At 72.3% G+C, this 54,712-nt stretch carries 56 protein-coding genes, 1 tRNA gene and 1 pseudogene; 34 read left to right on the top strand and 24 right to left on the bottom strand.

What is annotated here, in order from left to right; all coding sequences use genetic code 11:
* Positions 1-256: 256 nt before the first annotated feature.
* Entirely contained in the window at positions 257-748 is a 492-nt protein-coding gene (locus ACPXCB_RS15085) for a hypothetical protein (protein WP_425875863.1), read from the bottom strand.
* A gap of 319 nt (positions 749-1,067) precedes the next feature.
* Here ACPXCB_RS15085 and ACPXCB_RS15090 point away from each other — a divergent pair.
* Positions 1,068-2,762: pseudogene (locus tag ACPXCB_RS15090) on the top strand (IS481 family transposase); the annotation flags it as partial.
* Between the two features lie 76 nt (positions 2,763-2,838).
* Here ACPXCB_RS15090 and ACPXCB_RS15095 read toward each other — a convergent pair.
* From ACPXCB_RS15095 to ACPXCB_RS15115, 5 genes are all read right to left on the bottom strand, one after another.
* Complete coding sequence (locus ACPXCB_RS15095) at positions 2,839-3,285, bottom strand: type II toxin-antitoxin system Phd/YefM family antitoxin (protein ID WP_425876173.1); 447 nt, start codon at positions 3,283-3,285, stop codon at positions 2,839-2,841.
* A 93-nt stretch (positions 3,286-3,378) separates the two neighbouring features.
* Positions 3,379-3,795, bottom strand: a complete 417-nt coding sequence (locus ACPXCB_RS15100) for a type II toxin-antitoxin system VapC family toxin (RefSeq protein WP_311412174.1) — start codon at positions 3,793-3,795, stop codon at positions 3,379-3,381.
* Positions 3,777-4,031: a FitA-like ribbon-helix-helix domain-containing protein gene (locus ACPXCB_RS15105; protein ID WP_088644445.1), complete on the bottom strand. Its 255-nt coding sequence runs from the start codon at positions 4,029-4,031 to the stop codon at positions 3,777-3,779. Before ACPXCB_RS15105 ends, ACPXCB_RS15100 begins: the two co-directional genes overlap by 19 nt.
* Positions 4,032-4,293: 262 nt before the next feature.
* Complete coding sequence (locus ACPXCB_RS15110) at positions 4,294-4,467, bottom strand: hypothetical protein (RefSeq protein WP_425875865.1); 174 nt, start codon at positions 4,465-4,467, stop codon at positions 4,294-4,296.
* A complete protein-coding gene (locus tag ACPXCB_RS15115; protein WP_425875867.1) occupies positions 4,464-4,682 on the bottom strand; it encodes a flavin reductase in 219 nt (72 codons plus the stop codon). Before ACPXCB_RS15115 ends, ACPXCB_RS15110 begins: the two co-directional genes overlap by 4 nt.
* A 487-nt stretch (positions 4,683-5,169) precedes the next feature.
* Here ACPXCB_RS15115 and ACPXCB_RS15120 point away from each other — a divergent pair, with 487 nt between their 5' ends.
* Together ACPXCB_RS15120 and ACPXCB_RS15125 are read left to right on the top strand one after the other, a co-directional pair.
* Positions 5,170-5,394 carry a winged helix-turn-helix domain-containing protein gene (locus ACPXCB_RS15120; protein WP_026268779.1) on the top strand — a complete coding sequence of 75 codons (225 nt, stop codon included), beginning with the start codon at positions 5,170-5,172 and terminating at the stop codon, positions 5,392-5,394.
* A 919-nt stretch (positions 5,395-6,313) separates the two neighbouring features.
* Entirely contained in the window at positions 6,314-6,634 is a 321-nt protein-coding gene (locus ACPXCB_RS15125) for a hypothetical protein (RefSeq protein WP_425875869.1), read from the top strand.
* 967 nt (positions 6,635-7,601) lie between these two features.
* On the opposite strand, the gene ACPXCB_RS15130 is transcribed toward ACPXCB_RS15125, so the two are convergent.
* Positions 7,602-8,189 carry a hypothetical protein gene (locus ACPXCB_RS15130; RefSeq protein ID WP_425875871.1) on the bottom strand — a complete coding sequence of 196 codons (588 nt, stop codon included), beginning with the start codon at positions 8,187-8,189 and terminating at the stop codon, positions 7,602-7,604.
* Between the two features lie 683 nt (positions 8,190-8,872).
* Between ACPXCB_RS15130 and ACPXCB_RS15135 the strand changes: the two genes are divergently transcribed.
* The 3 genes from ACPXCB_RS15135 to ACPXCB_RS15145 are packed head-to-tail and all read left to right on the top strand — an operon-like array spanning position 8,873 to position 11,855.
* On the top strand, positions 8,873-10,441 hold the full coding sequence (locus tag ACPXCB_RS15135) for a replication initiator (RefSeq protein ID WP_425875873.1): 1,569 nt from the start codon (positions 8,873-8,875) through the stop codon (positions 10,439-10,441).
* On the top strand, positions 10,438-10,635 hold the full coding sequence (locus ACPXCB_RS15140; RefSeq protein ID WP_425875875.1) for an excisionase family DNA-binding protein: 198 nt from the start codon (positions 10,438-10,440) through the stop codon (positions 10,633-10,635). The genes ACPXCB_RS15135 and ACPXCB_RS15140 overlap by 4 nt, the downstream gene beginning before the upstream one ends.
* A complete protein-coding gene (locus ACPXCB_RS15145; protein ID WP_425875877.1) occupies positions 10,635-11,855 on the top strand; it encodes a tyrosine-type recombinase/integrase in 1,221 nt (406 codons plus the stop codon). The genes ACPXCB_RS15140 and ACPXCB_RS15145 overlap by 1 nt, the downstream gene beginning before the upstream one ends.
* An 85-nt stretch (positions 11,856-11,940) precedes the next feature.
* On the opposite strand, the gene ACPXCB_RS15150 is transcribed toward ACPXCB_RS15145, so the two are convergent.
* Positions 11,941-12,012 (bottom strand) — tRNA-Lys (locus ACPXCB_RS15150).
* Between the two features lie 470 nt (positions 12,013-12,482).
* Between ACPXCB_RS15150 and ACPXCB_RS15155 the strand changes: the two genes are divergently transcribed.
* The 10 genes from ACPXCB_RS15155 to ACPXCB_RS15200 all read left to right on the top strand — a co-directional run bounded on the left by ACPXCB_RS15155 (position 12,483) and on the right by ACPXCB_RS15200 (position 23,672).
* Entirely contained in the window at positions 12,483-13,682 is a 1,200-nt protein-coding gene (locus tag ACPXCB_RS15155) for an ROK family transcriptional regulator (RefSeq protein ID WP_425875879.1), read from the top strand.
* Between the two features lie 74 nt (positions 13,683-13,756).
* On the top strand, positions 13,757-15,277 hold the full coding sequence (locus ACPXCB_RS15160) for an ABC transporter substrate-binding protein (protein ID WP_425875881.1): 1,521 nt from the start codon (positions 13,757-13,759) through the stop codon (positions 15,275-15,277).
* An 81-nt stretch (positions 15,278-15,358) separates the two neighbouring features.
* Complete coding sequence (locus ACPXCB_RS15165) at positions 15,359-16,300, top strand: ABC transporter permease (RefSeq protein WP_425875883.1); 942 nt, start codon at positions 15,359-15,361, stop codon at positions 16,298-16,300.
* The gene (locus tag ACPXCB_RS15170; RefSeq protein WP_425875885.1) at positions 16,297-18,078 is read left to right on the top strand and encodes a dipeptide/oligopeptide/nickel ABC transporter permease/ATP-binding protein; all 1,782 of its coding nucleotides are present in this window, start codon (positions 16,297-16,299) and stop codon (positions 18,076-18,078) included. Before ACPXCB_RS15165 ends, ACPXCB_RS15170 begins: the two co-directional genes overlap by 4 nt.
* The gene (locus ACPXCB_RS15175; protein ID WP_425875887.1) at positions 18,075-18,917 is read left to right on the top strand and encodes an ATP-binding cassette domain-containing protein; all 843 of its coding nucleotides are present in this window, start codon (positions 18,075-18,077) and stop codon (positions 18,915-18,917) included. Before ACPXCB_RS15170 ends, ACPXCB_RS15175 begins: the two co-directional genes overlap by 4 nt.
* 31 nt (positions 18,918-18,948) lie before the next feature.
* The gene (locus ACPXCB_RS15180) at positions 18,949-19,836 is read left to right on the top strand and encodes a sugar phosphate isomerase/epimerase family protein (RefSeq protein WP_425875889.1); all 888 of its coding nucleotides are present in this window, start codon (positions 18,949-18,951) and stop codon (positions 19,834-19,836) included.
* Positions 19,833-20,894, top strand: a complete 1,062-nt coding sequence (locus ACPXCB_RS15185; RefSeq protein ID WP_425875891.1) for a Gfo/Idh/MocA family protein — start codon at positions 19,833-19,835, stop codon at positions 20,892-20,894. Before ACPXCB_RS15180 ends, ACPXCB_RS15185 begins: the two co-directional genes overlap by 4 nt.
* Before the next feature lie 22 nt (positions 20,895-20,916).
* A complete protein-coding gene (locus ACPXCB_RS15190) occupies positions 20,917-21,999 on the top strand; it encodes a Gfo/Idh/MocA family protein (RefSeq protein WP_425875893.1) in 1,083 nt (360 codons plus the stop codon).
* A 215-nt stretch (positions 22,000-22,214) separates the two neighbouring features.
* A complete protein-coding gene (locus ACPXCB_RS15195) occupies positions 22,215-22,511 on the top strand; it encodes a hypothetical protein (protein WP_425875895.1) in 297 nt (98 codons plus the stop codon).
* 78 nt (positions 22,512-22,589) lie between these two features.
* A complete protein-coding gene (locus ACPXCB_RS15200; protein ID WP_425875897.1) occupies positions 22,590-23,672 on the top strand; it encodes an NAD-dependent epimerase/dehydratase family protein in 1,083 nt (360 codons plus the stop codon).
* A gap of 28 nt (positions 23,673-23,700) precedes the next feature.
* On the opposite strand, the gene ACPXCB_RS15205 is transcribed toward ACPXCB_RS15200, so the two are convergent.
* The 5 genes from ACPXCB_RS15205 to ACPXCB_RS15225 all read right to left on the bottom strand — a co-directional run bounded on the left by ACPXCB_RS15205 (position 23,701) and on the right by ACPXCB_RS15225 (position 27,610).
* Entirely contained in the window at positions 23,701-24,900 is a 1,200-nt protein-coding gene (locus ACPXCB_RS15205) for a GNAT family N-acetyltransferase (protein ID WP_425875899.1), read from the bottom strand.
* A gap of 67 nt (positions 24,901-24,967) precedes the next feature.
* Positions 24,968-25,660, bottom strand: coding sequence for a hypothetical protein (locus tag ACPXCB_RS15210; RefSeq protein ID WP_425875901.1), 693 nt, complete (start codon positions 25,658-25,660; stop codon positions 24,968-24,970).
* Positions 25,657-26,475: an ATP-binding cassette domain-containing protein gene (locus ACPXCB_RS15215; RefSeq protein ID WP_425875903.1), complete on the bottom strand. Its 819-nt coding sequence runs from the start codon at positions 26,473-26,475 to the stop codon at positions 25,657-25,659. The genes ACPXCB_RS15210 and ACPXCB_RS15215 overlap by 4 nt, the downstream gene beginning before the upstream one ends.
* Positions 26,472-26,810, bottom strand: coding sequence for a PadR family transcriptional regulator (locus ACPXCB_RS15220; protein ID WP_358087716.1), 339 nt, complete (start codon positions 26,808-26,810; stop codon positions 26,472-26,474). Before ACPXCB_RS15220 ends, ACPXCB_RS15215 begins: the two co-directional genes overlap by 4 nt.
* An 80-nt stretch (positions 26,811-26,890) precedes the next feature.
* Positions 26,891-27,610, bottom strand: a complete 720-nt coding sequence (locus ACPXCB_RS15225) for a PP2C family protein-serine/threonine phosphatase (protein WP_425875905.1) — start codon at positions 27,608-27,610, stop codon at positions 26,891-26,893.
* 63 nt (positions 27,611-27,673) lie between these two features.
* Here ACPXCB_RS15225 and ACPXCB_RS15230 point away from each other — a divergent pair, with 63 nt between their 5' ends.
* Positions 27,674-28,711 carry an AAA family ATPase gene (locus ACPXCB_RS15230; RefSeq protein ID WP_425875907.1) on the top strand — a complete coding sequence of 346 codons (1,038 nt, stop codon included), beginning with the start codon at positions 27,674-27,676 and terminating at the stop codon, positions 28,709-28,711.
* A gap of 55 nt (positions 28,712-28,766) precedes the next feature.
* Here the strand turns inward: ACPXCB_RS15230 and ACPXCB_RS15235 are convergent, their stop codons facing one another.
* Complete coding sequence (locus tag ACPXCB_RS15235; protein ID WP_425875909.1) at positions 28,767-29,234, bottom strand: helix-turn-helix domain-containing protein; 468 nt, start codon at positions 29,232-29,234, stop codon at positions 28,767-28,769.
* 150 nt (positions 29,235-29,384) lie between these two features.
* Here ACPXCB_RS15235 and ACPXCB_RS15240 point away from each other — a divergent pair, with 150 nt between their 5' ends.
* A complete protein-coding gene (locus ACPXCB_RS15240) occupies positions 29,385-30,749 on the top strand; it encodes a benzoate/H(+) symporter BenE family transporter (protein WP_425875911.1) in 1,365 nt (454 codons plus the stop codon).
* Here the strand turns inward: ACPXCB_RS15240 and ACPXCB_RS15245 are convergent.
* From ACPXCB_RS15245 to ACPXCB_RS15260, 4 genes are all read right to left on the bottom strand, one after another.
* Positions 30,691-31,065, bottom strand: coding sequence for a hypothetical protein (locus ACPXCB_RS15245; protein ID WP_132232266.1), 375 nt, complete (start codon positions 31,063-31,065; stop codon positions 30,691-30,693). The two genes, ACPXCB_RS15240 and ACPXCB_RS15245, sit on opposite strands and share 59 nt — an antisense overlap.
* A gap of 103 nt (positions 31,066-31,168) precedes the next feature.
* Complete coding sequence (locus ACPXCB_RS15250) at positions 31,169-31,402, bottom strand: hypothetical protein (RefSeq protein WP_425875913.1); 234 nt, start codon at positions 31,400-31,402, stop codon at positions 31,169-31,171.
* 81 nt (positions 31,403-31,483) lie between these two features.
* On the bottom strand, positions 31,484-31,957 hold the full coding sequence (gene mscL, locus ACPXCB_RS15255; protein WP_425875915.1) for a large conductance mechanosensitive channel protein MscL: 474 nt from the start codon (positions 31,955-31,957) through the stop codon (positions 31,484-31,486).
* Between the two features lie 39 nt (positions 31,958-31,996).
* Positions 31,997-32,680, bottom strand: a complete 684-nt coding sequence (locus ACPXCB_RS15260) for a FadR/GntR family transcriptional regulator (RefSeq protein ID WP_425875917.1) — start codon at positions 32,678-32,680, stop codon at positions 31,997-31,999.
* 50 nt (positions 32,681-32,730) lie between these two features.
* Between ACPXCB_RS15260 and ACPXCB_RS15265 the strand changes: the two genes are divergently transcribed.
* Complete coding sequence (locus ACPXCB_RS15265) at positions 32,731-34,062, top strand: MFS transporter (RefSeq protein WP_425875918.1); 1,332 nt, start codon at positions 32,731-32,733, stop codon at positions 34,060-34,062.
* 10 nt (positions 34,063-34,072) lie between these two features.
* On the opposite strand, the gene ACPXCB_RS15270 is transcribed toward ACPXCB_RS15265, so the two are convergent.
* Positions 34,073-34,429, bottom strand: a complete 357-nt coding sequence (locus ACPXCB_RS15270) for an STAS domain-containing protein (RefSeq protein WP_091624489.1) — start codon at positions 34,427-34,429, stop codon at positions 34,073-34,075.
* Between the two features lie 163 nt (positions 34,430-34,592).
* On the opposite strand from ACPXCB_RS15270, the gene ACPXCB_RS15275 reads away from it, so the two are divergent.
* The 10 genes from ACPXCB_RS15275 (at position 34,593) to ACPXCB_RS15320 (ending at position 43,660) form a co-directional block, all read left to right on the top strand.
* Positions 34,593-35,450, top strand: coding sequence for an STAS domain-containing protein (locus ACPXCB_RS15275; protein WP_425875920.1), 858 nt, complete (start codon positions 34,593-34,595; stop codon positions 35,448-35,450).
* A complete protein-coding gene (locus tag ACPXCB_RS15280) occupies positions 35,450-35,863 on the top strand; it encodes an STAS domain-containing protein (protein ID WP_425875922.1) in 414 nt (137 codons plus the stop codon). Before ACPXCB_RS15275 ends, ACPXCB_RS15280 begins: the two co-directional genes overlap by 1 nt.
* On the top strand, positions 35,860-36,279 hold the full coding sequence (locus ACPXCB_RS15285; RefSeq protein ID WP_425875924.1) for an ATP-binding protein: 420 nt from the start codon (positions 35,860-35,862) through the stop codon (positions 36,277-36,279). The genes ACPXCB_RS15280 and ACPXCB_RS15285 overlap by 4 nt, the downstream gene beginning before the upstream one ends.
* Positions 36,267-37,295, top strand: a complete 1,029-nt coding sequence (locus ACPXCB_RS15290; RefSeq protein WP_425875926.1) for a SpoIIE family protein phosphatase — start codon at positions 36,267-36,269, stop codon at positions 37,293-37,295. Before ACPXCB_RS15285 ends, ACPXCB_RS15290 begins: the two co-directional genes overlap by 13 nt.
* Positions 37,296-37,324: 29 nt before the next feature.
* Positions 37,325-38,653, top strand: coding sequence for an ATP-binding protein (locus ACPXCB_RS15295; RefSeq protein WP_425876175.1), 1,329 nt, complete (start codon positions 37,325-37,327; stop codon positions 38,651-38,653).
* 1 nt (position 38,654) lies between these two features.
* Complete coding sequence (locus tag ACPXCB_RS15300; RefSeq protein ID WP_425875928.1) at positions 38,655-40,193, top strand: SpoIIE family protein phosphatase; 1,539 nt, start codon at positions 38,655-38,657, stop codon at positions 40,191-40,193.
* 52 nt (positions 40,194-40,245) lie between these two features.
* Positions 40,246-40,821, top strand: a complete 576-nt coding sequence (locus ACPXCB_RS15305; RefSeq protein ID WP_151452599.1) for a TIGR03086 family metal-binding protein — start codon at positions 40,246-40,248, stop codon at positions 40,819-40,821.
* A gap of 84 nt (positions 40,822-40,905) precedes the next feature.
* Positions 40,906-41,442 (top strand): PadR family transcriptional regulator, encoded by a 537-nt coding sequence (locus ACPXCB_RS15310; RefSeq protein ID WP_425875930.1) that lies wholly within the window; start codon positions 40,906-40,908, stop codon positions 41,440-41,442.
* Positions 41,439-42,140 (top strand): ABC transporter ATP-binding protein, encoded by a 702-nt coding sequence (locus ACPXCB_RS15315; RefSeq protein ID WP_425875932.1) that lies wholly within the window; start codon positions 41,439-41,441, stop codon positions 42,138-42,140. The genes ACPXCB_RS15310 and ACPXCB_RS15315 overlap by 4 nt, the downstream gene beginning before the upstream one ends.
* Positions 42,137-43,660 carry an FtsX-like permease family protein gene (locus ACPXCB_RS15320; protein WP_425875934.1) on the top strand — a complete coding sequence of 508 codons (1,524 nt, stop codon included), beginning with the start codon at positions 42,137-42,139 and terminating at the stop codon, positions 43,658-43,660. The genes ACPXCB_RS15315 and ACPXCB_RS15320 overlap by 4 nt, the downstream gene beginning before the upstream one ends.
* Positions 43,661-43,684: 24 nt before the next feature.
* On the opposite strand, the gene ACPXCB_RS15325 is transcribed toward ACPXCB_RS15320, so the two are convergent.
* Positions 43,685-43,873, bottom strand: a complete 189-nt coding sequence (locus ACPXCB_RS15325) for a hypothetical protein (RefSeq protein ID WP_425875936.1) — start codon at positions 43,871-43,873, stop codon at positions 43,685-43,687.
* A gap of 23 nt (positions 43,874-43,896) precedes the next feature.
* A complete protein-coding gene (locus ACPXCB_RS15330) occupies positions 43,897-44,856 on the bottom strand; it encodes a helix-turn-helix transcriptional regulator (RefSeq protein WP_425875938.1) in 960 nt (319 codons plus the stop codon).
* A gap of 61 nt (positions 44,857-44,917) precedes the next feature.
* On the opposite strand from ACPXCB_RS15330, the gene ACPXCB_RS15335 reads away from it, so the two are divergent.
* From ACPXCB_RS15335 to ACPXCB_RS15345, 3 genes are read left to right on the top strand one after another with little or no spacing between them, the layout of a single operon-like run.
* Positions 44,918-45,502, top strand: a complete 585-nt coding sequence (locus ACPXCB_RS15335) for a DinB family protein (RefSeq protein WP_425875940.1) — start codon at positions 44,918-44,920, stop codon at positions 45,500-45,502.
* Between the two features lies 1 nt (position 45,503).
* On the top strand, positions 45,504-45,941 hold the full coding sequence (locus tag ACPXCB_RS15340; RefSeq protein WP_425875942.1) for a VOC family protein: 438 nt from the start codon (positions 45,504-45,506) through the stop codon (positions 45,939-45,941).
* A 29-nt stretch (positions 45,942-45,970) separates the two neighbouring features.
* Positions 45,971-46,912, top strand: coding sequence for a threonine ammonia-lyase (locus ACPXCB_RS15345; RefSeq protein ID WP_425875943.1), 942 nt, complete (start codon positions 45,971-45,973; stop codon positions 46,910-46,912).
* A gap of 165 nt (positions 46,913-47,077) precedes the next feature.
* Here ACPXCB_RS15345 and ACPXCB_RS15350 read toward each other — a convergent pair whose 3' ends face one another.
* Positions 47,078-49,174: a S9 family peptidase gene (locus tag ACPXCB_RS15350; RefSeq protein WP_425875945.1), complete on the bottom strand. Its 2,097-nt coding sequence runs from the start codon at positions 49,172-49,174 to the stop codon at positions 47,078-47,080.
* A 90-nt stretch (positions 49,175-49,264) separates the two neighbouring features.
* On the opposite strand from ACPXCB_RS15350, the gene ACPXCB_RS15355 reads away from it, so the two are divergent.
* On the top strand, positions 49,265-50,614 hold the full coding sequence (locus ACPXCB_RS15355) for an FAD-binding oxidoreductase (protein ID WP_425875947.1): 1,350 nt from the start codon (positions 49,265-49,267) through the stop codon (positions 50,612-50,614).
* 49 nt (positions 50,615-50,663) lie between these two features.
* On the opposite strand, the gene ACPXCB_RS15360 is transcribed toward ACPXCB_RS15355, so the two are convergent.
* Together ACPXCB_RS15360 and ACPXCB_RS15365 are read right to left on the bottom strand one after the other, a co-directional pair.
* The gene (locus tag ACPXCB_RS15360) at positions 50,664-50,855 is read right to left on the bottom strand and encodes a hypothetical protein (protein WP_425875949.1); all 192 of its coding nucleotides are present in this window, start codon (positions 50,853-50,855) and stop codon (positions 50,664-50,666) included.
* 35 nt (positions 50,856-50,890) lie between these two features.
* Positions 50,891-52,966, bottom strand: coding sequence for a SpoIIE family protein phosphatase (locus ACPXCB_RS15365; protein ID WP_425875951.1), 2,076 nt, complete (start codon positions 52,964-52,966; stop codon positions 50,891-50,893).
* A 301-nt stretch (positions 52,967-53,267) separates the two neighbouring features.
* Between ACPXCB_RS15365 and ACPXCB_RS15370 the strand changes: the two genes are divergently transcribed.
* Positions 53,268-54,712, top strand: a 1,445-nt coding sequence (locus ACPXCB_RS15370) for a HAMP domain-containing protein (protein ID WP_425875953.1), incomplete at its 3' end; no start/stop codon positions are given.

Consider the following 54,712-nt stretch of genomic DNA (forward strand, 5'->3'; position numbering starts at 1 on the left):
TCGCGCGGTGGCCGTCTCTCATCTACGCAACACGCCCATCACGGGCAAGTCGTACACCACTTCCGTGGACGCAACCCGGCTGTCCGGCGGCGTACGGCTTACCGCCCCCGGCCGTCGGGCCGGGGGCGGCCTGCCGTGTCGCCGGCTCTCCGCGCGCCTGGACACCGATCTCCGATGGCAAGCCGCGAAGCGGCGCGGCAGCGATCGCCCCGCCCTCGGCGATGTCCGACCACCTGCGCGATCGTCACGGCCCGGTTCAGCCGATTGACGCGGGACGCGGCCAATCCACGACAGGGCATTCCGGAGCCTCGGTCTCAAGGCATCCGTTGTCGTCGCGCAGCTCCTGCCACTCTTCGTAAGCTCGATAGACCCTGCGCAGGCCGTCGTGTTCCTCTCGAAGCGCAAGGAACTCGTCCAACAGGGAGAACAGCGCGTCGAAGGCTCTGCGATCAGACTCGGGGTCCAGTTCGCGTGCGTTCTTCGGACCGACTGGCTCGGTGAGCCTGAGGACGAGGTGCGGCCAGAAGACGTTCGACCCGCATCCCACCCGTGTGACCAGCCATTCTTGGAAGCCCGTCAGGATCGCCTCGTCGGCGACGTGGCACCCGAGCACGAACGCGGTGGCTGAGCTGAAGTCAGGCCGAATCAGGAAAATCAGGGGCCGCTTGTGCACGGATGCGAACAACTCGCGGTGGCGCCGGATCGTCGACTGCATCGTGACAGTCTCCACCGCCGTCTTCAGGTCCACGTCCCAAAGCAGGGTGCCGCCGGATCTACTGGTAGCGACTTCTCGAACTGTCTTCGGGGACCCGATGGCCCGCCGCGCCGGCCGATGCCGGCCGGAGGCCGCCAGCAGGCCGAGTGCGGCGGGCGGACCGCGCTTGCGCGGCCCCTTAATCCTAAAGAGATCGTTTCGGCAGCGCTGTCGCATGTCACCTTGTCCCGTCACGGGAGATGCTTGACAGTCGCGTCCCACCAGATGCTTGACATGATCAATATTCGGCGTCCTTATCGCGTGGTGTTTGCGGGCATCGCGTGGTGGGAGGCCGGGATTGGCGCTGGTGGAGTTGTCGATCGTCGAGCAGAGGTATCGGGCGGTGTTGGCGGTGCAGGCCGGGGATCCGGTGGTGGAGGTGGCAGCCCGGGTAGGGGTGTCGCGTCAGACGGTGCATTCCTGGCTGGCTCGGTATGCCGAGGCGGGGCTCGCTGGTCTGGAGGATCGTTCTCGTCGGCCGCAGGGGTGTGCTCATCAGGCGTCGCCGGAGGTGGAGGCGTTGGTGTGTGAGCTGCGTCGGCATCATCCGCGGTGGGGTGCCCGTCGGATCGCTTTCGAGGCCGGCCGCCATGGCTGTCCTGATCCTGTGCCCTCGCGGATGACGGTGTATCGGATCCTGGTCCGTCATGGGTTGATCGAGCCGGTGGCGCGGCGGCGGGGGCGCAAGGACTACCGCCGGTGGGAACGGGCTCGGCCGATGGAGTTGTGGCAGATGGACATCGTCGGTGGGGTGTTTCTCGCTGACGGCAGTGAGGCGAAGGTCGTTACGGGGGTGGATGACCATTCCCGGTTCTGCGTGATCGCTCAGGTGGTCAGGCGGGCCACTGGCCGGGCGGTCTGTCTGGCCTTCGCTGACGGGCTGCGGCGGTTCGGGGTGCCTGAGGAGGTGCTGACCGACAACGGCAAGCAGTTCACCGACCGGTTCGGCAAGGGCGGGGAGGTGATGTTCGACCGGATCTGCCGGGAGAACGGCATCATTCACCGGTTGACGCAGCCGGCGTCGCCGACCACGACGGGGAAGGTGGAACGGTTCCACCAGACCCTGCGCCGGGAACTCCTCGACGACGTGTCGGTCTGGCCGGACCTGGAAACCGCCCAAGCCGCGATCGACGTGTTCCGCGACGAGTACAACACCGACCGGCCGCACCAGTCCCTGGACATGGCGTTCCCCGCCGACCGCTTCGTTCCTGCCCTCGCTGGGGAGCAGGTGGTGCCGGTGAAGCTGCCGGCCCGACTGACCGCGTCAGTCGACCAGGCCCTCATCTCACCTGCGGTCGGCGCACCGGTTCCGGTCTCGGCGGTGTCGGGGGCGGTGGAGTTCGAGCGGGTCGTTCCCGCGTCGGGCAACATGCAAGTCTGCGGAAAGCAGTTCTGGCTCGGACCCATCCGGTCCGGGGTGACGGTGACGTTCTGGGCCGACACCGACGTCATCCACCTGCTGATCGCGGGCACCCGCATCAAGTCCGTGCGATCACACCTGTCGGTCAACGACCTGGCCGCCCTGCACCGAGCCGGCGGCCGACCCGCCGGGCTGCCACCCCTGCCGCCAGCACCAGCCGGGCAGCAGTCCGGGCCGGTGGAGGTCGACCGCACTATCGGCGCCAACGGCTGCGTCTCTTTGGGTCAGCATCTGGTCCTGGCCGCCGAGATCCTCGCCGGACGACGCGTCGGAGTCCGCATCGAGGAACACACCCTGGCCTTCTTCGACCTGGACACCCGCGAGCTGCTGCGCACCCGCCCCAACCCGTTGACCCCCGGGCAGGTGGCCCGGCTACGCAGCGTCCGCCCCGCCGGCCCACCACCACAACCGACCACCGAACCAGTCCGAGTGCAGCGGCGGGCCTCCAACAGCGGCGTCGTCATGGTCGTCGGTCAGAAGATCGCCCTCGGCCGCGTCCACGCCCACAAGACCGTCACCATCGACGTCACCGACACCGACCTGGCCATCCACTGCGACGACGGCACCCGCACCATCCGCCGCACCACCGACCACCCCGTCCGGAACCTGAAAGCCAGCCGACCCCGCAAGGTCACCCTCAAGGCCGTCGCGGTGAAGACCAGCCTCACGCGACGTCTCGCACCGTGGCCGGGTCGATCAGGTCCCGCTCGGCCGCGTCGCCCTGCTCAAGCTCCGCGATGGAGCGGCGCAGGGCTGCGGCGTTGGCCGGGTTGCGAAGGAGGTACTCGGTTTCCTTCATCGCCTCGTACTCGGCGAGCGGCACGATGACCACCGGTTCGTGGCCCGACCGGGTCACCACCACTTCCTCGGCGTCGTTGATGACGCGGTCGAGTTCGGCGGCCAGGTTCTGCCGTAGCTGGGTGAAGTTCACGGTCCGCATGACCACCTCCGGGGTAAGTACAGAAAACTGTACCTCGGATGGGTCTGTGTCTCGTCCCTGGCGACCTGGCGGTGAATCCACGGGTCCTGCTGTGCAAGCCAAGATCACGGCGCAAGCGGCCCCACGAAGGGGCCGGTGCCCTGCGGAGGGGTGGGCCGGAGGTGCCACCATGCGAACCACAGTGCGACGATCGTCGGTGGGCCGCTTCCCCTCAAATGGCCGGCCCGAGGGCGTCAGGCCGATGATCCGCGAGCGGCCCCGCCGTCAGGACGCGGCGAGAAGTCGGATCTCGCAGCGGATACCGCTGGCCTTGGCGAGCCGACCGTCACTGGTCACGAGTGGGCAGGCCATCAACTCCGCCGCCGCGACGTAAGCCGCGTCGTACGCCGTGACATTGCCCCGCAACTGCCACATCCGGTCAAGCAGCATAGGAACACCAACCTCATCGATGACCAACGAGGGCAGGGTGTCGATCGCCTCCTCTGCCCGAGCGAGGCCGAGCTTCCCACCGAGGACCTTGCCTCTGACCACGGACATGACCTCGACCAGAAGATGACCCGGAGCGGCCCAGTGCGGATCCCCGGTCAGTTCCGCCCGCGCCGCGTCGCCGACCGGCCCGTCATCGACCAGAGCGTCGGCCAGAACCGACGCATCCACGACGATCACGCGGCGCTTCCCCACGGTCCGCGCTGCTCCCGCTGGTCGTTCAACTCGGCGGCGCTCTCCCCCGGCAGGGAGCGAGCACCGTCCGATCGGCCGGCGAAGCGATCAAGGACCGCCGTGTTACGCAGCCGGCGAGCCTGCGTCTCCACCAGTTCCAGCAGGTATGCCTGGAGGGACTGCCCGCGCGCCTTGGCCTGGGCCGCCAAGGCGTCTCGCACTTCCTCCGGCACGTCACGAATCTGGAGAGCAACCATGCATTCATTATGCATGCAGCATCGTTCACTTGCCAGGGAAGACTCGGCCCCTCGACCAGTTGGTTCGCATGACGACGGTGGTACAGCCAAGAGCCGCAGGTCAGAGAAGTGCGTGGGCCGCCAGGGACTCGAACCCTGAACCTATGGATTGCCGGCGAGCCGGCCTTCTGCGGCGTGGTTCGAGGTCATCCAGGCTGCTGGCGTGCTTCTCGGCCGGGTTCGGCTGGCACGGTTGCTGTACTTCGCTGCTGTACTGCTGGCGTCAGACGAGGCGCTGGATGCGGACCTTGGGCTGCTCGTTTCTGAGGTGGCCTTCCTTGTGCTGGCGGACCTGCTCGTCCCAGACCTCCTGGTCGTAGTCGGGGTCGGGCGGGATCCATTTGTGGGAGCCGTCGCTGTAGTGGAACTTCCCGTCGCCGGCTCTCAGGATGCTCATCGGGTCCAACCGAGGAAGCGGTGGTGCAGGTTGCCGGCGGGGACGTGGGCCAGGTCCTGGGCGGCGTCGACGAGCTGGGCGGCCAGGTAGAGGGCCAGCGACACCGGAGCGCTGTCGTACTCGGCTCGCAGTTCGCGCCGTCGGGGCTGGCAGGGCCAATCGGCACCGCAGCCGCCGCACGTCCAGCCCGGCGTGATCGGGAGGTGGGTCGTCATCGCGACGCGTCCTGGCTCGGCCAGTGGCCGCGGTTGATCGGGATGGGATGACGGCCTCGGCACGGCAGGTCGCTTCCGCAGCGGCAGATGCGCCGCCAGTGCCGCCAGGACCAGACGGGCCGGTGGCGGCGGGCGAAGGTCAGCGCCGCCGCCAGGACGTACTCGTCGTAGGACACGCGCCGCCGGCTGTTGTCCCGTCTCTGGTGGTGGCCGGTGTCCCGCACGGCACCACCTGCGGTTGGACCAGTTGCATCGTTGGGTCTGGTCATCACGCCTCCCGCCGACGCTTGGGATCCCGTGGGCGCCCGGCCAGCCGTGTCCGGAGACAGGGCACCCACGGCAGGACGACCCGGCCGCCAAGCTGGGTAGCCCCACGAGCAACTTAGGACGCAATGTGCGCAGGGTCAACAGCTACGACACATAGCGTTGTAAGTCGAGCCCACGATGTGGTCTGCTTGCACCAGCCGCCAAGCTGGGAGCACCACCTATGTCTGAAGCTGCCTACCTACAGGTCGCCCGGGATATCCGAGAGCAGGTCAGCTCCGGCCAGTTGAAGCCGGGCGACAAGCTGCCCTCGTTCGCTGCCCTCTGCGAGCACTACGAGGTCAGCAACACCGTCATCCGCGCCGCCATGCTCCTGCTCAAAGCCGAGGGCCTGATTGACGGCCGGCAGGGCAAGGGCGTCTACGTCGCCAACCCGCTTCCCCGGTAAGCCCGGGTCGCCCTCCGAGGCGTGATACCTCGCTTACAAGTTCTGGGCGCTTCGTCCGGGCATGTCCGCGCCCGTCGCTGACGTCGGCCGCTGATCCACAGGTCTCCGCCCCTGACCCTCTGCGTCCGGCCCTGTTGCTGTCACCGTTGCTGTCGACAGCAACAGGGCCACCCGCGTCACGGGATCCTCGCCGCACTGTCAGCTTGGGAATCGGATTGATCACGGGGGCGAGTGGTCGTTCCACCTGGCTGCCAAGCGCGGAAGGGACCGGTTGATGTCATGCGACAGGCCGTTGTTGACCCCTGCTGACCGCTCCAACGGGCACGGGTCGGGCACGGCGGCGCGTGGAGTGAGCCCTAGCCCCTGCAAGCGCCTTTCCTCCCAGTGAGCGTCAGCTGGCCGACAGCTCCCCGAAACGGATGGATGTTGCGACTACGGCCCCGCTGCCCCAATAATGGCCTCTCGCCCTTAGCAGCAGTTGGCGACACGGCAGGGCAAGCCTTCAGCGGGCGTACCGATGCCTAGCCTGTTCAGGGGCATCGGGGGAGGGGTTGATCCATGTACGTCTCTGTAGCGACACTCAGCGCACCTGGTCATGCGCCTGGTGGCTCCACCCCCGCCGAGTGTGACTCGGCCGGATGGCGGTTCCGCCAACGGTCCGAGCGTGTCACTATTGCAGTACGACCGGCGTTTACCCAGTGACACGGCCTCGTCACGCCAAGGGTGGCGCCTACGAGGACTTGCTGAAGGAGGCAGAGCGGGCTGGTTGGAACGTCACAGGCGGGGGAAACAAGCATTACAAGCTCAAGTGCCCCAACCCCTGCAAGTGCATGAAGACCATGTCGACCACGCCGTCCGACCCGAACTACCTGCGCAACATGCGTGCGCAGCTCCAGCGAGTGACTTGTTGGGAGGACAAATGAAGATCGAGATTCGGATCGCCGCCGAGATGACCTTCTTCGCCGACCAGGAGGGCACTGACGAGCAGTTTGAGGCATTCCTGGACGAGGTGGTGGACCAGTTGGCTGCCATCGGGCGAGGAGACGTCGACCTCGCAGCCCGGCTGACTGACCGGTACGCCGAGTTCGAGACCACCGTTGAGGCGGCGGACTTCAACACCGCATGCGCCGGCTTCATCATGGATCTGCGCACTGCCCTACACGCGGCTGGCTGCAACACTGCGGACTGGCCCCGGTTCGCCCCCAGCCAGCAACACGTGCGCGAACTTCAAGACGCCTGACCAAGCAACCACAAAGCCCCCGTCTCCCTTTTCGGGACCGGGGGCTTTGTCACGGAGTCCGGCAGGTCAACGACTGCCTACGAACAGCGCCGAAGGTGCGCTGTGGCGCACCTTCGTGGGGGACCATCCACTACGCTCAGGCCGCCCGTTGGGTGCCGTGCATCGCGTAGCGACGGCCTGAGCGTAGTGGATGGTGTCAAATCGCGCGCAGGCGGGCAGCACTAGGCTCCGGCGCTCGAACCCAGCATAGCTAGCCGGAGCCTAGTGCTGCCCGCCTGCCGATTATTAGCGACACGCCGGGGAAAAACGTGAGATACATCACTGCCCCTCACGACCGGACCTGCCATCCCGTCTGCCGTCGACCCGCCCTCCTGGGGAGCGGGCCGCCGCCCGGCCCGCCACGTCAAGACGGCCTTGACGCGCGTTCGGACGCTGGCGGGTCGGGCGGTGGTCTGCTCGGCTCGCCCGGGTCGTCGGCTGGCGGGATGGCTCGCGCAACCACCCACGGACCGCAACGTGCCGACGGGTTGCAGCCATCTCGGAGCCCGAGCGCCCCCGCCGGAGGCGCAGTAGCCGCGACCCCGCGACCGCCGCCAGCTCGCCGATGCGGCAGGCGTGCGCTCCCCTACGCCGCGCGGGCTTGAGGCCGCGCGGCCCGGCTGGCTGCCGGCCCACCACCACCCCGTCAACCTGCTGTCGTTCTGCGGCGGCCCCTTGGGCCTCTCGCTTCCGCGCCAGCCGCCGGGCGTGTTGCGTGGCCGGAGTCGGAGCGCCAGCGGAGCGACGGGCGCGCGCCCAGGCGGCGGCGCGTGCGGCCCGTTGCGGGCCGCCTTGATAGACGTACAGAAAGTTCTCCCACATCAGGCCGGTAGCCGGTGTCGTACTCCGCTTGATGCGCGACAGGTTGACTTCAGATGATGCGTGACGCTCCGCCGAGGCACGTCGCTACGTGCCGTGACGCATGCGGTCAGACGAAATCAGGACGGACGATGAGTGTCACATCGCTGCTGGTCGCGATCACCAAGGTGCGGCCGGACGGGGAGAAGCCGGCGGCACGCATTTCGGAGCGTTCGGAATGGAAGACGTGCCACCAGGTCGTGCCCGGTGGGCCCTTATAGGCACCGCCGTCGGCGGACAGCAGAACGCGATGGTTCGGCCACTCGGGCGCCACCACGTCGATGGTCCAGCCGTCGTCGGTCGTGGCGTGCAGGCCGCCGCCGAACAGCCCGGCGATGCGTACCCGCGTGCCCGCCAGCACGCCGATGCCCGGACAAGCCAGGTCTGGCCCGGACGGTTCCGCGTCGTCGGGGTCAGGGTGACGGTCCCGCGCGACCTTCGCACCCGTTGTCGCATCGATCAGGCCAAAGCCGTCCATCGAGACGACCATCAGCAGGTCTACGCCGGTCTGCGGGTGGACACCGAAACCGACGCCTTGCAGCCCACCCACCGGTATGTAGCGCCACGTCTGGTCGAGGTGCCGCCACGGCTCTGGCGGCACGACAACCGGGGCTGCCAGAAACTTCGCCCGCACTTGCTGTTGGTAGTCCGAGAGCATCCCGTTGTCCTCCGACGCCGACGGCCGTGACGGTCTCCCGGCCTTCTGCAGATCCGATCGCGGTAAGTGACGGCCCGGCACTACGCCACCCCACTGGTGTCACGCATCATCCGACGCTAATCCGTAACGGATCAAGTGGAGCCCGACACAGGCCGGTAGCCGGCCGTCACGCCCGCGCGTTTGGAATCACGGCGGGTTGACGTGTCGGTACCCGGTGCTACTCTGGCGCTCGTCGAGCACGCCAGCGCGGCCTTCCTGCCGGATCGCTGGACTCGACGTCGGAGATGCCAAGCGGCCTTCCTGCCGCTGATGCGGGCCACGTCCCGCTGGCTCTCGACCGCACCGGCCGCTGTGCCGGTTCCTCGAATCCGCTGAGCGCTCAGTACGGCCTTCCTTGCCGTCCACGATGGCCCGGATTCGCTCATCTCCACGGGCGGGGGCAGCCTGCGGCAGCTCGCCGGATGCCGACATCCCAGGCACCCCAACCGTGCCGGCCCCACTCATCAGGTCCAAGAGCGCGAAGGACACGACCCATCGGCGGAACGTGGCACCACCACGAATCCGCCCTCCGGCGTCAGCCGCCCTTCCGGCGGTGCCAGGAGACCCGACGAACACCACCAGCGGACAAACGTCCACGGCTGGTGGTGCTTCGTCTTCCGTCCCTGCCACCCGTGAGGAGAGTCGTGTCCACACCCCTCGACCTGTTCCGTCCCGGCGTTGCCAGCGGCCGTGACGCCCAAGCCCTGCACCGTGCCGCCATGCCTGAGTTCTCCGGCTGGCTGGAGCACACCCGCACCGCCGGCGGCTGCGCCCGCCCTGTTCGCCTCACCGGCACCATGGCTGCTGTCGAGCGGCAGACCGGCCGGATCCTGGGCGAGCAGCACACCGACGAGCTGCCCGACGGGGCGCTCTACAAGGCGTGCGGGAACCGCCGCGAATCGCACTGCCCCGACTGCGCCTGGGTCTACCAGGGCGACGCCTACCAAGTTGTGCGCTGCGGCCTGACTGGCGGCAAGGGCGTCCCCGCCTCGGTCGATCGGCATCCGGTCGTCTTCGCCACCTTCACCGCGCCGTCCTTCGGCGCGGTTCACCACCGCCACATCCCCCGGCACACCTGCGCCAACCGGCAGCGCTGCGACTGCCGTCCAGCTCCCTGCCGTGCCCGGAGCAGCGCCGGCACCTGCCGGCACGGGCAGCCGACGGCGTGCTTCGCCCGTCACGACGCCGACGATCCGCGGCTCGGACAGCCGCTGTGCCTGGACTGCTACGACCACGGCCACCAGGTTGTCTGGAACTACTTCTCGGGCGAGTTGTGGCGGCGTACCAAGCAGGCCATCGAACGGCACCTCGCCGTGCTGTGCCGCCGACGCGGTATCTCCTTCGTCCAGGTCGTCACCGACTCCGGCAAGGTGCGCCGGCTGCCGCCGGTTCGGGTGTCGCACGGGAAGGTCGCCGAGATGCAGCGGCGGGCAGCCGTGCACTTCCACGTCCTGCTGCGCCTCGACGGCGTCGCCCCCGACGACCCGGACGCACTCGTGCCGCCGCCGGCCGGCATCACCGTCGACGACCTGGAGGCAGCCGTCCATGCCGCCGCCCGACAGATCACCGTCACCACACCCCCGCACCCCGACCAGCCGCAGGGCTGGGTGGTCGCCTGGGGCGAGCAGGTCGACGTCCGGCGCATCAACAGCGTCAGCGGCGAGCTGACCGACGGCAAGGTCGCCGCCTACCTCGCCAAGTACGCCACCAAGGCCACCGAAGCCACCGGCCACCAATCGACCCGCCTCACCCCTGCCACGATCGACGACTACGCCGATCCGGAAGGTGACCGCCTCGCCCGCCTCATCGACGCCTGCTGGCACCTCGGACGGCCCACCGGCACCGACACCGCCAGCGGCGCCGCAACGGCCGACGACCGTCAAGGCAGCCTTGACACCAAACCGAACGCCTACGCTGGGCTGCGTCGCTGGGCGCACATGCTCGGCTTCGGCGGTCACTTCCTCACCAAGGCCCGCCGCTACTCCGTCACCTTCGGCCTGCTCCGGGACACCCGAGCGACCTACCGCCGCGCCGAGGACGACAACCCCACCGACACCGTGACGGTTGGCGTTCTCACCTACGCCGGGTCAGGGTGGCTCACCGAAGGCGATGCGCTCCTGGCCAACACTGCCGCCGCCCAGCGCCGGCAGGCCAGACGCATCGGCCGGGAAGAACTGGCCCACGAAGCCTGGCTCGTCGGGGTCGCCGCATGAGCCAGAACCTCACCCCGCGCTGGTACTCGCCCGCCGAGGTTGCCGTCCTGCTCGGCTTCGGCATCTCCAAGGTCAAGATGAAGATCGCCAACGGCGAGCTGCGCTCCATCAAGGATGGCAAGTACCGCCGGATCCTCCCCGAATGGGTCGACGAGTACATCCGTGACCAGGTCGAGCGGCAGGAGGCGGCCTGATGCCCGGACGTAGTCGCGCCAACGGGGAAGGCTCGATCTTCCCGTACCGCAACGGCTTCGCCGCGTACGTCTGGGTCGAGAAGCCCGACGGCAAGCGGGGCCGGAAGTGGATCTACGGCAAGACCCGCGAAGAGGTCCACGACAAGTGGATCAAACTGCACGGGCAGGCCAAAGCCGGCCCGGTAGCGACGCGCTCCCCGACCGTCGGCGAGTACGCCGGCTACTGGCTGCGCGAGATCGTCAAGCCGAACCTCGCCCCCGGCAGCTACGTCACCTACGAGGTGGTGGTCCGGCTCTACCTCGTGCCGGGGCTCGGCAGGAAGCGACTCGACAAGCTCCGGGTCAGCGACGTCCAGACGTGGATCAACGAGGTCGGCCGGACCTGCCAGTGCTGCGCCCAGGGCAAGGACGAGCGGCGCAAGCCCGCCCAGCGTCGCTGCTGTGCCCTCGGCCGCTGCTGCAAGGATCTGCCCTCGGCAACGAGCGTCACCCACCTGCGGACCGTGCTCCGGACGCTGCTGTCCCAGGCGATCACCGAAGGGCTGATCACCCGCAACGTCGCGTCCCTGGTGAAGCTGCCTCCGGTGCGGAAGCGCAAGCGGAAGGCGTGGACGAGCGACGAGGCACGCCGCTTCCTGGAGTCGGCCCGCGCCGACGACGACCCGCTCTACGCCGCGTACGTCCTGGTCCTGGTGCTCGGTCTGCGCAAGGGGGAGATGCTGGGACTCACCTGGGCTGACGTTGACCTCGACGCGGGGGAGCTGACCATCGATCGGCAGCTCCAACGGGTTGGTGCCGAACTGCTGCACCGGGAGACGAAGACGGCCGCCTCGGACGCCACCCTGCCGCTGCCGGACATCTGCACCGTGGCACTCGACCGTCGCCGCGCCGCCCAGACCACCGCCCGGGACGCCGCTGGCCCGGCCTGGCACCCCTCCGACCTGATCTTCACCACTCGATACGGCCGTCCCATTGAGCCACGGAACTTCAACCGTTTCTGGGACCGGCGCTGCGACACTGCCGGCGTCCGGCGGATCACCGTGCGAGACGCCCGGCGGACCTGCGCCTCGCTCCTGGCGGACCTGGACGTCCACCCCCGGGTGGCGATGCAGATCCTCCGGCACGCTCAGTTCGCCATCACGATGGAGATCTACACGGTGGTGTCGTCGGCGGCCACCCGCGACGCGCTCAAGCGGCTCGGCAGCGCACTCGACCGGTGAAGGGCCTACTGCTGTACTTCACTGCTGTACCGGCCCGGATCATGGCAAGAGCGACCCCAGAAAGGGCCGCTGACCTGCGTAGGAGTGGGCCGCCAGGGACTCGAACCCTGAACCTATGGATTAAAAGTCCACAGCTCTGCCATTGAGCTAGCGGCCCGCGCGCTCAGATTACCGGAAGGCGGCCGGTTGCGACTCTCGGCTTTCGTGCCGTGGGCGCAACCGGCAGCTCAGGCGAGGAGCACCCGTCCGCGACGGCGCTTCCGGGCGTACGGGAGGAATCAGGCCGGGCGGCGCGGAGGGTGCCGGAAGGTCAACTGCCCGGTCTCCGGAGGCCCTTGATCTTGGTGGCCCGAGGGCCGGCCGTGGTCCGACGGTCGATACCGGAGAAGGCTGGCGAGCCTCCGGTCGGACCTTATCGGAGAGCCAGCGTCCGTGGTGTCCCTCCTTGTCGCCGTGCCTGCTCGCCGGCACGCTGCCCGGGCCCGTCCAGCGCCGTGGTCGGCGGCTCTACCAGGGGTGTTGACTGGCCGAAGCTGCCGCAAAAAGCGGGCCATGGGAATGTAACAACTTGGGAACAACGCGAGCCGCGTTCTTGTCCACGGTTTGTTAGCCGCCTGTACTAACCGGGTGACCTGCATTGATGAGACGGGAACCACACCGCCGGAGCCCCAGGGCCGCGCGGTGGGGACCCTGCGGCGAGACCGGGTTCCGGCCCGGGTCCGTTCCGGCGAGAAGGTGCTCCCGGAGCAGGCCCGCGTGCACAACCGCGAGTTGCTGCTGCGCACGCTCTACCGGGAAGGGCCGCACAGCCGGGCGGATCTGGCGCGACGCACAGGGCTGACGAGGGTCTCGGTCTCGGACGTCGTGAGCGACCTCCTCGCGGACGACCTCGTGGTCGAGGTCGGTACGCGGGCGGGGACGCGGCCCGGGAAGCCGGCCATGATGCTCGAGTTCAACGAGCACGCCTACCAGGCGATCGCCGTCGACCTGAGCCACTCGACGCTCTACCGGGGGGCCGTGCTCGACCTCGGCGGCTCGGTGGTGGCTCGCCATCAGGTCGAGATCGAGGGCAGCACCGGAGCCGACGCGTTGGCGAAGGTCGTCGGTCTCGTCGGGGCGTTGCGCGAACAGGTGACGGCGCCGCTGCTCGGCATCGGCATCGGCATCCCGGGGATCGTGGACCTCGGTGGCGTCGTCCTCAGCGCACCCAACCTGGGGTGGAAGGACCTCAACCTCCGGTCGGTGCTGACCGAGCAGTTCGGCTGTCCCGTGGTCGTGTCGAACGACGCCAACGCCACCGCGCTCGCCGAGCGCAGTTACGGCGAGAGCGCTGCCGACACCCTCCTCGTCCGGGTCGGTGTCGGCGTGGGGGCGGGTCTGCTGCTCGGCGGCACGCCCGTCCTGGGCAGCAGGTTCGCGGCCGGCGAGATCGGCCACGTGGTCGTGGACACCGGCAGCGAGCGGGCCTGTGTCTGCGGAAAGTTCGGCTGCCTCGAGACCTGGCTGTCGACCCGGCGCATCCAGGAAGACCTCTCGGAAGCCCGTACGGACGCGGAGCACACCCGGGTCCTCGCCGCCGCGGGCGAGGCACTCGGTTCGGTGCTGGCCCCGATCGTGGCCGCCATCAACGTCTCGGAGATCGTCCTCAGCGGGCCGCACCGGGTGCTGGAGGGACCACTGGCCGCCGCGGCGATGGAAACCATCCGGCAGCGCGCCCTGACAGAGGTCCACGGCGACATCGTCCTGCGGCTCTCGGAGCTCGGCGACGACATCGTCCTGCGCGGCGCGACCGCCATGGTCATGAGCCAACAACTCGGGATCGCCTGATCCGCTGATCCGATCCCCGTTCATCCGGAGCGACGCCGACCGGCGCTGGCTTTGCAGCAACAGAAGGGAACACGGTGCAACTGACACGCACGCTGACGGCAGCGTTTGCCGTAGTCGCTCTCGCCCTCGCCGGTTGTAGCGGTGGCGGGCAGGCGAATGAAGCAGGCTCGTCCCAGCTCGTCCTGGGCAACAACGGCGACCTGCTGACCTGGGACCCCGCCGAGATGAAGGAAGGCGCGGTCATCCACTACGCGGAGGCCGTCTACGACCCGCTGCTCCGCAAGACGGCCGAGTCGAAGATCGAGGGCAACCTGGCCACCTCGTACGAGTACAACGCCGACCTCACCGAGCTCACCCTGAAGCTGCGCGACGGTGTGACCTTCAGTGACGGCGCCGCCTTCGACGCGGACGTGGTGAAGGTCAACCTCGAGGCGCGCAAGAAGGGGGCGGGCAGCGCCTCCGAGGGGGCCCGGGCGATCGAGCGCGTCGAGGTCGTGGACAAGGCCACGGCGCGCCTGCACCTCAGCGAGCCCAGCCCCGGCCTCCTGGCCGCCCTGGCGACGTACACGGGGTACATGGTGAGCCCCACGGCGCTCAGCGCGGGCAACATCGCCTCGAACCCGGTGGGCTCCGGGCCCTACACGTACGACGCGGGCGCCTCCGAGAAGGGCGTCAAGTACACGTTCAAGGCGCGCGACGGCTACTGGAACCGCGAGGCGTTCCCCTTCGAGAACGTCGTGATCCGCCCGTACGAGGAGTTCACCGCCCGGTACAACGCGCTCGCCACCGGCCAGATCCAGTTCATGTACGGCACCCCCGACATGGTGCCGAAGGCCAAGACCGACGGGCTCACCGTCAAGACGGTGCCCGGCGAGTGGCAGGGCATCATCCTCCAGGACCGTGCCGGCAAGGCGTCGGCGGCACTCGGCGACGTGCGGGTGCGGCAGGCGATCAACCACGCGCTCGACCGCAAGGCCATCCTCGACACCCACTACGGCGGCTTCGGCCAGGTCTCCACGCAGACCTTCAACCCGGCCAGCGAGGCGTGGGTGCCGGAGCTGAACACGCGTTACCCGTACGACCCGGCGAAGGCGCGTGAGCTGCTGGCCGCGGCGGGCTACGGCAGCGGCTTCAAGATCAAGGTTTCGTACAGCGAGGGCTTCATGTCCCCGCTGGTGCCGATCGTCACCCAGTACCTGGGCGACGTGGGCATCACGGTCGAGCAGGTGCCGGTCAACGGCTTCGCCAACGGCGGCCTGGAGACCCTCAAGGGTCAGCCGGCCTTCATGCTCTCGTTCTCCACGAACATCCCGGCGTGGACGGACGTGCTGAACAAGCTCACCCCGACGTCGCTGTGGAACAACTTCAAGTACACCGACGAGACCGTCACCCGGCTGCTCAAGGAGATCCCGGCCGCGCAGGGTGACAAGCAGGCCGCCCTCTACAAGGAGCTGAACACCCACCTCGTCGAGCAGGCCTGGTTCGCGCCGATCGTCACGCAGGAGAACGTCTACCTGTTCAAGTCGGACATCGACGTGACCATGCAGCAGGCGCAGCTCATGCCGAGCCTCCGCTTCTTCGCCCCGGCGAAGTAACCGCCGATCGACCCCGGATGGGTCGGGCAACGGTCCGGCCCATCCGGTGGATCACTACAGCTCATCTAGGAGGTAGCAGGCATGCTGGGCTTCATCGGTCGGCGGTTGGCCACGGGCCTGCTGCTGGCGTTCTCCGTCGTGACGGGGATGTTCTTCTTCCTCATGCTCACCGGCTCCGATCCGGCCCGGGGCGCGCTCGGCCTCTACGCCACCGAGGAACAGGTCGCGGTCAAGCGGGAGCAGCTCGGCCTCGACCGGCCGCTCGTCGAGCAGTACCTGAGCTGGCTGGGCGGGGTCGTACGCGGTGACCTGGGGGTCTCGTCCGCGCAGAACACCGACGTGAGCGACCTCATCGTGACCCGGTTGCCGGTCACCGTCTCCCTCGCGTTGGGCGCCGTCCTGGTGGCCGCCGTCCTCGGTGTCGTGCTCGGACTGCTCGCGGCGACCCGGCCCGGGACGTTCGACCGCGTACTCCAGGTGTTCATGGTGTTCGGCTTCAGCCTGCCGAACTTCTGGGTCGCGATCATCCTGGCCCTGGTCTTCGCCGTGCAGCTGGGCTGGTTCCCCGCCACGGGCTACGTGCACCTGAACGACTCACCCAGCGGTTGGCTCTGGTCCATCACCCTGCCGATCGTCGCGCTGTCGATCGGTTCGATCGCCGCCATCGCCCAGCAACTGCGGAACTCCGTGATCACCGTCAACAGCCAGGACTACGTCCGTACGCTGCGCAGCCGGGGCCTCTCGCAGCGCGAGATCCTGCTCACCCACGTCCTGCGCAACGCGGCTCCGCCAGCGCTGACGATGCTCTCCCTCCAGTTCATCGCGGCGATGAGCGGCGCCGCCATCATCGAGCGCGTGTTCGGCCTCCAGGGCATCGGCGCCGTCGCCATCAACGCCTCGGGCAACAGCGACATCCCCGTCATCATGGGCGTCCTGCTCTTCACCGTGCTCGTCGTCGTACTCGTCAATCTCGCGGTCGACATCCTCTACGCCGCCCTGAACCCGAAGGTACGGAACGCATGAGCGCCGACGTGACGGCCCGCGCGGGCCTGACAGCCAGGAGATTCCGCTCCTTCCTGCGTAACCCGATGGGCGTGGTGGCGGGCGGCGTCCTGCTGGCCATCGTCGCGGCGAGTCTGCTCGCGCCGCTGCTCGCCACGCAGGACCCGAACCTGGTGGTGCTCTCGGAGGCGCTCCGCCCGCCGAGCGGCGACCACCCGCTCGGCACGGACGGCAACGGGCGGGACATCCTCAGCCGCCTCCTGTACGGCGGCCGGGTGAGCCTCCAGGCGGGCGCGATCATGGTCGCCGTCGCCCTCCTGTGCGGGATTCCCGCAGGTCTGCTCGCCGGCTACCGCGCGAAGCGGTTCGACGGGGTGTCGAGCTGGATCTTCAACATGCTGATGTCCCTGCCGGAGATCCTCATCATCATCGTGGTGATCGCCTCCCTCGGCAGCGGCCTCGCCCCGACGATGATCACCCTTGGCGTGCTGGCGTCGCCGGACATCTTCCGGCTGACCCGGAGTGCCGTGATCGCGGTGCGCGAGGAGCTCTACCTCGACGCCGCCCGCGTCGCGGGGCTCTCCGACCTGCGCATCATCTTCCGCCACGTGCTCTCTGTGGTGCTGGGGCCGGTCCTCGTGCGGTCCTCGTTCATCTTCGGCATGGCGATCATCGTCCAGTCCGGCCTGGAGTTCCTCGGCTTCGGCGACCCGCAGCGCCCCAGCTGGGGTGGCGAGCTCAGCAACGCCTTCCAGAACTTCCACCGCGCGCCCGAGCTGGTCATCGCCCCCGGCGTCGCCATCGGCCTCACGGTCATGGCACTCGTGCTCTTCGGCACGGCCCTGGCGGATTCGCTGGGGGTCAGCCGCAAACCCAAGGCCAAGCGGGCCGCGCGGTCCGCCCGCCGGGACGACCCGACGGTCATCCAGGACGAAGCCGACCGTACGCCCGCGACCGCCCTCCCCGCGGACACCCTGCTCCGTGTCGAGGACCTGTCGGTGCGGTACGTGGCCGAGGACGGAGCCGCCAAGGACGTGGTGCGGGGCGTGTCACTGCACGTCGCGCGGGGAGAGGTGCTCGGCCTGGTCGGGGAGTCCGGCTCCGGAAAGTCCCAGACGTCCTTCGCGATCCTCGGACTCCTGCCACCCGACGCCTCCGTGTCCGCCCGGCACCTCTCCCTCGACGGGCGGTCCCTGATCGGGCTGCGCGAGGGCGAGTTGCAGAAGCTGCGCGGGCCGCAGATGGCCTACGTGCCGCAGGAGCCGATGTCCAACCTGGACCCGTCCTTCACCGTCGGCGCCCAGCTGACGAAGCCGATGCGGCGCAAGCTCAACCTGTCCAGGAAGGCCGCGCACGAGCGGGCCCTGCACCTGCTCGAACGCGTCGGCATTCCCGACCCCGCCCGCACGCTCGCCGCCTACCCCCACCAGCTCAGCGGAGGAATGGCGCAGCGGGTGCTCATCGCGGGCGCCGTCTCCTGCGATCCCGAGCTGCTGATCGCGGACGAGCCGACCACCGCCCTCGACGTCACGGTCCAGGTGGAGGTCCTCGAACTCCTCCGTGACCTGCAACGGGAGCGCAACATGGGCCTCATCCTGGTCACCCACAACCTGGGTGTGGTCGCCGACCTCTGCGACCGAGTCGCGGTGATGCGGGACGGCCTCGTCGTCGAGCAGCAACCCGTCGCCGAACTCTTCGCCAACCCGCAGCACGAGTACACCCGCATGCTCTTGGACGCGACCCTGGAGGACGCCCCTCCCCGGCGGTCGCGCGACGACCTTCAGGAGGTGCAGTCATGAGCACCCGCAACGATTCCGACGCCCCGCTGCTCGACGTCCGCGACGTCAACGTCGTCTATCGCGGGTCCCGGTGGCGCAGTCCGTCCTTCCACGCGCTGCACGACGTCTCGATGCAGATCGGGGCGGGCGAGACGGTCGGCCTGGTCGGCGAGTCCGGCTCGGGAAAGACGACCCTGGGCCGCGCGCTCCTGGGACTCGCCCCGATCAGCGCCGGCACGGTCACGTTCGACGGCGCCGACATCACCCACGCGAACCGGCGCGCCCGCCGGGCCCTGAGCCGGGACATCCAGGTCGTCTTCCAGGATCCGTACTCGTCGCTCAACCCGGCGATGTCCGTGGAGAGCATCCTTGCCGAGCCGCTCAGGGCGCAGGGGGTGCCCGGGGCCGAAGCCTCCGCGCGGATCGGTCAGCTGCTGGGCCAGATCGGCCTGGAAGCCGACGCCGGACGGCGGTACCCGCGCGAGTTCTCCGGCGGGCAACGGCAGCGGATCGCCATCGCCCGCGCCCTCGCGCTGAAGCCCCGACTCATCGTCTGCGACGAACCGGTCAGCGCCCTCGACCTCTCCACCCAGGCACGCATCCTCGACCTGCTCATCGACATCCAGGAGCAGACCGGCGTCGCGTACCTCTTCATCTCCCACGACCTGTCGGTGGTCCGCTACATCTGCCACCGGGTCGCGGTCATGCTCAAGGGCCGCATCGTGGAGACCGGTGACGGTGACACCGTCACGTCACGACCGCGCCATGCGTACACGAAGCGGCTGCTCATGGCGTCGCCCATCCCCGACCCGGCGCGGCAGGCGGAACGACGCCGCCAGTACGCCGCGCTCTCCTCCTGACCCCGCCAACCCCGACCGAAGGAAAGTACCCGTGCAGTTCGGCTTCAGCTCCTACTCCTTCTACCAGCACCTGCGCACCAACCGGATGAGCCTCTTCGAGGTGATCGACTGGATCGGCGCCAGCGACGCCACCCACATGGAGATCGCGACGGTGTCGCTCTCCCCGGAGATCTCCAACGACACCTCCACCCTCGACCAGGACCCCGGATTCGTCCAGGAGATCAAGACCCGCGCGGCCGACCAGGGCGTCACCCTGTCCAACCTCGTCGTCCCGGCCGACCTCCTCGGCGAGGGCGCGGAGAAGAGCATGCAGCGGGTCAAGCGGCACATCGAGGTGGCCGCCGCGCTGGACATCAAGCTCTTCCGCCACGACGTCGCCAAGTGGGCCCACCGGGCGAAGGACATCGCCGAGTTCGAGGCGCTGCTGCCCCGCATGGTGGAGGCGTGCAAGGAGATCGCCCAGTACGCCGCCCCGTACGGCATCACCACCAGCGTGGAGAACCACGGGCTGCTGATGAACGGCGGTGAGCGCGTACGCCGGCTCATCCATCTCGTCGACGAGCCGAACTTCAAGACGACCCTCGACGTCGGAAACTTCATGTCGGTGGACGACAACCCGGTGGTGTCGGTCGCCGAGAACGCCCCGTACGCCAGCATCGTGCACCTGAAGGACTTCTACGTCCGCTCGCAGTACCCCGGCGAGGGCTGGCACCACACCCCCGGCGGCAACTACCTGCTCGGCTCCATCGTCGGCTACGGCGACCTCGACATGCGCAGGATCGTGCGGGGCATCGTCGACGCCGGCTACGACGGCTTCGTGTCCATCGAGTTCGAGGGCATCGAGGAGTGCCTGATGGCCAACCCGATCGGTCTGGCCAACGCGAAGCGGCTCTTCGCCGAGGCGGAGGCGGCGAAGTGAGCCGGCTCGGCGTGGGCGTGATCGGCGTCGGGAGCATCGCGGAGATGCACCTGGGCGCGTACGCCGCCAACCCGGACGTCCACCTCGTCGGGGTGTTCGACGTCAACCAGGAGCGGAGCGCGCAGAAGGCCGAGACCTTCGGCGTGACCCGCGTGCACCCGACGCTCGACAGCCTGCTCGCCGACCCCGAGATCGACGCGGTGAGCATCTGCACGTGGAACGACAGCCACGCGGAGATCGCCACGGCGGCGCTCGACGCCGGCAAGCACGTGCTGGTGGAGAAGCCGTTGAGCCGTACGGCCGGCGAGGCCGAGGCGCTCGTCGAGGCCGTCGAGCGCAGCGGCAGGCACCTGGAGGTCGGCTTCGTCCGGCGCTTCGGCGCGAACGCCAAGGTCCTCAAGTCGTTCGTCGACGCCGGGCTGCTGGGCGACGTCTACCACGCGCGCGCGACGAACATCCGACGGCTCGGCAACCCCGGTGGCTGGTTCGCGGACCACAAGCGGTCCGGTGGGGGACCGCTCATCGACATCGGCGTGCACGTCCTCGACCTCTGCTGGTACTTCATGGGCACCCCGAAGGCCGTCACGGTCAGCGCGGTCACCCACACCCGGCTGGGCAACCGGGCCAACGTCACGTCGTTGTCGCGGTACAAGGTCGCGGACTACGACCCGACCCAGAGCGACGTCGAGGACTTCGCGGCGGCCCTCATCCGCTTCGACAACGGGGCGTCCCTGACGCTGGAGACCAGCTACTCCCTGCACGCGCTCGAGGACCGCCTCGAAGTGGCGGTGTTCGGCGAGCGCGGTGGCGCGGAACTCGAACCCCAGCTTCGGATCGCCACCGAGATGCACGACACCGTCCTCAACGTGGGACCCCAGATCGACCACCTCAGCTTCGACTTCGCCGAGGGGTTCGCCAATGAAATCGCGCACTTCGTGGCGCTGTGCCTGGGAGAGGCCGAGCAGGTGGCCCCCGTCTCCCACGGCACGGAGGTCATGCGCATGCTCGACGGGATCTACGAGTCGGCGCGGGCCGGCCACGAGATCAGGCTCTCCTGACATGGTCCACGACGGAGGGTCCGTGCGGGTGGGGGTCGTGGGGTGCGGAAACGTCAGTTCCCGCTATCTGGCCAACCTCGCCGGGGACCCGGCGGTCACCGTCGTCGCCTGCGCCGACGCCGACCCGGCGCGCGCGCGGGCGCTCGGCGCTGCCCACGCGGTGCCGGAGGTGCACCCGGTCGACGCCCTGTTGACCCATCCGGACATCGACCTGGTCCTCAACCTGACCCCACCCAGGGCGCACGCCGAGGTGACCCTGCGCGCCCTGGAGCACGGCAAGCACGTCTACACGGAGAAGCCCCTGGCGACCACCATGGCCGACGGGCACCGCATCGTCGAGGCCGCCCGGGCGCGGTCGTTGCAGGTCGGCACCGCGCCGGACACCTTCCTGGGCGTCGGGGCGCAGACCTGCGCCGCGCTGCTCGCCGAAGGCGCGATCGGCACCCCGACCTCGGTGAACGCCGCCATGATGAACGCCGGGCCGGAGCGGTTCCACCCCGAGCCGGAGTTCCTCTACCAGGAGGGCGCCGGACCCCTGTTCGACATCGGTCCGTACTACCTCACGGTCCTGACCGAACTCATGGGTTCCGTCGTCCGGGTGGGGGCGCTGGGCGCGACCGCGCGTACCGAACGCGTCGTGTTGGCCGGACCCCGCGCGGGGTCGACCTTCAGCGTGCAGACACCCACCCACATCAACAGCGTCCTGGAGTTCGCCAGCGGGGCCATGGGCATGCTGGTGACCAGCTTCGACGTCGTGGCGACGCGTACGCCGCACCTTGAGATCCACGGCACCGAGGGCACAATCGTCGCGGCGCAGGCCAACTCGTGGGGCGGCCCCGTGCTGCTCAGGGCAGCGGGCAGCACCGACTTCGTCGAGGTGCTGCCCGGCCCACGGGACTCCGACGGATTCATGGGGATGGGCCTGGTCGAGATGGCCAGGGCCATCCTGGCGGGGCGGCCCGCGCTGGCTGCGGCGACCCGGGGGCTCCATGTCCTCGAGGTGCTCACGGCCATCGCCGACGCCGCCCGCTCCGGCGGAGGTTTCACGACGATCAGTTCGAGGCTGGAGACCCCCGGTCGACGTGACACGGGCGCCGCCGGGTGAGGGCCGGCCGGGTGCAGGCAACCGCCGCCGGAGACGCCCTCCCGTCGTGGGCGGGCGTCTCCGGGCGTACGGGATGAGGCAGGCCCGGTACGGGCACCTCCGGGCGTACGGGAAAAGGTCAGGCCTGACCGGCGGTGCGGGCGACGAACGGTGGGGGTGGGGGGTGGGGGTGCAGGCATGGCGGGGGCGCGTGGGGGAATCGTGTCCGTATGAGGATGAGCAGCAACCCGGCCGTGGCGGCGTCGAGCGAGGGGGCGGGCCCGGACGGCGTACGGGAACCGGCCGGCGAGGTGCACGCCTGGTTGCCGGGTCAGAACCAGACCGTCTGCGGGCTCCCGCTCAGCCGGACCCGGCTGCGCCGCTTCCCGCACGTGCGGTTCGAGTACACGTCGACGGACGTGCTCACCGAGGCGGACCCCGTCGGCCGGATCTGCCCGCGCTGCCTCGCCGCCTCGCAGGGTCGCCGCCGGGGCGGGCAGAAGAACTGGGTCCGCCACTCGCCCCGCCCCTGACGGGCGCGCCGCTCGCCCTCCTCCCGACGGTGGCCGTGATCGGCGGTTGAGCCGGGGCTGACCGGGTACGGGGCGGGCATGCGGATCGTGGTGGTGGGGGCGACCGGCAACGCGGGCACCGCCCTGTTGCGCCGGCTGCGGCGGGAACGCGGAGTGGAACTCGCCGGGGTGGCCCGCCGGCTGCCCGGGCCGGACTGCGGCGAGCCGTACGACCAGGTGGAGTGGCACTCCTGCGACGTCGGCCTGCCCGGGGCGGCCAACCAGCTCGCCGAGGTCTTCGCCGGAGCCGACGCGGTGGTGCACCTGGCCTGGCAGATCCAGCCCAGCCACGACCAGCGCGTGCTGCACCGGACCAACGTGGGCGGCAGCGCGGCCGTGATCGACGCCGTGGTCCGCGCCGGCGTGCCGGCCCTGGTGTACGCGTCGTCGGTCGGCGTCTACGCGTCCGGCCCGAAGGACCACCCGGTCTCCGAGCGCTGGCCGGCGACCGGGGTGCCCGGCTCGTCGTACAGCCGGGACAAGGCCGAGGTGGAGGCGCTGCTCGACCGGGCCGAGCGGGAGCACACCGGGCTGCGGGTGGTGCGGCTGCGGCCCGGCCTGAACTTCCAGCGGGCGGCGGCCACCGAGATCACCCGCTACTTCCTCGGACCGTTCGCGCCCGTCCGGCTGCTGCGCTTCGGCCGGATCCCGCTCGTGCCGACGAACCCTCGGCTGCGGATGCAGGCGGTGCACACCGACGACGTCGCCGACGCGTACGCCCGGGCGGTCCTGGGTGACGCGCGCGGCGCGTTCAACGTCGCCGCGGACCCGGTGCTGACCCCGGAGCTGGTGGCCCGGCACTTCCACGGCTGGACGGTGCCCGTCGCCGCCCCGGTGCTGCGCGTCGCCGCCGCCCTGACCTGGCGGGCGCGGCTGCAACCGATCGACGCCGGCTGGGTGGAGCTGGCGCTGCACGCGCCGCTGATGTCGAGCGAGCGCGCCGAGACGGAGCTGGGCTGGCATCCGCGCCACGACGCGCTCAGCGCGCTGAAGGAACTCTTCGCCGGCATGGCCGACCGGGCGCACACCGCCAGCCCGCCGATGTCGGCGGCGCGCCACCTCCCGGGCCGCCCCACCGCCCTGCTCCGCGGTCGCGCCGCCGGCCACGGCAACCCCTACTGACCCACGCCCGCCGGGAGGCGGGCGTGGATCAGAAGTCGGCGAAGACGTACGGATTCTGGCGGGGGAAGAGGCGGCGCAGTTCCGCCGCCGCGTCCGTCGACACGTCGCCCAGCCCCCGCAGGCCCACCTCGACCGGATCCAGGACCCCGTACGCCAGGGCGGAGAGGCCGGCGGCCGTCAGCGTGGCGGTCGGCGGCGAGCCGGCGGTGGCGGCGGCCCCGGTGACCAGCTCCAGCGCGCCGGTCGTGCCGTCCAGCAGGTACGACCCGGTCAGCCACCGGTCGCCGGTCAGCTCCACCCGCACCCGGCCCGGCCCGACGGGCAGCCCGGCCAGCGCGTCGATCGACAGCAGCCGGGCCATGGGCGCGGAGTAACCCGGTCGGGCCACCCGCGCCTCGACGTGCACGGCCAGGTCGGTCAGCCACAGCTCCGGCACCTCGTCGACGGGCACCTGCACGGTCACCCGCTCCACCTGGTCGACGTGCCGCCCGAAGAACTGCAACATGAGTGCCCGGGCGAGCGGGTCGGCGGCGAGCAGGTCGCTGGCGGCGAGCGTGCCGCCGTGGTCGTCGATGCGGTAGAGCACCGCGCCGGTGACCGTACCGCCCGTGCGGGCCGTCAGCAGCCAGTGCTCGTCACGGTCGCGTAACCCCACGTCCCGGTAGCCGGGGAAGATCGCGAAGCCGTGCCGCTCGTTCAGGCACCGCTCGGTGAACGCGCGCCAGTCCCGGTAGCCCTCGCCGATCCGCTCCCAGCCCACCTCGCCGGGCAGGTCGGCGCCGAGCAACTCGCCCAGGTCGGCCGGCGAGAACGTGACCGTACGCGGCTTCGGCAGCCCCACGTAGCCGAACCGGGCGTAGAACGACGGCCGGAACGGGTAGAGCGCGCTCAACTGGTGCCCCTCGTCGCGCATCTCGTCGAGGAGTTGGTGCATCAGCGTGCGTACGTGCCCCTGCCGGCGGGCCAGCGGATGGCTCGCCACCCCGGCGACGCCGGCCATCGGCAGCACCTCGCCGCGCAGGTTCTGCCGCATCGGGATGGCCGAGGCGGCGGCCAGCGTGGTGCCGCCCTCCTCGACGACAAGCGTCCGGTTCCCCTTGTTGTAGGGCAGGTAGCCGCGGAACTCCTCCGCCCGGGCCACGCTGCGCGGCGACGCCTCGAAGGCGTACGCGCCGAGCGCGAAGCTGGTGGACAGTCTTTCTTCGGCGTTCACCCGGCGGACGGTCATCCGCCCATCCCATCCCGGCCCGGCGGTCGCCGCAACCGCAATCGCCGGTGACCGCGGCGACGCCCGGTCAGCCGATCGGCAGGTGTCGGAGGTGCCGGCGGCGGCGCAGCCGGACGCTGAACACGGCCGCCACGGCGCCGATCAGCAGCGCGGTGACGGCCAGCCCGTGCAGCGAACCCCGCGCCAGGTAGCCGGAGTCGGCGTGGTCCACCGCCCAGGTGGCGATCTCCCGGCTGGACCAGAACGGGGTCAGCTTCGCGCCGGTGCCGGCCGGGTCGATCAGCATCTGCACCGCCACCACGGTGAGCAGCAGCAGCGTCCCCTCCAGCTCGCGGGGGAGCAGCGCGCCGATCAGCATCCCGAACGGCGCGGCCACCCCCACGCAGCAGAACAGCGCCACCGCCACCCCGCCGTGCCGCAGCTCGGGCGCGTCCACGACGGTGAGCACGAAGAACGGCACGGACAGGATGAGCCCGGCCGTCCACAGGCCGAGCAGCCGGCCGAGGTAGAGGTCGTGCGGGCGGTAGCCGGCCAGCCGCAGCCGGGGCTCCAGCTCGCGGGCCGCGCCGGTGGCGAAGAGGGCGGCGGTGCTGACGGCCCAGCTGATGCCGAGCAGCAGCGAGCGTACGGACTGCCCGACGTGCGAGTCCCGCCGGATCAGCCAGAACGCCAGCGGCATCAACAGCAGCAGCAGGAGCACGCCCCGACGGCGCAGCAGCTCCCGCAGGGTCATCTCGGCGACGGTGACGAGGCGGTTCACGCACGCCCTCCCTGGGTGGCCGGGGTCAGGTCGAGCACCAGGTCGACCCGGTCGAGCTGGTTGAGCAGGTGGGTCACCACGACGATCGCCCGGCCCTCGTCGCGCAGCCGGGCGAGCTGGTCCCAGAAGTTGACGTACGTGCCCTGGTCGAAGCCCTGGTAGGGCTCGTCGAGCAGCAGCACGTCCGGCTCGCTGAGGGTGGACATGGTCAGGTTCAGCTTCTGCCGGGTGCCGCCGGAGAGGTTGCGGGCGAGGACGTCGCCGTCGGCCTCCCAGCCGAGGTGGCGGGCCGCCGCCCGACCGGCGCGGCGGGCCGGCCCCCGGGCCACGCCCCGGCCGGCGCCGATCAGCACGAAGTGCTCGTCGGGCAGCAGGAAGTCGGCGGTGCCGCCCTGCTGGGGGCAGTAGCCGACCCGGCCGGAGACGGTCACGTCCCCGGCGTCGGGGGAGACCAGCCCGGCGCAGACGCGCAGGAAGGTGCTCTTGCCGCAGCCGTTCGCCCCGATCACGGCGGCGATCTGCCCGGCCCGGACGGTCAGGGACGCGTCGCGCAGGACGGTGCGTCGCCCGTACCGCTTGGTGATGCCCCGGGCGTGCAGCCGAACCGGTCCGGGACGCGCGGCGGGCGAGGTGCCGATGGTCTCGACGATCGCGGCGGCGTAGTCCTGCGGCCGGCCGAAGACGGCCCACGGGTCGCCCCCGCTGTCGCGCAGGTGCGTGGCGGCCTCGGCGACCACGTGCCGGGCGGCGTCCGCCCGGACCCGGCGCCGGTCCAACTCGGCCGCGAACACCCGCAGCCACTCGTCGGCGTTCATCCGTCGACCCCCTTCGTGACGAGGCCGGTCACCGGGGCGACGAACGCGAGCCAGGCGCTGCCGCCCTGGCGCAGGGTCGCCCGCCCGCTGTCGGTGAGCCGGTAGTACTTGCGGGCCGGACCTGACGCGCCCTCCCGCCACTCGGCGGTGACCAGGCCGGTGCGTTGCAGGCGCAGCAGCACCGGATAGAGCGTGCCGCCCTGGATCGGCCCGATGCCGGCGGCCTCCAGCGCCTGGGCGAGCTGGTAGCCGTAGGACTCGCCCTCGCGCAGCAGGGCCAGGACGCAGAGGTCGAGCACCCCGCGCAGCCACTGCCCGCGCCGGTCGGAATCCACCCGAGGAACATAGCGGCACTACCTAGATGGCACAACTACCTAGATGGCGGCGGCTGCCCGCGACAGGAGCCGGGACGCGCTCAGTTGGCGACGACGTCCGAGACCACGACGGTCACGTTGTCCGGCGCGCCGGCCTGGTGGGCGAGCTTGACGAGCTGCTCGCCGCACTGGTGACGGTCGCCGTACGTGATCAACGTCGCGGCGATCGTGCCGTCCTCGACGTAGTCGGAGAGGCCGTCGCTGCACAGCAGCAGCCGGTCGCCGGCGACCACCGTGAGCACCCCGACCGCAGGGGGAGTGTCCGAGCCCTGCACCGCCCGGGTCACCAGGGACCGCTGCGGGTGGTGCCGTGCCTGCTCGGGCGAGAGCGCCCCCTGGTCCACCAGCGCCTGGACGAAGGTGTCGTCGCGGGTGAGCTGGGTCAGCTCCCCGTTGCGCAGCAGGTAGCAGCGGGAGTCACCCACCTGGGCCAGCACCAGCGCGTCCCCGGCGAGCAGGGCGGCGGTCAGCGTCGTACCCATGCCGTCGCGCGCCGGGTCGACGGTGATGGCGGCGTGGATGCGCCGGTTGGCGGTGCTCACCACGGCGCGCAGCGCCGCGGCCGCCTCGTCGGGGGTGGTCGGCGGGCTCAGCTCGTCCAGGATGCGGATGACGATCTCGCTCGCCACCTCGCCCGCGGGCAGGCCGCCCATGCCGTCCGCGACCGCGACGAGGCGGTCACCGGCGAGGGCGGAGTCCTCGTTGTTGGTGCGAACCAGGCCGATGTCGTTGAGGATGGCCGAGCGGAGGATCAGCGTCATGGGGTCAAGCTTGCCAAGAACACCCTGCCGCCGTCTCTACGCACTACTGCGTAGGGTTGGGGAATGATGCCGGTGTCGATGGTCGGACGCGCCGGCGAGCTGGTCGAGCTCGACCGGGCGTGGTCCACCGTGGTCCCCGGCCGACGGTCCGCGCCGACCGTCGCGGTGATCACCGGAGCCGCCGGGGTGGGCAAGTCCCTGCTGGTCGCGGCCGCCCTCGACGCGTTCGCCCCCCGACCGGCGGTGGTGCTCTCCGGCGCCGCCCGCGTGCACGACCCCGCCCCGTACGACTGGCTGGCCGCCGTTCTCACGGGCCGGGACACGAGCCGGCTCGACCTGCCGCCGGACGCGCTGGCCTGGCTCGCCCAGCAGCCGACCGCGCCGCGCGAGCGCTACGCGCCGGGCACCCTGCTCCGCCTCGCGGTGCGGGTCGTCCGGCTGCTCGTCGGCGCCGGCCCGGCCGTACTGGTGGTGGAGGACCTGCACGCCCTCGACCCGGCCAGCCTGAACCTGGTCGGCGAGCTGGCGACCGCCGCCGACCTGCCGGCGTTGCTGGTGGTGGCGAGCCGACCCGCCGAGGACGCCGTCGCGCCGGACCTCGCGGTCCGCGCCCTGGCCCGGCTCTGCGGCGTCCGGGGCGCCGTCCGCCAACACCTCGGACCCCTGCTCCCGGCCGAGGTCGCCGAGGTGCTGACCCAGGTGTACGCGGACCCGCGCCCGTCCGGCCGGCTGGTGCGCGCCGTCTGGCAGCGCACCGGCGGCAACCCGTACGCGCTGACCGAGCTGCTCGCCGCCCACGCCGGCCGGGGGCCCGAGGCGCTGCTCCGCCCGCCGCCCGCCCCGCGCCCGCCGAGGATCGCGTCGCAGCGGCCGGTGGATCCGGTGGACGCCGAGCTGACCGGGCGGGAGATCGAGGTGCTGGGCTGCCTGGTCGCCGGGATGTCCAACAAGCAGGCGGCGCGGGCCCTCGGCATCTCGGTGCGGACGGTCACCGTGCACGTGTCCAACCTGCTGCGCAAGACCGGGTCGGCGTCGCGTACGGAGGCGGCGATCTGGGCGGTGCAGCGGCGGCTGCCGGTGCCGACCCCCGTCGACGGCTGAGCCGACGCCCGACGGGGCCGGTGCGGGCCACGCGCGCGGTCCGGCCGGCGGGTGCTCAGGGGCGGGGGTAGCGCAGCAGGAGGCTGGCGGCGACCTCCTCGTCGCCGACGGCGGCGTACACGTGCGGCACGTCGGACGCCCAGCGCAGGTGCCCGCCGGCGGCGGCGGTCAGCGGCGCGTCGACCGGGCCGGCGCGCAGCACGCCCGAGAAGACGGTGACGTGCTCGGTGACCCCCTTCTGGTGGGCGGGGGAGAGCTGCTCCGGACCGGGCGCGACCAGCATCCGGTACAGCTCGTAGGTGGCGTCGCTGTCCTCGAAGACCTCCAGCAGGATGGCGCTGACCGCGGCGCCGCGGACGACCGGCCCGGTCGCCGGGCCGGAGAGCACGGCCGTCAGCGGTACGCCGAGCTGCGCGGTGATCGCGTAGAGCGTCTCCAGGGTCGGGTTGCGGGTGCCGTTCTCCAGGCCGGAGAGGGTCGCCTTGCCCACCCCGGCGAGCCGGGCGAGGGCGGACAGCGACATCCCGCGCTCCTCGCGCAGGGCACGTATCCGGCGACCGACGGCTTCGGCGCCCGGATCGGGGGCCGATCGGTGGACTGGTGACGTCTGCGGCACCCCGCTATGGTGCTACAGGTTCTTGTTCCGTAAACGGAACGGCCGGGGGAGGCGGGGATGGCGGGACGGTCGCAACCGGTGCTGGCGGGCGTGGTGACCGCGCTGGTCGGGTTCGCCAGTTCGTTCACGGTGGTGCTGGCCGGCCTGCGGGCCGTCGGCGCCTCGGACGCGCAGGCCGCCTCCGGGCTGCTGGCGGTGTGCGTGGCCGCCGGGATCTCCGCCGTCTGGCTGGGCCTGCGCCACCGGATCCCGATGAGCGTCGCGTGGTCCACCCCCGGCGCGGCGCTGCTGGTCGCCACGGGCACGGTGCCCGGCGGCTGGCCCGTCGCCGTCGGGGCGTTCCTCGTCTCGGGTGCGCTGATCGTGGCCGCCGGGCTGTTCCCCGCCCTCGGGCGGGCCGTCGCGGCGATCCCCCGGCCGATCGCGGGCGCGATGCTCGCCGGGGTCCTGCTGCCGCTCTGCACCGCCCCCGTCCGCGCGCTGGTCGAGGTGCCCCGGCTGGCCGTCCCCGTGGTGCTGGCCTGGCTGCTGCTGCACCGGTTCGCCCGCCGGTGGGCGGTGCCGGGCGCGCTGGTCGTCGCGGTGGCGGCGATCGCGCTGACCACCCCGGTCGCCGGGCTCGGTGGCGCGCGGCTGCTGCCCGCGGTCGAGTTGACCGCGCCGACCTGGAACGTCTCCGCGATGGTGGGCCTCGCGTTGCCGCTCTTCCTGGTCACCATGGCCGCGCAGAACGTACCGGGGATGGCGGTGCTGGTCGGCTACGGCTACCGGCCGCCCTTCGGCGCCGCGCTGCGCGCCACGGGACTGACCACCGTGCTCGCCGCGCCCGCCGGCGGACACGCGGTCAACCTCGCCGCGATCACCGCCGCCCTGGCCGCCGGCCCGGACGCCCATCCCGACCCGGACCGCCGCTGGATCGCCTCGGTCACCGCCGGGGCCGGGCTGGCCCTGCTGGGGCTGGGCGCCGGGGCGGCCACCGCGCTGGTCGCGCTCGCCCCGCCGGTGCTGATCGAGGCGGTCGCCGGGCTGGCGCTGCTCGGCGCGCTGGCCACCGCGCTCACCTCGGCGCTGGCGGAACCGGCGGACCGGGAGGCCGCCGTGGTCACCTTCGTGGTCACCGCCTCCGGGGTGACCCTGCTCGGCGTGGGCGGCGCGTTCTGGGGCCTGGTCGCGGGCGGGGTGATGCTCCTGCTCTTCCGCCACCGCTCCGCCGGGCCGACCGCGCCGGAGCCGGCGCCCGCACCCGCCGCGACGGCGTTGCCGGGCCCGGCGGTGGAACCTGTCACGAGCGGGTCGCCGGGGCCGGCGGTGGAACCTGTCACGAGTGGGTCGGCGGGGCCGACCGGGACCGGGCGGGTGGGTGTCACTCCTCCGGCGGCAGGTCGCGGGCCGGCACGTCGAGGCGTACCTGGTCGTCGGTGACGGCGGCGATCTGCTCGGCGAGCACGTAGACCGCGCCGGTGCGGACCAGGTCGGTGGAGACCTTCAGGTAGCCGCTGTGCAGCAGCCGGGCCGCCAGGTCGGCCGGTACGTCCGGCTCCTCCACGGCCGTCGACTCGATCAGCTCGTCCAGGCTGCTGCCCGGGTCGGCGGTGGGGGCCTGCACGGTCACCGCGTTGGGATCACCCCGCTGGACCAGGTCGACGGTGCCGAACTCGGTGCCGTCGACGTCGATCACCCGCATGCCCGTGGTGACCCGGGAAACTGTCGCCTGCCGCTCGGTGCCCTGCTGCTCCATCCCGGGGCGGTTCCCGGCCCCCGCTCCGGCTAAACCACCGTCGAGATCTTGGACAGTTGTCGCTCGGGCCGAACGCCAACTGTCCAAGATCTCGACGGGTCTCTCACCGCGTTGGGGGGCGGGGGGAGAGTTCGCGCCACGTGTCGGTGCCCTGGAGCAGCGCCCGGACCGTCTCCTCGGCCTCCTCGGCGGTGCCGTACTCGTAGAACCGGGAGACGCCCTCGGAGCCGCCGGCGCGCTGCTCGACGTGCCACCGGTCGGCGTCCACCCGAAGGAAGACGTCGCGCCGGGCCAGCCGGCCCCATTTCCCGTTCCACCAGTGCTTCCGCTGCTCCATGGCGGGACTCTATCGAACAGGCGTACGAAAATGTGCGGCCCCTGCGGGATTCCCGCAGGGGCCGATGTGCGTGCGCCGGGTTCAGCGCGGAGTGGGCGGTTCCTCCCGGCGGCCGAGCACCTCGTCGAGCGCCCCGCGCCGCTGCCCGGGGGTGGTGTGGCCGGCGGCGACCAGGGCGTCGCGGATCTCGGTGAGCAGCCGGACCTCCTCGCTCGGCGCCTTCGGCGGCGGCTCCTCGCCCCGCTTGCGCCGCTCGGCCAGCTTGTTCATCGGGAACACCACGATGAAGTAGAGCGCCCCCGCGGTGAGCAGGAACGTGATCAGCGCGTTCACGAACGCGATCCAGTCGAAGGCGATGCCGCGGAACATCGGGGCAGTGCCGGCCAGGCCCTTGTCGCTGCCCGTGATGAGCAGCACGAAGACCCGGATCAGCGGTTCCAGGAACGACTTGGTGAGCTGGGTGACCACGCCCGTGAACGCGGCGCCGATGACGACACCGACCGCCAGGTCGACGACGTTGCCGCGCATGATGAAGTCTTTGAAGCCCTTGAGCATCCGTACTCCCGAGGTGTCCGGTCTTCCGTCCGGCACAACCTATGCCCCGGGCGAGGGCTCCAGAAAAGCGCCGGCCTCGATCGCCGCCCGGCCCGGGTCGCCGGCCCGGATCGCCTCGACCAGCCGGGAGTGGTCGACGTAGCGTTCCGGCTCCAGCGCGTCGCCCATCGACTGGGTGATCGTGCTGCGCAGCGCCGTCCCGACCGAGGCGTACAGCTCGGCGAGCATGCCGTTGTGCGCCGCCGCGACCACGGCGGTGTGCAGCGCCGCGTCGGCCTCCACGAACTCATTGACCCGGCCGCCGCGCCAGGCCGCCTCGCGGGCGGCGAGCGCGCCGTCCAGGGCCGCCAGGTCCTCGGTCGTACGCCTCAACGCGGCGAGCCGGGCGGCCTCCACCTCGAAGGCGCGGCGCACCTCGACCACCTCGGCCATCCGGTCGGCGGTGAGCCCGCGGGCCACCACCGGGGCCAGCTCGTCGGTCGACACCACGTACGTCCCGGAGCCCTGCCGGCACTCCAGCACCCCGGCGTGCACCAGCGCCCGCACCGCCTCGCGGACCGTGTTGCGGCCCACGCCGAGCGCCGCGACCAGCTGCGGCTCGGTGGGGATCCGCCCGCCGACCGGCCACTCGCCGCCGAGGATCCGCTCCCTGAGCTGGGCGATGGTCTGCCGCACCCGGTGGCCCCTGGGTGGCGCGGCGGCGGAATCAACCGACGGTGGCACTGGTTACAACACCTGCCCGGAATTCATCCCATGATTGTAGGTTCGGACGCATGACCCCGCCAACCACCGCTGCCGTCGACGCCGGAACCTCACCGCGTTCCGTGCGGGAGACGATCGCCGGGCCGGACGACGTGCCCGCACCGGCGGATGCGACGGCCGCCGGTCCCGTCGGCGCCACCCCCAAGCCGGCCGGACCGGTCGCCGGTGGGCTGCTCGTGCTCGTCGGCATGCTGCTCGTGGCGCTCAACCTGCGGGCCGCGATCACCAGCCTCGGCGCCCTGCTCGACGAGGTACGCGGCGGCTTGGCCCTCTCCGGGGCGCTGGCCGGGGTCGTGACCACCCTGCCCGCGGTGGCCTTCGCCGTCTTCGGGTCACTCACCCCCCGGCTGGTCCGCCGGAACTCCCCGGCCCGGGTGCTGGTGGTGGCGATGCTGATCCTCGCCGCCGGGCAGCTCGTCCGGGTCGGCACGGACTCCGCGCTGGTCTTCATCGCCGGCAGCGCCCTCGCGCTGGCCGGGATCGCGGTGGCGAACGTCCTGCTTCCGCTGCTGGTCAAGCAGTACTTCCCGCACCGCATCGGACTGGTCACCGGGGCGTACTCGATGACGTTGACGGTGGGCGCCACGGTGGCCGCCGCGGCGGCGGTGCCGGTGGCGCACGTCTTCGGCACCTGGCGGGCCGGGCTCGCCGTGTGGGCCGGGCTGGCCCTGGTGGCCGTACTCCCGTGGGTGCCGCTGGCGCTGCGGGCGCGCGCGGCCCGACGGGCGGCGACCCCGGCGGCGGTGGCGCCCCGTCCCCGCCGGATCCGGCCGGGGCGGACCCGGCTCGGCTGGGCGATGGCGGTCTACTTCGGGACCCAGTCGCTGGGCGCCTACGCGATCATGGGTTGGCTGGCCCAGCTCTTCCGCGACGCCGGCTACCGGCCGCAGGACGCCGGTCTGCTGCTCGCCGGTGTGACGGCGCTGGGCGTGCCGATCGCCCTGCTGATGCCGACCCTGGCCGGGCGGCTGCGCACCCTGCACCCGCTGGTGCTGACGCTCTCCGCCGCGATGGCCCTCGCCTACGTCGGGATGGCCGTCGCGCCGCACGACGGGGCGCTGCTCTGGGTGGTGCTGCTCGCGATCGGGCAGAGCGCCTTCCCGATGATCCTGGCCACCATCGGACTGCGGGCCCGGACCACCGAGGGGACGGTGGCGCTCTCCGCGTTCAGCCAGAGCGTCGGCTACCTCATCGCCGCGCTGGGGCCACTGCTGGTGGGCATCCTCTACGGGACGACCGGCGGGTGGACCGTCCCGATCGGGTTCCTGCTGGCGGCGCTCGCCGTGCAGACCGGCGCGGGCATGGTGATCGCCCGTCCCCGACACATCGAGGACGAGGCGTGAGGAGGAACCGTCAGGAGGTGGCCGGCGTGGGATCGCCGGCCACGGCCTGGTCGACCGTCGGGTAGGTGTGCAGCACCTCGACGAGACCGCTCACCTCGAGGATGCGCAGCACGCCCCGCTGCGGGGCGGCCAGCCGTACCACGCCGCCCGCCTCGTCGCAGCTGTTCTTGGCACGGACGAACACCGACAGCCCCGTGGAGTCGCAGAACGAGACGTTCGCCAGGTCGAAGACGAGCCGGCTGCGGCCCTTGTCGAGCAGGTCGGTGATCTGGTCCTGAAGCTGCGGTGCGGTCGCCATGTCCAGCTCGCCCGCGACCGATACGACGACCACGTCGCCGCGCTGTTCCGTGTGCACCGTCAAGGACATTCGCCAGACCTCCTGTTATCGGGGAAACGGTATCCCACGATCGGGGTGGTACGCAGAACGGGATGCGGTATCCGGTGGCCGTCCTCATTCGTTTGCCCTGCGACAAGTAGCGCTCCGACCCCCGGTGATAGAGTCCGCCGTCGAGGTCGAAGGGGGTTTCACCATGGCGTTGAACGCTGAGGAAAGCAGCCGGCTGTCCGGTCTGCTGACCAGTCACGCCGAACGGATCACGCACCGCTGGGCAGAGATCGTCGCCGGGTCCCTGCGCGGGCGACTCAGCCAGGGAGAGCTGCGCCGGCAGATGCAGGAGCTGCACTCTAGCATGATCACCGCCTGCGCCCAGGGCGCCGTCGACCTCGACTCCGAGCAGGCCACGGAGCTGCGCGCCGTGCTCTCCGAGCTGTCCCGTGGGCGCGCCCGGCAGGGCTTCTCCGCCTCCGAGACCTCCTTCAGCGTGTTCGCGCTGAAGGAGGTGCTGCTGGAGCTGATGGAGGCCGAGGGCGGCTCCGACACGCTGCGTGACTACGTCGCCTTCACCGGTCTGATCGACGAGATGGGGCTCTTCACCTTCGAGAGCTTCGTGCGCACCCGCGAGAGCCTCATCGCCGACCAGGCGGAGCAGCTGCTGGAGCTGTCCACCCCGGTCGTGAAGCTCTGGGAGGGCGTCGTCGCCGTGCCGCTGGTCGGCACCCTCGACTCGGCCCGGGCCCAGGTGGTGATGGAGCGGCTGCTCCAGACCCTGGTCGACACCGGCTCGCCCTACGCGATCATCGACATCACCGGCGTACCGGCGGTGGACACCCAGGTCGCCCAGCACATCCTCAAGACCGTGGTGGCCGCCCGGCTGATGGGCGCCGACTGCATCATCTCCGGCATCCGGCCGCAGATCGCGCAGACCATCGTGGCCCTGGGCATCGAGTTCGGCGACATCGCCACCAAGGCCAGCCTCGCCGACGCGCTGCGGCACGTGCTCCGGCTCGCCGGGGTCGAGACCGGGCGCCGCCAGCGCCGGGAGGCCTGATGGAGCGGGTGCCGATCCTCAAGATCGGCGACATCCTGCTCGTCTCCATCCTGCTCGACATGTCCGACCAGACGGCGGTCCAGCTCCAGGACGACCTCGCGGAGCGGATCGTCGCCACCGGCTGCCACGGCGTGATCATCGACATCACCGCCCTGGACATCGTCGACTCCTTCGTCGGGCGGATGCTGTCGACCATCGCGTCGATCTCCAAGGTGCTCGACGCGGAGACGGTCGTGGTCGGGATGCGTCCCGCCGTCGCCATCACCCTGGTCGAGCTGGGCCTGTCGCTCAACGGCATCCGGACGGCGCTCAACGTCGAGCGGGGCATGGAGCTGATCGCGGCGGCCCACGCCGACGAGCATGAGCTCGCGTTCGACGACGAACCGGACGCCGAGACGACGGCGTTGTCATGACCGCCGGAGTCGACCTGGGCCAGCCGCAGGCGCAGGCGATCCGCAGCGACGAGGACGTGGTACGCGTCCGGCAGTTGGTGCGTACCGTGTCGGTGGCGGTCAAGCTCTCGCTGGTCGACCAGACCAAGGTCGTCACCGCGGCGAGCGAGCTGGCCCGCAACACCCTGGTGTACGGCGGCGGCGGCTCGGTCGAGGTGGCCATCGTGGACAACGGCCGGCGGCGGGGCGTGCGGATCGTCTTCGCCGACTCCGGCCCGGGCATCGCCGACCTCGACCTGGCGCTGACCGACGGCTACACCACCGGCGGCGGGCTCGGACTCGGGCTCAGCGGCGCCCGCCGGCTGGTCGACGAGTTCGACATCCAGACCGCCGCGGGTGAGGGAACCCGGATCACGGTCACCAAATGGGCCCGATGAACGACGACGTGGTCTCCGACCGCGGAGTCTGGTACCGGGTCGAGAGCGGCAGCGCGGCGAGCACGGCGCGTCGGGCCGCCGAACGGCTCGGCGCCCAACTCGCACTGGGCGACGCCCGTATCGCCGACCTGTCCATCGTCGCCGCCGAGCTGACCAGCAACCTGGTCAAGCACGCCGACGACGGTGTGGTGCTGCTGCGGCCGGTGCGGCGCGACGGGGAGGCCGGCGTGGAACTGGTCGCCCTCGACTCCGGGCCGGGAATGGCCGACCTCACCGCCTCCTTCGAGGACGGGCACTCCACCGTCGGGACGCTCGGCATCGGCCTCGGCGCGATCGTCCGGCAGGCGAGCTGGTTCGACTGCTACTCCCGGCCGCAACGCGGCACCGTCCTCGCCGTCCAGGTCTGGCCGAAGCCCGACGGCGGGCACGAGCGGCCCTGGGCCGGCGCGCTCAGCCGGCCGATACCCGGGGAGTCGGTCTGCGGCGACGGGTACGCGTGGCGGATCGTCGAGGGCCGGCGCCAGGTGCTGGTCTGCGACGGCCTGGGACACGGCCCGCTCGCCTCCGCCGCCACCGACGCCGCGCTCGACGCGTTCCGCAAGGCGCCGGCGGGGACCCCGTCGGCGGTCGTCGCGCACCTGCACCGCTCGATGTCGCACACCCGGGGCGCGGCGCTCGCCGTGGCCGAGCCGGACCCGTCGGCCGGGGTGCTGCGCTACTCGGGGCTGGGCAACATCTCCGCCGCCGTGATCGGCGGCGACGGCAAGCGGCGGGGCCTGGTCTCGCTGCCCGGCATCGCCGGGCACCAGCGACCCTCGGTCCGGGAGTACGACTACCCCTTCGACGCCGACGCCCTGCTGGTCATGCACAGTGACGGGGTGGTCGACCGCTGGCAGCTCGCCGACTATCCCGGTCTCGCCGACCGGTCGCCCCTGATGGTGGCCGCGACGGTGCTGCGTGACGCCGGCACGCGCCGCGACGACGCCTGCGTCCTGGCCGCCCGGGCCTGGTCGTGACCGGGTCCGCCGGGGCGCCGCTGCTGCAGATGGCGCTGCGGGTCGAACACGACATCTTCGTCGTCCGGCAGCGGGGCCGTGAGGTCGCCGCCGCGGTGGGCCTGGAGCACCAGGACCAGGTACGCATCGCCACGGCGCTCAGCGAGGTCGCCCGCGACCTGCTGCACTCGGTCGGCGGGGCGGAGGTGGCTTTCGCCCTCGTCCACGACGCCGTCGACGGCAGGCGGCACCTGCGGGTGGACCTCGTCCCCGTGCGCCCGCTGCCCGGCGGGCGGTACGAGCCGCAGTCCGGTGCGGTGGCGCGGTTGGTGGACAAGTTGGGCGTGGCGACACGCGAGGGGGCTACGGTCGTGAGGATGTCCCGACGTGTCCCGGTCACCGCAGAGGTGCTGACCCCCGAGCGTCTCGCCGAGCTGCGGTCCGAGCTCGACCGGAACGCCCCGGGCAGCGCCCTGGACGAGCTGACCGCCCAGAACGCCCAGCTCATCGCCGCCCTCGACGAGGTACGCAGCCAGCGCGACGAGCTGGCCGTCCTGAACGAGGAGCTGGCCGAGACCAACAGAGGGGTGATGGCGCTCTACAACCAGCTCACCGAGGAGCTGGAGGAGACCAACCGCGGCGTGGTGGCCCTCTACGCCGAGCTGGACGAGAAGTCCGCGCAGCTGCGCGCGGCCAGCGAGTCGAAGAGCCGGTTCCTGGCGAACGTCAGCCACGAGCTGCGGGCCCCGGTCACCGCGATCATCGGCCTGGGCCGGCTGCTCGGCGACTCCGCCTCCGACCCGCTCACCGCCGAGCAGGCCCGCCAGGTCGGGCTGATCCGCTCCTCGGCGGGCGACCTCCTCACGCTGGTCAACGAGCTGCTCGACCTGGCCAAGGCCGAGTCGGGCCGGATCGAGCCCGACTGGACCGAGGTCGACCTGCGGCCGGTCTTCGGCCAGTTGCGCGGCACGCTGCGGGCCCTGGCGACCCGGCCCGACGTCGAGCTCGTGGTGGAGGAGCCGCCCGTTCCGGCGACGCTGCGTACGGACGAGGTGCTGCTCGCCCAGGTCCTGCGTAACCTGCTGCACAACGGACTCAAGTTCACCGAGCGCGGCGAGGTCCGGCTGCGGGCGGAGCGGCAGGACGAGCGCTGGTCGCTCATCGTCTCCGACACCGGCGCGGGCATCCCCCCGGAGCTGCGCGAGCGGATCTTCGAGGAGTTCTACCAGGTGCCCGGCGCGACCCGGGTCGGCGGAACGGGCCTCGGCCTGCCGTACGCGCGACGGCTGGTGACCCTGCTCGGCGGCAGCCTCGTGGTGTCCAGCGAGCCGGGCCGGGGCAGCACGTTCACCGTCACCCTGCCCGTGGGCGGAGCGTGACGTGGAGGGCGGCCCGGCGACAGTACTGGTGGTCGACGACAGCCCCACCAAGCGCTACCTCCTGGTGAGCTGGCTCTCCCGGGCGGGCTTCGCGGTGCTGGAGGCCGAGAACGGCGCCGAGGCGCTGGCCCGGGTCGGGGTGGACCCGATCGACCTCGTGGTGCTCGACGTGCGGCTGCCCGACCTGAACGGCTTCGAGGTCTGCGAGCGGATCAAGGCGGCGCACCCGGCGATGCCGGTGATCCACGTGTCCGCGCACGCGGTGGACGTGGTGGACCGGGCGCAGGGGCTCACCCGGGGCGCGGACGCGTACCTGGCGGAGCCGATCGAGCCGGAGGAACTGGTCGCCACCTCCCACGCGGTGCTGCGCTACTACCGGGCCCGCCAGCGCGCGGAACTCCTCGCCGAACGGCTCCTCGGCTTGGCCGACACCACCCTGGCGGTGCACTCCGCCCCGAACTTCGCGAGGCTGCTGGAGGCGGCGGCGGCTGGCGCCGCGCAGATCTTCAGGAGCCCGGCCGCCGTGGTCGCCGAGACGTTCGACGGCGACTGCATCGCCGGGATCGCGGACGGCCCCGACGGCACGGCCACGATCGTCGGGTGGATCGTCGACGACACCGGGGTGCCGACCGGGACGACGGTCCGGGTGGACGATCCGGCCGTCTGGGGCCTGGTCGGGTGGCCGGCGGACGACACGGTCACGGTGGCCGCCGCGCGGCTGCGCGAGGACCGGGCGCCGCTCTACGTCGTCGTGCCCACCGCCACGCAGACCGCCCACACCCCCGTGCTGCGGCAGCTCGCCCAGGCCGTGGCGGCGGCCGTGGAGGCGCAGCGCTCCTTCGACGAGGAGCACCGCATCGCGGTCACCCTCCAGCGCAGCCTGCTGCCGCGCCGGATACCGCAGGTCAACGGGCTCGACCTGGCCGTGCGCTACGAGCCGGCGAGCGCGCAGACCGAGGTGGGGGGCGACTTCTACGAGCTGGTGATGCTCGACGGCCACCTGCTGCTGGCGATCGGGGACGTGGCCGGTCACTCGCTGCACGCCGCGACGGTGATGGCCGAGCTGCGGCACGCGGTGCGGGCGTACGCGGTGGAGGGGCACCAGCCGGGCGAGATCCTGCACCGGGTCAACGAACTCATGCGCACCCTGCTCCCCGACGAGCTGGCCACGATCTGCGTGCTGCTGCTGCACCCGCCCAGCGGCCGGGTCCGGCTGGCCAGCGCCGGGCACCTGCCGCCGGCGCTCAGCCTCGACGGCAAGGTGGAGTTCGTGCAGCACTCGGCCCCGCTGCTCGGGGTCCGCGCCCCCCGGCCGCCCGACCTGGAGTTCGTGCTGCCGGCCGGGGCGACGCTGGTGTTCTACACCGACGGGCTGATCGAGCGGCGGGACACCACCATCGACGACGGGCTGGCCGCCCTGGCCGTGGCCGCCACCCGGGTCGACGACGACCTGGACCGGTTCTGCGAACGGCTCCTGGTCGAGCTGGCTCCGCCGGAGATCCACGACGACGTCGCCGTGGTGGCCCTCCGCCGCAACTGAGCCGGCCTCGCGCGGGGCGGCGACGGCGGGGCCACCCTCGTACCCTGAGCTGATGGCCACGAAGACTGGTGATCTGCTCGCAGCTGCTGCACCCCGTGCCGTCGCAGTGGTCCGGGGCGTCTCGGACGACCAACTGGACCTGCCGACCCCGTGCAGCGACTACGCCGTGCGCGACCTGCTCAACCACCTCTACGACGTGGTGGTCAACTTCCAGGCCCTCGCCGGCAGGGGGCAACCCGAGTGGGCGGAGAAACCCGACCACCTGGCCGAGGGCTGGCGGGACCGGTTCGAGGCGGAGACCGCGAAACTGGTCGAGGCGTGGTCGGATCCGGCCGCGCTGGAGGGCGTCTCGCCCGGGATGGGGCTGCCGCAGGAGACGGTCGGCACCATGGTGCTGCTCGACCTGACGGTGCACGCCTGGGACCTGGCCGTCGCCACCGGGCAGCCGTTCCGCCCCGCGCCGGAGGCACTGCCCCCGCTGTACGCCCTGACCGAGCAGATGGGCCCGATGGCCCGTAAGCAGGGCGTCTTCGGGGAGCCGGTGGGGACGTCGTCGTCGGACGCCCCGGAGATCGACCGTCTGCTCGCCCTGACCGGCCGGGACCCGGGCTGGTCGGCGGGCGCCTGACCTCGAAGCGCCACAGGCCCGCGCGGCATCCCCGCCGCGCGGGTCTCCTTGACAGTCACTATTCACCGGGTGAATAGTGACGCGGTGTCCACACCGCACGTGTTGCTGGGCCTGCTGGCCGCCGGCAACCGGCACGGCTACGAGCTGAAGCGCGCCCACGACGAGCGCCTGCCGCGCGCCAAGCCGCTGGCCTTCGGGCAGGTCTACTCGACCCTCGGCCGGTTGCAGCGGGACGGCCTGGTGGCACCCGCCGGGCAGGAACGCGAAGGCGGTCCCGACCGCACCGCGTACTCGCTGACCGCCGACGGCCGGGCCGCGCTCCAGCGGTGGCTCGCCGAGGTCGAGCCGCCGATGCCGTACGTCGCCAGCACGCTCTTCGCCAAGGTGGTCGTGGCGCTGCTGGTGGCCGACGTGGACCGGGCCCGGACCTACCTCGTCGCGCAGCGACAGGCCCACACCGAGCGGCTGCGCGAGCTGACCGCAGTGAAGACGGCGCCCTCGGCCAGCCTCGACGACATCGTCGCGGCCGACTTCGCCATCGCCCATCTCGACGCCGACCTACGGTGGTTGCAGACCACCCTGGGCCGCGTCGCCGACTGGCACCGGGAGGTGCACTCGTGACGCAACTTCAGGCTCGCGGCGTGGTCAAGGCCTACGGGCGGACACCCGCGCTGCGCGGCGTCACCGTCGACGTCGCCGAGGGGGAGATCGTCGCCGTCACCGGCCCGAGCGGCTGCGGCAAGTCCACCCTCCTGCACTGCCTCGCCGGCATCCTGCGCCCGGACGCCGGCGAGGTGAGCTGGAACGGGCACCGGATCGACACCTGGTCCGAGGCGGCACGATCCAGGCTGCGGCGCACCGAGTTCGGGGTGCTCTTCCAGTTCGGCCAGCTCGTCGCCGAACTGACCGCCGCCGAGAACGTCGCCCTTCCACTGCTCCTCGCCGGCACCCGGCGGCGGGAGGCGCGGACGGCGGCGCTGTCCTGGATGGACCGGCTCGGCGTGGCCGACCTGGCCGACGTCCGGCCGGGCGAGATGTCCGGCGGGCAGCAGCAGCGCTGCGCGATGGCACGGGCGCTGGTCACCGAGCCCCGGGTGCTCTTCGCCGACGAGCCGACCGGCGCGCTGGACACGCTCACCGGCGAGCAGGTGCTCGTCCAACTGGTCCGGCTCGCCCGCGAGCAGCGGACCACGGTCGTCCTGGTCACCCACGAGCCGCAGATCGCCGCGTACGCCGACCGCGAGGTCATCCTCCGCGACGGCATGGTCGACCACACCGGGCTCGGCCTCGACGCCCCGCTGCCGGGCAGTCGCCGGTGAGACCGTCGACGCTGGTACGCCTCGCCCTGGCCGGCACCCGCACCGACACCGTCCGGGTGGCGCTGACCGCGCTCAGCGCCGCCCTGGCCACCCTCGTCGCCCTCGCCGCGTTCACCGTGCTGGCCATCCCCACCCCGCCCGCCACCGACGGCAACGGCAGCCGTTGGTCCCACCAGTACGCCAACCAGCTGCTCGTCGAGCCGGGGCTGCGCGGCGGTACGGCCTTCGCCCTGCTGCTGCTCATGATCCCCGTGCTGGCGTTGGCCGGGCAGTGCGCCCGGCTCGGCGCCCCGGCGCGGGACCGCCGGCTGGCCGCGTTCCGGCTGGCCGGCGCCACCCCCGGCCAGGTGACCCGGATCGCCGTGCTGGAGGCCGGCCTGGCGAGCCTGCTCGGCACGCTGGCCGGCGCGTCGGTCCACTTCGTCGGCCGGGAGCTGCTCGACCGGCCCGACGCCCAGGGCCGGCTCGTCCTCCCCACCGACGTGCTGCCCACCCCCGGCGTGCTGGTGGCGGTGCTGGCGGGGCTGCCGGTCGTGGCGGCGCTGGCCACCGCGCTGATGCTGCGCCGGGTGAGCACGACCCCGTTCGGCGTGCTGCGTACGCACCGCCGGGAACGCGGCCCCCGACCCTGGGCGGGCGTCCTCATCGGCGCCGGGCTGGCCGCCTTCCTCGCCGTCGAACCGGTCACCCGCCTCTACGACCGGCGCGACACCGACCCGCCGTCGTGGCTGGTGCCGGCGCTGCTGGTCAGCGGCGGGCTGGCCGCGATGGTCGGGGTGGTCGTCGGCACCGGCTGGATCTCCTGGACGGTCGGGCGGATGCTGCACCGCTACGCCCGGGGGCCGGCCGCGCTGCTCGCCGCCCGCCGGTTGACGGCCGACCCGTGGGCGGGCAGCCGCACCTTCGCCGCCCTGCTGGCGGCGGTGCTCCTCGGCGCGGGCGCGGCCGGGCTGCGGGAGTACTTCGTCGCGGCGGGCGAGCTGAGCCGGCGGACCGGCAGCGGACTGGCCGGCGACGACGGCTTCTACCTGCGGACCATGGACCTGGTGGACCTGGCGGTGGCGGTGGCCATGCTGGTCGCCGCCGGTGGGCTGGTCGTCGCGATGGTGGAGGGGATCACCGCCCGGCGGCGCGCGTACGCGGCCCTGGTGGCGACCGGGGTGCCCCGGCCCACGCTCGGCCGGTCCATCGCCTGGCAGTCGCTGGCCCCCGCCGTGCCGGCGGTGGCCGTCGCGCTCGCCGTGGGCCTGCTGCTGGCCCGGGGGCTCTTCCGGGCACCGACCGTGGAGCACTACAACGAGGCCTGCGACGCCACCGCGCAGCTCTGCGCCGACCCCGCCACCCGGGCGCGCCACACCCGGGTCGTGGCGATGCCGGACGTGACCGTGCCGCCCGACGTACCGCTGGAACAGCTGGCCCTGCTCGGGGCCGGCGCCCTGGCGGGGGTGCTGGCGACGGTCGGCGTCGGCCTGCTCTTCCTGCGCGTGAGCACGGCCGTCGAGGAGCTGCGGGTGACCTGAGCCGCGAGGCGGCCCGGTGCCGCGTCAGGCGGCGAACAGGCCGGCGGAGAGCGCGAGCAGCGTCCCGGCGGCGGCGGAACAGCAGCACACCAGCAGGAACGCGACCACCGCGAGGATCGCCCAGACGCGCCGGTCGCCCGCCGCCGCCCGCCACCCCGACGCCGGTACGCCCTCGGCCGGCTCGTCGTCGTCCACTTCGCCGGCCCCGGTCACCCGGGCAGTCTAGGTGCTGCGGGTCAGCCGGTGCCGGCCATCGCCGCGAGGCGGCGGGCGAGCAGGACGACGGACTCCCGCAGCTCCGGAGGCTCCAGCACCTCCGCCTCGAAGCCCAGCCGGGCCGCGTGCATGGCCAGCCAGTCCAGGTCGTCCCCGCCGATGGCGAGCACGCACCACCCGTCGCGATCGTCCTCGACGCGCCCCACCTGGGGCGGCACCAGCTTCCGCACCTGGTCGGGGTGGGCGCGCACCCGCACTCGGGCGAGATAGCGGTACGGCGCCCCGGTCACGGACCGCTGCACGTAGGCGACCGGATCCGGATGCTCCCTCGCGTGGAAGCGCCAGGTCGTCGCCGCCACCTCGCGCATCCGGTCCAGCCGGAAGGTGCGCCAGTCGGCGCGGTCGACGTCCCAGGCCATGAGGTACCAGCGGCGGCCGGTCGTGACCATCCGCACCGGCTCGACCGTGCGCTCGTGCTCCCCGCCGTCGCGGCCGGCGTACCGGAACCGGACCCGCACGGCGTCGCGGCAGGCCCGCGCGAGCGTCACCAGCACCTCCGCGTCGATCTCGACCGCCGGGCCGACGAGGGTCTCGGTGGCGCCGTGCACGGCCCGCACCTCGGCGCGCAGCCGGGCCGGCATCACCTGGTCGAGCTTCGTGAGGGCCCGCAGGGCCGCCTCGCCCGCCCCGGTGACCGTGCCTCCCGAGGCCAGCCGCAGGGAGACGGCCGTCGCGATCGCCTCCTCGTCGTCGAGGAGCAGCGGCGGCAGCCGGGTGCCCGCGCCGAGCTGGTAGCCGCCGCCGACGCCCGCCGTCGCGTGCACGGGGTAGCCGATCGCGCGCAGCCGCTCCACGTCGCGGCGTACCGAGCGGTCGGTGACCCCCAGCTCGGCGGCCAGCTCGGTGGCGGTCCAGGACGGCCGCCGCTGCAACAGCGCCAGCAGGCGCAGGACCCGCTCGGTCGTCGCCTCGACAGTCACCGGCTCATCGTTACACGGATAACGGAACGATCCTGTCCGCTATCCACGGGAGGCTGGGACCATGACCGACCAGACCTGGAATCCCCTGCTCCGTGACCAGCTCGCCTGGCACTGGGCCAACCAACTACGCGACCGCCTCGACGGACTCACCGACGACGAGTACTTCTGGGAGCCGGCACCCGGCTGCTGGAACGTGCGCCCGCGCGGCACCGGTACCGCACCGTTGCAGGCGGGGGCCGGCGGGATGACCATCGACTTCGCGATGCCGACACCCGACCCGGCACCGTTCACGACGATCGCCTGGCGACTCGGGCACGTGATCGTCGGCGTGCTCGCGGTACGCAACGCCACGCACTTCGGTCGCGCGCCCACCGACTACCAGTCGTTCGAGTACGCCCCGACCGCGACCGGGGCGCTCGACCAGCTCGACACGGAGTACGCCAGGTGGCAGGCCGGGGTCGAGTCCCTCGGCGAGAGCGGCCTCGCCCGGCGCTGCGGGGAGGCCGAGGGCCCGTACGCCGAGCGTTCCCTGGCGGAGCTGGTGCTGCACATCAACCGCGAGCTGATCCACCATCTGTCCGAAGTGTGCCTGCTGCGGGACCTCCACCTGCACACTCATGGGCAGACCCGACAGGAGGCGAGCTGAGATGGCGCGCGACGTCCAGATCACTTTCGACTGCGCCGACCCGGCCGGGTTGGCGGCGTTCTGGGCCGATGTCCTCGGCTACCAGTTGCAGGCCCCGCCCGGGGGCTTCGAGACGTGGGAGCAGGCACTGGAGGCGATGGGCGTGCCGCCCGAGAACCGCAACGACGCCTCGGGGCTGGTCGACCCCGAGGGTGCCCGGCCACGGCTGTTCTTCCAACGGGTACCGGAGGGGAAGCAGGCCAAGAACCGCGTACACCTCGACGTGCGGGCCGCCCCCGGGCTGGAGGGTGACGCGCGGATGGCGGCCCTGGAGGCGGAGGCCGAGCGGCTCGTCTCCCTGGGCGCCACCCGGCTCCGGCGCCACGAGCCCGAACCCCCGCTCGGCGCCGGCCACATCGTGATGGCCGATCCCGAGGGCAACGAGTTCTGCCTCGACTGATCGGCCGCGCGATCGGGCAGGATGGGCCGATGGAGCTGGTCTCGATCGACGACGTCCGGAACGCCGCCGCCGACATCGCGGGCATCGTGTCGCGTACCCCGCTGATGCGCACCGGGTGGGATCCGGAGCTGTGGCTCAAGCCGGAGAGCCTGCAACCGGTGGGATCGTTCAAGCTGCGCGGCGCGACCCACGCGGTCGCCCGGCTGACGCCCGAGGAGCGGGCGCGCGGCGTGGTCACCCACTCCTCCGGCAACCACGGCCTGGCCCTGGCGTACGCGGCCCGCGCGGCCGGTGTGCCGTGCCGGATCGTGGTGCCCGAGGGCGCCCCGGCGGCGAAGGTGGACCGGATCCGGGCGCTGGGCGTCGAGGTGCTGCTGGTGCCGCCGCCGCAACGCGGGCCGGAGGCGGAGCGGATCGCCGCGACGACGGGTGCGGTGCTGGTGCCGCCCTTCGACGACCGGCGCGTCATCGCCGGGCAGGGCACGGTCGGGCTGGAGATCGTCGAGGACCTGCCCGACGTCGACGTGGTGCTGGTGCCCGTGGGCGGCGGCGGGCTCTCCTCCGGCGTCGCGACCGCGGTCACCGCCCTGCGCCCGGCAGCGACGGTGATCGGCGTCGAGCCGGAACTCGCCGCCGACGCGCGGGAGTCGCTGGCGGCCGGGTCGGTGGTGGTGTGGGGCGAGGAGCGCACCTACCGGACGATGGCCGACGGGCTGCGCCTGCCCCCGTCCGAGCTGACCCTCGCCCACCTGCGGGCCCGGCTCGACCGGATCGTCACGGTGACCGAGGAGGAGATCCGCGCCGCGATGGGTCGACTGGTCTCCGACGCCCGCCTGGTCGTGGAGCCGAGCGGCGCGGTGGCCGTGGCCGCCCGGCTGTTCCGCGCCGCCGAGCTGCCGCCCGGCCGTACGGTCGCCGTGGTCACCGGCGGCAACGTCGACCCGGCGGTACTGGCGGGCGTGCTGGGCTGAGCGGGCGCCGGGCGTGCTGCGCTGAGCGGGCGTCGGGCGTGCTGCGCTGAGCGGGCGTCGGGCGTGCTGCGCTGAGCGGGCGTCGGGCGTCCTGCGCTGAGAGCGTCAGGAAGGGCACCTTCCTGTGCGGAATCCGTCAAGAAGGTGCCCTTCTTTACCTGCAGGTCAGGCGCGGCCGAGGCGGTCGAGGATCCAGGCGTTGACGAACGCCTCCTCGCGCCAGGAGTCGTAACGGCCGCTGGGGCCGCCGTGGCCGGCGCCCATCTCGGTCTTCAGCAGGTAGTCGCCCTGCGGGGCGACCGCCCGCAGCCGGGCGACCCACTTCGCCGGCTCGTGGTAGAGCACCCGGGTGTCGTTGAGGCTGGTCACCGCGAGGATCGCCGGGTAGTCCACCGCCCGCACGTTCTCGTACGGCGTGTAGGACTTCATGTACGCGTAGACCTCCGGGTCGGCCAGCGGGTTGCCCCACTCCTCCCACTCGGTGACGGTCAGCGGCAGCGACGGGTCGAGGATCGAGGTGAGCGCGTCCACGAAGGGCACCTGCGCGACGATCCCGGCGAACGCGTCCGGGGCGATGTTGGCGACCGCCCCCATCAGCAGCCCGCCGGCCGAGGCGCCCCGGGCCACGAGCCGGTCGCTGGTCGTCCAGCCCGCCTTGACCAGGTGCCGGGCGCAGGCGACGAAGTCGGTGAACGTGTTCTTCTTGGCCAGCAGCTTGCCCTGGTCGTACCAGCTGCGGCCCAGCTCGCCGCCGCCCCGGGTGTGCGCGACGGCGAAGATGACGCCCCGGTCCAGCAGGGAGAGCCGGGCGATGCCGAACCACGGGTCCATGCTCGCCTCGTACGAGCCGTAGCCGTAGATCACGCAGGGGGCGGAGCCGTCCTTCGGGGTGCCGGCCCGGCAGACCAGCGAGATCGGCACCCGGGTCCCGTCGTCGGCGAGCGCCCAGTCGCGGTGCTGCTCGTAGTCGGCCGGGTCGTACGCCCGCCCGTCCGGCCCGGGCTTCACCGGCTTCTGCCGGCGCAGCACCATCTGCCGGGTGACCAGGTCGTAGTCGTAGACCGAGTCGGGGGTGACCAGCGAGGCGTAGCGGAGCCGGATCTGCCCGGTGCGGTACTCCGGGTTGTCGTGCAGGCCGACGCTGTAGAGCGGCTCCGGGAAGTCGATGTCGAAGGCGTCGCCGCCGCCGACGGGCAGCACCCGCAGCCCGGTCAGCCCGTTGGTGCGCAGCGAGACGACCAGGTGGTCGGCGAAGGCGTCGACGGCCTCCAGTCGGGTGCCGGGCGAGTGCTCGATGAGCGGCACCCAGTCGCCGGGCGCGTCCGCCGACGTGTAGGCCAGCGCGAAGTCCTCCGCGCCGTCGTTGTGCAGGATCAGGAAGCGGTGCCCGTGGTGCTCGACGGTGTATTCGACGCCCTGCCGCCGGGGCGCCACGGACGCCGGGGCGCCGGTCGGGTTGCCGGCCGGGATCACCAGCACCTCGCTGGTGATCTTGCTGTGCACGTCGATGAGGACGAACCGCTCCGAGCGGCTCAGCTCCACGCCGACCCAGAACCGCTCGTCGTCCTCCTGGTAGACCACCACGTCCTCGGTGGACGTCGTGCCCAGGGTGTGCCGCCAGACCCGGTTGGGGCGCCACGTCTCGTCCACCGTCACGTAGAACAGCACGGAGGCGTCGGTGGACCAGGCGGTGCCGTAGAACGTGTCGGGCACCTCGTCGGGCAGCAGCTCGCCGGTGGACAGGTCCTTGACCCGCAACGTGAACCGCTCGTCGCCGGAGAAGTCCGTGGAGTAGGCCAGCCACCGCCCGTCCGGGCTGACGTCGAACGCGCCGAGCGCGAAGAAGTCGTGCCCCTCGGCGAGCAGGTTGCCGTCGAGCAGCACCTCCTCGCCGTCGAGCGGCGCGCCGTCCGCGCTGACCGGCGGCTCGGTCTCGCCGTCGCGGACCGCCCGGCGGCACTGCACGCCGTACTGCTGGCCCGCGACCGTCCTGGTGTAGTACCAGTAGCCGCCCTTGCGGCCGGGCACCGACAGGTCGGTCTCCTGGGTGCGCCGGCGGATCTCCTCGAACAGGTCGGCGCGCAGCCCTTCGAGATGCGCCGTCCGGGCCTCGGTGTACGCGTTCTCGGCGGTCAGGTAGGCGATCGTCTCCGGGTCGTCCTTGGCGGTGAGCCAGGCGTACTCGTCGACGACGGTGTCGCCGTGGTGGGTGCGCTCGCTGGGCACCCGCTTCGCCGTGGGCACGGGGGTCTCGGTGGTCACGGCGCCACGTTACCGGCCGTCCGCCGCCCGTCGCGCGGCCTCGTCGGCGACCCGCCGCCCCATCTTTCGAACATGTGTACGATGGCCGGCATGGCGGCTGCAGCGAGTTCCACCGACCGGCCCGGAGCCCTCGACATCACGCGGCGGTTGACGGAGATCTGCGGCCCGCCGTTCGCCCGCTTCGCCGGCCCCGCCGACGAGGTGGCCGGCCGCCCGGCCCGCTGGGTGGCCGTCCCGGGCGGTACGCAGGCGGCGGCCGAGGTGCTGCGGCTCGCCGCCCGGCACGACCTGACGGTGGTGCCGCGCGGCGCCGGCACGAAGATCGACTGGGGTGCCGCCCCCGACCGGGTCGACATCATGCTCGACACCGGCCGGCTCGCCGGGATCGGGCACGAGCCGGTCGGCGCGCCCACCACAGAGGTCGGGGCCGGCACCCCGCTGCGGGCGGTGCAGGCCACTCTGGACCGCACCGGGCAGCGCCTGGCGCTCGACGCCCCCTCGCCCGGGGCCACCCTCGGCGGCGTGCTCGCCGCCGGCGAGGCGGGACCGCTGCGGCACCGCCACGGCAGCCCCTGCGACCAGCTCGTCCGGGTGCGCTACCTCGACGCCGACGGCGAGCTCGTCGACGCCGGGGGCGGCGCGGCCGGGCTGGAGCTGGCCCGGCTGCTCTGCGGCTCGCAGGGGGCGCTCGGCGTGCTGGTCTCCGCGACCCTGCGGGTGCAGGCCGTCCCGGCCGGCCGGATCTGGGTCAGCCGACCGGTGTGGACCCCGCTGGAGGTGCATGACCTGGTCCGCACCGTGCTCGCCGCGCGTCTCGACCCGGCGGCGGTCGAGCTGGACCTGCCGGCCGGCGCGGGACCCCGGCCGCGCCAGGGCAGCCGGGCCGCCGCGATGGCCGCGCACCCGTCCATGGCGGGGCGCGCCGGCGGCGGCCCGGCCGGCGCCGGGCGGCTGGTGGTGCTGCTGGAAGGTGGCCCGGCCGATGTCGCCGAGCGCGCCGACCGGCTCGTCGCGCTCCTCGGCCCGGGCGCGGCCGCCAGCCACGCCGCGCCCGAGTGGTGGCGGCGCTATCCGTTCGGCCCGGGCGACACGGCGCTGCGCATCGAGGTGCCGATCGCCGACCTGCACGCCGCCGTCTACGCGCTGCGGGACGCCGCCGGCGGTCCCGTCCCGGTGCGCGGCTCCGCCGGCCTCGGCGTGGTGCACGCGGCCCTGCCCGGTGCCATGTCCCCCGACCGGGTGGCGTCGATCCTGGCCGCCGTCCGTGGCGTGCTCCTCGCCCGGCAGGGCCGGTGCGTGGTGGTCTCCGCGCCGGCGGCCGTCCGGCGGGCCGTCGACCTGTGGGGCGAGCTGGCCGGGCTGGCCCGGCTGCGCGCGGCCAAGGAACACCTCGATCCCCACCGCCGCCTCGCCCCGGGCCGCCTCCCGGGCGGCCTCTGACCGCTCCGGCCGGCTCCCCGGCGCGAGCGGGGCGGGAGGGCGGCGTGGCTCAGTCCATCCACCATCGGTGCAGGTCGGCGCCGGCCGGCGTGAAACGGCTCGCGGCCACGACCACCGCGCCCACGGTCAGGGCGAGCAGCAGCCGCCACGTGCGGCGGAACATGGCCGACCGGTCCCGGGCCAACAGGACCACGGCGTGCACCGCCAGCAGCGGCCCGGCGCCGGCCCGTCGACGCCGCACGGTGCCGCGACCCGTGCCGGCCCGGCCACCGCTGCTCAGGTCGCGTCGTTGCGGAGCACCAGGATGGCGATGTCGTCGCGGGGCGCCTCGGCCGAGAAGCCGATCGCCGTCGAGCGGAGCCGGGCCGCGATCACGTCGGCCGGGTAGCCGGCCAGCGGGGCGGCGGCGTCGCGCAGCCGCTCGGTGCCGAACAGCTCCCGGCCGCGCCGCCGCTCGGTCACCCCGTCGGTGTAGAAGACCAGCGAGTCCCCCGGGGCGAGTGGCACCTCGGCCGTCGGGGAGGCGATCGAGTCGAGCAGGCCGAGCGCGGTACCGCCGACGCCGACGAAACGCGCCCCGCCGCCGGCGGGCAGCAGCACCGGCCGGTCGTGGCCGGCGAGGTGCAGGGAGACGTCGAGCCGGTCGCCGTCGCCGGGGCCGACCGCCGCCAGGGCCAGCGTGCAGTAGCGTCCGCCGCCCCGCTCGAGCAGCGTCTCGTTGACCCGGGCCAGCGCCTCCGGCAGCGGCTTGCCGTCGCCCACCAGCACCCGGATGACGTCGCGGACCAGGCCGGTGACCGTCGCCGCCTGCACCCCCTTGCCCGAGACGTCGCCGATCACCACCAGCCAGCGGCCGTCCGGCAGGGGCACCACGTCGTAGAAGTCGCCGCCGACGTCGACGTCGCCGCCGGTCGGGACGTACTCGGCGGCGAAGCCGATGCTCTCGACCACGGGCAGCACCGGCGGCAGCAGCGACTGCTGGAGGGTGTGCGCGACGCGCCGGCGCTCGGCGTGGATCCGGGCGTTCTCGATCGCCAGCGCCGACCGTCGGGCGACGTCCTCCAGCACGGCGACCTCGTCCGGGTCGTGCCGGTGTCGCTGGTGCCGGCCGACGGCCAGGGTGCCCAGCCGCTGACCCCGCGCGATCAACGGGACGGCGAAGCCCTCCATCGGCGCGCCGAGCGGCATCTGGGTGCCGTTGCGGGACGCCTCGCGCAGCCGGGCCTGGACCGAGTCCGGACCGGTCTCCGCGAGCACCTGGTGCAGCTGGGGCAGCACCGACTCGTCGGCGTGGCTGGCCGCCGCGAGGCGGAGCCGGCCCCACTCGTCGGTCGTGTGGACCGCGCACCACTGCCCGAGCCGGGGCACCACGAGCTGGGGGACGAGCGCCATGGTCAACTCGACGTCCAGCGACTGCGCGAGCAGCTCGCTGGCCTCGGCGAGGAAGGTCAGCCAGGCCTGCCGGCGGACGTCCGCCCGGCGTAGCCGGTCGTTCTCCAGGTGCAGCGAGAGCCGCTCGGCCATCAGCACGGCCAGCGGCCGGGCGTACGCCGACGGGGCCGCGTCCAGCTCCAGCTCGCCGGCGTACGGCCGGTGCACGGCCAGCGCCACCCGGAGCAGCTCGTTGCCGGGCCGGGGCTGGCGGCCGTACCGGGCCAGCACCTGGGTGCCCTGCCCGTCGCCCCGGTCCAGCCGCACGGCCCCGCCCGCCGCGCCGACCATCTCCGCCACCCGGGTGAGCAGGCTGGTGGCGAAGTCGGGCAGCGGATCCTCGGCGTACGGGTCGGGGGTGGTCTGCATCAGCTCGCTCATGGCCCCGGCGCTCGGCGCGGAACTCTCCGGGGTCGCCGGTGCGCCGCCTCCGGCGGTCGCCGCGTCGGGTACCCGCGCGTGCCGGGTGCCCGTGGCCGGGCCGGGCAGGTCCAGCCGGAACCACACCCCCTTGCCGGTGGGCAGGTAGGTGGTGCCCCAGCGGCTGGCGAAGTGGTCGACCAGCAGCAGCCCTCGGCCGCGCTCGGAGACCTCGTCGATGTCGGTGGCGTCGTTGCGGACCCCGACGGTCAGCTCCTCCACCGGGCCGGCGGCGAAGTCGGACACGGTGACGGTGATCCCGACCGGGTCGGCGACCACCTCGACGTCCAGTTCGGTGCGGGCGTGCTCCACCGCGTTGGTGGAGAGTTCGGTGGTGAGCAGCATGGCCTCGTTGGCCAGTTCATCCAGGTGGGCCTCGGTGAGGACGGACCGCACGAGGGCCCGCGCCGCGGCTGGCGTACGCCGGTCTGCGGGGAGCCGGACGCGCCGGACGTGCTCGTCTCGGCCCCCGGTCGCCGCGGGCCCCGCCTCCGCTGACACCCCCGTATCCTCCACCGCCACCCGTGCGGGTGCCAAGCCGATGCCCGTACGCGCGCCCCCCGCCGCCGCCCTCCCGCCTCGTCGATCATGCACTTGTGGTGGGCGATCGATGCGCTTTCGACCCGATCCGTCAGGCACCACAACTGCATGATCGGCGCCGGGGGCGGGGCCGGCGGGGCGGGGTGGGGGCGGGTGGGGGCGGGTTGGGTCGGGCGCGTGGACGTGGCGCGGACGAGGCCACGGGCACAATGGGGGCATGACCGGTGTCGGCAGGAGCCGGTGGCCCCGAGCTGAGCGAGGAATGATGACCACGAAACAGTCGGCGACCGTGGACCAGTCCGCGCCCGACCACGAGGCGCTCCTCGGCGAGCTGACCGAGGCGCTGCGGCGGGTGCGCGGGGGCGACCTGAAGGTGCGGCTGCCCCGCCGGGCCGGCCGCGCCGGTGAGGTCGCGGACGCCTTCAACGAGGTCGTGTCGCTCCAGGAGCAGCAGTACCTCGACCTGCGGCGGATCAGCCGGATCGTCGGCCGGGACGGCCGGCTCACCGAGCGCCTGGACGACGAGGGGCTGGACGGCTCCTGGGCGGAGGGGCAGCGGGCGGTCAACTCGCTGATCGACGACCTGGGCCGGCCGACCACCGAGATCGCCCGGGTCATCGTCGCGGTCGCCGACGGTGATCTCTCCCAGCACATGGCCCTGGAGATCGACGGCCGGCCGCTGCGCGGTGAGTACCTGCGCATCGGCCGCACGGTCAACACGATGGTCGACCAGCTCTCGTCCTTCTCGAACGAGGTCACCCGCGTCGCCCGGGAGGTGGGCACCGAGGGCAAGCTCGGCGGCCAGGCCGACGTGCGCGGTGTCGCCGGCACCTGGAAGGACCTCACCGACTCGGTGAACACCATGGCGTCGAACCTGACCGGCCAGGTGCGGTCGATCTCCCAGGTGGCGACGGCGGTGGCCAAGGGCGACCTGTCGCAGAAGATCACGGTCAGCGCGCGCGGCGAGGTCGCTGAGCTGGCCGACACGATGAACTACCTCACCGACACCCTGCGGCTCTTCGCCGAGCAGGTGACCCGGGTGGCCCGCGAGGTGGGCACCGAGGGCAAGCTCGGCGGCCAGGCCGACGTGCCGAACGTGGCCGGCACCTGGAAGGACCTGACCGACAGCGTCAACTCGATGGCGTCGAACCTGACCGCCCAGGTCCGCAACATCGCCCAGGTCTCCACGGCGGTGGCCCGGGGCGACCTGTCGCAGAAGATCACCGTGGCGGCGCAGGGCGAGATCCTGGAGCTGAAGGACACCGTCAACACGATGGTGGACCAGCTGTCGTCGTTCGCCGACGAGGTGACGCGCGTCGCGCGCGAGGTGGGCATCGAGGGCAAGCTGGGTGGTCAGGCCCAGGTGCGCGGCGTCTCCGGCACCTGGCGGGACCTGACCGAGAACGTCAACCAGCTCGCCGGCAACCTGACCAGCCAGGTGCGCAACATCTCCCAGGTCTCCACCGCCGTGGCGAAGGGCGACCTGTCGCAGAAGATCACGGTCGACGCCCAGGGCGAGATCCTGGAGCTGAAGAACACCGTCAACACGATGGTGGACCAGCTGTCGTCGTTCGCCGACGAGGTGACGCGGGTGGCCCGCGAGGTGGGCACGGAGGGCAAGCTGGGTGGGCAGGCCCAGGTCAAGGGCGTCTCGGGTACGTGGCGGGACCTGACGGACAACGTGAACTCGATGGCGTCGAACCTGAC

It is taken from the genome of Micromonospora sp. DT62, assembly GCF_049847285.1.
GTDB lineage: Bacteria > Actinomycetota > Actinomycetes > Mycobacteriales > Micromonosporaceae > Micromonospora > Micromonospora reichwaldensis.

Excerpts from the sequence above, each read along its gene's own strand:
- ACPXCB_RS15225 (WP_425875905.1), bottom strand. The coding sequence starts at position 27,610 with ATGACGCTGATCCTCCGCTCGGCCATCCTCAACGACATCGGCCTGGTT.
- ACPXCB_RS15200 (WP_425875897.1), top strand. The coding sequence starts at position 22,590 with ATGCGGATCGTGGTGGTGGGGGCGACCGGCAACGCGGGCACCGCCCTG.
- ACPXCB_RS15230 (WP_425875907.1), top strand. The coding sequence starts at position 27,674 with ATGATGCCGGTGTCGATGGTCGGACGCGCCGGCGAGCTGGTCGAGCTC.
- ACPXCB_RS15095 (WP_425876173.1), bottom strand. The coding sequence starts at position 3,285 with ATGGTGGCACCTCCGGCCCACCCCTCCGCAGGGCACCGGCCCCTTCGT.
- ACPXCB_RS15140 (WP_425875875.1), top strand. The coding sequence starts at position 10,438 with ATGAGCCAGAACCTCACCCCGCGCTGGTACTCGCCCGCCGAGGTTGCC.
- ACPXCB_RS15345 (WP_425875943.1), top strand. The coding sequence starts at position 45,971 with ATGGAGCTGGTCTCGATCGACGACGTCCGGAACGCCGCCGCCGACATC.
- ACPXCB_RS15205 (WP_425875899.1), bottom strand. The coding sequence starts at position 24,900 with ATGACCGTCCGCCGGGTGAACGCCGAAGAAAGACTGTCCACCAGCTTC.
- ACPXCB_RS15285 (WP_425875924.1), top strand. The coding sequence starts at position 35,860 with ATGACCGCCGGAGTCGACCTGGGCCAGCCGCAGGCGCAGGCGATCCGC.
- ACPXCB_RS15305 (WP_151452599.1), top strand. The coding sequence starts at position 40,246 with ATGGCCACGAAGACTGGTGATCTGCTCGCAGCTGCTGCACCCCGTGCC.
- ACPXCB_RS15145 (WP_425875877.1), top strand. The coding sequence starts at position 10,635 with ATGCCCGGACGTAGTCGCGCCAACGGGGAAGGCTCGATCTTCCCGTAC.
- ACPXCB_RS15340 (WP_425875942.1), top strand. The coding sequence starts at position 45,504 with ATGGCGCGCGACGTCCAGATCACTTTCGACTGCGCCGACCCGGCCGGG.
- ACPXCB_RS15195 (WP_425875895.1), top strand. The coding sequence starts at position 22,215 with ATGAGCAGCAACCCGGCCGTGGCGGCGTCGAGCGAGGGGGCGGGCCCG.
- ACPXCB_RS15110 (WP_425875865.1), bottom strand. The coding sequence starts at position 4,467 with ATGAGCATCCTGAGAGCCGGCGACGGGAAGTTCCACTACAGCGACGGC.
- ACPXCB_RS15130 (WP_425875871.1), bottom strand. The coding sequence starts at position 8,189 with ATGCTCTCGGACTACCAACAGCAAGTGCGGGCGAAGTTTCTGGCAGCC.
- ACPXCB_RS15235 (WP_425875909.1), bottom strand. The coding sequence starts at position 29,234 with ATGTCGCTGTCCGCCCTCGCCCGGCTCGCCGGGGTGGGCAAGGCGACC.
- ACPXCB_RS15295 (WP_425876175.1), top strand. The coding sequence starts at position 37,325 with ATGGCGCTGCGGGTCGAACACGACATCTTCGTCGTCCGGCAGCGGGGC.
- ACPXCB_RS15250 (WP_425875913.1), bottom strand. The coding sequence starts at position 31,402 with ATGGAGCAGCGGAAGCACTGGTGGAACGGGAAATGGGGCCGGCTGGCC.
- ACPXCB_RS15170 (WP_425875885.1), top strand. The coding sequence starts at position 16,297 with ATGAGCGCCGACGTGACGGCCCGCGCGGGCCTGACAGCCAGGAGATTC.
- ACPXCB_RS15125 (WP_425875869.1), top strand. The coding sequence starts at position 6,314 with ATGAAGATCGAGATTCGGATCGCCGCCGAGATGACCTTCTTCGCCGAC.
- ACPXCB_RS15275 (WP_425875920.1), top strand. The coding sequence starts at position 34,593 with ATGGCGTTGAACGCTGAGGAAAGCAGCCGGCTGTCCGGTCTGCTGACC.
- ACPXCB_RS15335 (WP_425875940.1), top strand. The coding sequence starts at position 44,918 with ATGACCGACCAGACCTGGAATCCCCTGCTCCGTGACCAGCTCGCCTGG.
- ACPXCB_RS15175 (WP_425875887.1), top strand. The coding sequence starts at position 18,075 with ATGAGCACCCGCAACGATTCCGACGCCCCGCTGCTCGACGTCCGCGAC.
- ACPXCB_RS15290 (WP_425875926.1), top strand. The coding sequence starts at position 36,267 with ATGGGCCCGATGAACGACGACGTGGTCTCCGACCGCGGAGTCTGGTAC.
- ACPXCB_RS15240 (WP_425875911.1), top strand. The coding sequence starts at position 29,385 with ATGGCGGGACGGTCGCAACCGGTGCTGGCGGGCGTGGTGACCGCGCTG.
- ACPXCB_RS15115 (WP_425875867.1), bottom strand. The coding sequence starts at position 4,682 with ATGACGACCCACCTCCCGATCACGCCGGGCTGGACGTGCGGCGGCTGC.
- ACPXCB_RS15265 (WP_425875918.1), top strand. The coding sequence starts at position 32,731 with ATGACCCCGCCAACCACCGCTGCCGTCGACGCCGGAACCTCACCGCGT.
- ACPXCB_RS15165 (WP_425875883.1), top strand. The coding sequence starts at position 15,359 with ATGCTGGGCTTCATCGGTCGGCGGTTGGCCACGGGCCTGCTGCTGGCG.
- ACPXCB_RS15120 (WP_026268779.1), top strand. The coding sequence starts at position 5,170 with ATGTCTGAAGCTGCCTACCTACAGGTCGCCCGGGATATCCGAGAGCAG.
- ACPXCB_RS15215 (WP_425875903.1), bottom strand. The coding sequence starts at position 26,475 with ATGAACGCCGACGAGTGGCTGCGGGTGTTCGCGGCCGAGTTGGACCGG.
- ACPXCB_RS15105 (WP_088644445.1), bottom strand. The coding sequence starts at position 4,031 with ATGGTTGCTCTCCAGATTCGTGACGTGCCGGAGGAAGTGCGAGACGCC.
- mscL (WP_425875915.1), bottom strand. The coding sequence starts at position 31,957 with ATGCTCAAGGGCTTCAAAGACTTCATCATGCGCGGCAACGTCGTCGAC.
- ACPXCB_RS15355 (WP_425875947.1), top strand. The coding sequence starts at position 49,265 with ATGGCGGCTGCAGCGAGTTCCACCGACCGGCCCGGAGCCCTCGACATC.
- ACPXCB_RS15245 (WP_132232266.1), bottom strand. The coding sequence starts at position 31,065 with ATGGAGCAGCAGGGCACCGAGCGGCAGGCGACAGTTTCCCGGGTCACC.
- ACPXCB_RS15270 (WP_091624489.1), bottom strand. The coding sequence starts at position 34,429 with ATGTCCTTGACGGTGCACACGGAACAGCGCGGCGACGTGGTCGTCGTA.
- ACPXCB_RS15280 (WP_425875922.1), top strand. The coding sequence starts at position 35,450 with ATGGAGCGGGTGCCGATCCTCAAGATCGGCGACATCCTGCTCGTCTCC.